Annotated in this window: 29 protein-coding genes; 15 read left to right on the top strand and 14 right to left on the bottom strand. The window is 36.2% G+C overall.

The window, feature by feature from the left end; genetic code table 11:
• Positions 1-165 precede the first annotated feature (165 nt).
• The 7 genes from H8B04_RS13150 to nagA form a co-directional block, all read right to left on the bottom strand.
• Complete coding sequence (locus tag H8B04_RS13150) at positions 166-1,959, bottom strand: SusD/RagB family nutrient-binding outer membrane lipoprotein (RefSeq protein WP_190302632.1); 1,794 nt, start codon at positions 1,957-1,959, stop codon at positions 166-168.
• Between the two features lie 11 nt (positions 1,960-1,970).
• Positions 1,971-5,126: a SusC/RagA family TonB-linked outer membrane protein gene (locus tag H8B04_RS13155; protein ID WP_190302633.1), complete on the bottom strand. Its 3,156-nt coding sequence runs from the start codon at positions 5,124-5,126 to the stop codon at positions 1,971-1,973.
• 417 nt (positions 5,127-5,543) lie between these two features.
• Complete coding sequence (locus H8B04_RS13160; RefSeq protein WP_190302634.1) at positions 5,544-6,410, bottom strand: hypothetical protein; 867 nt, start codon at positions 6,408-6,410, stop codon at positions 5,544-5,546.
• A 43-nt stretch (positions 6,411-6,453) separates the two neighbouring features.
• Positions 6,454-8,319: a SusD/RagB family nutrient-binding outer membrane lipoprotein gene (locus tag H8B04_RS13165; RefSeq protein ID WP_223815428.1), complete on the bottom strand. Its 1,866-nt coding sequence runs from the start codon at positions 8,317-8,319 to the stop codon at positions 6,454-6,456.
• A 16-nt stretch (positions 8,320-8,335) separates the two neighbouring features.
• Positions 8,336-11,428 (bottom strand): SusC/RagA family TonB-linked outer membrane protein, encoded by a 3,093-nt coding sequence (locus tag H8B04_RS13170; protein WP_223815429.1) that lies wholly within the window; start codon positions 11,426-11,428, stop codon positions 8,336-8,338.
• Between the two features lie 932 nt (positions 11,429-12,360).
• Positions 12,361-13,992, bottom strand: a complete 1,632-nt coding sequence (locus H8B04_RS13175; protein ID WP_190302635.1) for a glycoside hydrolase family 10 protein — start codon at positions 13,990-13,992, stop codon at positions 12,361-12,363.
• Between the two features lie 87 nt (positions 13,993-14,079).
• Positions 14,080-15,192 (bottom strand): N-acetylglucosamine-6-phosphate deacetylase, encoded by a 1,113-nt coding sequence (gene nagA / locus H8B04_RS13180; RefSeq protein WP_190302636.1) that lies wholly within the window; start codon positions 15,190-15,192, stop codon positions 14,080-14,082.
• A gap of 82 nt (positions 15,193-15,274) precedes the next feature.
• On the opposite strand from nagA, the gene H8B04_RS17355 reads away from it, so the two are divergent.
• The 8 genes from H8B04_RS17355 to lipB all read left to right on the top strand — a co-directional run bounded on the left by H8B04_RS17355 (position 15,275) and on the right by lipB (position 23,274).
• Positions 15,275-15,391 carry a DUF6728 family protein gene (locus H8B04_RS17355; RefSeq protein ID WP_317131674.1) on the top strand — a complete coding sequence of 39 codons (117 nt, stop codon included), beginning with the start codon at positions 15,275-15,277 and terminating at the stop codon, positions 15,389-15,391.
• A gap of 2 nt (positions 15,392-15,393) precedes the next feature.
• A complete protein-coding gene (locus tag H8B04_RS13185; RefSeq protein ID WP_149912756.1) occupies positions 15,394-15,780 on the top strand; it encodes a RidA family protein in 387 nt (128 codons plus the stop codon).
• A 161-nt stretch (positions 15,781-15,941) separates the two neighbouring features.
• Positions 15,942-16,937: a hypothetical protein gene (locus H8B04_RS13190; protein ID WP_190302637.1), complete on the top strand. Its 996-nt coding sequence runs from the start codon at positions 15,942-15,944 to the stop codon at positions 16,935-16,937.
• A 394-nt stretch (positions 16,938-17,331) separates the two neighbouring features.
• On the top strand, positions 17,332-19,437 hold the full coding sequence (recG, locus tag H8B04_RS13195) for an ATP-dependent DNA helicase RecG (protein WP_190302638.1): 2,106 nt from the start codon (positions 17,332-17,334) through the stop codon (positions 19,435-19,437).
• Positions 19,438-19,486: 49 nt separating this feature from the next.
• Positions 19,487-20,812 carry a mechanosensitive ion channel family protein gene (locus tag H8B04_RS13200; RefSeq protein ID WP_190302639.1) on the top strand — a complete coding sequence of 442 codons (1,326 nt, stop codon included), beginning with the start codon at positions 19,487-19,489 and terminating at the stop codon, positions 20,810-20,812.
• Between the two features lie 146 nt (positions 20,813-20,958).
• The gene (gene hflX, locus H8B04_RS13205) at positions 20,959-22,152 is read left to right on the top strand and encodes a GTPase HflX (protein WP_190302640.1); all 1,194 of its coding nucleotides are present in this window, start codon (positions 20,959-20,961) and stop codon (positions 22,150-22,152) included.
• A 154-nt stretch (positions 22,153-22,306) separates the two neighbouring features.
• A complete protein-coding gene (locus H8B04_RS13210) occupies positions 22,307-22,549 on the top strand; it encodes a four helix bundle protein (RefSeq protein WP_449449429.1) in 243 nt (80 codons plus the stop codon).
• Between the two features lie 29 nt (positions 22,550-22,578).
• Positions 22,579-23,274, top strand: a complete 696-nt coding sequence (lipB, locus tag H8B04_RS13215) for a lipoyl(octanoyl) transferase LipB (RefSeq protein ID WP_190302641.1) — start codon at positions 22,579-22,581, stop codon at positions 23,272-23,274.
• Between the two features lie 111 nt (positions 23,275-23,385).
• Here lipB and H8B04_RS13220 read toward each other — a convergent pair whose 3' ends face one another.
• From H8B04_RS13220 to H8B04_RS13240, 5 genes are all read right to left on the bottom strand, one after another.
• The gene (locus H8B04_RS13220; RefSeq protein ID WP_190302642.1) at positions 23,386-23,703 is read right to left on the bottom strand and encodes a hypothetical protein; all 318 of its coding nucleotides are present in this window, start codon (positions 23,701-23,703) and stop codon (positions 23,386-23,388) included.
• 227 nt (positions 23,704-23,930) lie between these two features.
• On the bottom strand, positions 23,931-24,707 hold the full coding sequence (locus tag H8B04_RS13225; protein WP_190302643.1) for an MBL fold metallo-hydrolase: 777 nt from the start codon (positions 24,705-24,707) through the stop codon (positions 23,931-23,933).
• Between the two features lie 73 nt (positions 24,708-24,780).
• Positions 24,781-26,208 carry an L-serine ammonia-lyase gene (locus tag H8B04_RS13230; RefSeq protein WP_190302644.1) on the bottom strand — a complete coding sequence of 476 codons (1,428 nt, stop codon included), beginning with the start codon at positions 26,206-26,208 and terminating at the stop codon, positions 24,781-24,783.
• Positions 26,209-26,315: 107 nt separating this feature from the next.
• Entirely contained in the window at positions 26,316-28,019 is a 1,704-nt protein-coding gene (locus tag H8B04_RS13235) for a glycoside hydrolase family 3 protein (RefSeq protein ID WP_190302645.1), read from the bottom strand.
• A gap of 98 nt (positions 28,020-28,117) precedes the next feature.
• The gene (locus tag H8B04_RS13240; RefSeq protein ID WP_165290324.1) at positions 28,118-28,660 is read right to left on the bottom strand and encodes a TetR/AcrR family transcriptional regulator; all 543 of its coding nucleotides are present in this window, start codon (positions 28,658-28,660) and stop codon (positions 28,118-28,120) included.
• A 95-nt stretch (positions 28,661-28,755) separates the two neighbouring features.
• On the opposite strand from H8B04_RS13240, the gene H8B04_RS17360 reads away from it, so the two are divergent.
• A complete protein-coding gene (locus tag H8B04_RS17360; protein ID WP_190302646.1) occupies positions 28,756-31,506 on the top strand; it encodes an outer membrane beta-barrel protein in 2,751 nt (916 codons plus the stop codon).
• Here H8B04_RS17360 and pncA read toward each other — a convergent pair.
• Positions 31,499-32,089 (bottom strand): bifunctional nicotinamidase/pyrazinamidase, encoded by a 591-nt coding sequence (gene pncA / locus H8B04_RS13250; RefSeq protein ID WP_165290326.1) that lies wholly within the window; start codon positions 32,087-32,089, stop codon positions 31,499-31,501. The two genes, H8B04_RS17360 and pncA, sit on opposite strands and share 8 nt — an antisense overlap.
• A 329-nt stretch (positions 32,090-32,418) precedes the next feature.
• Between pncA and H8B04_RS13255 the strand changes: the two genes are divergently transcribed.
• Both H8B04_RS13255 and H8B04_RS13260 read left to right on the top strand, forming a co-directional pair.
• Positions 32,419-33,699: a DUF4270 family protein gene (locus tag H8B04_RS13255; protein WP_223815430.1), complete on the top strand. Its 1,281-nt coding sequence runs from the start codon at positions 32,419-32,421 to the stop codon at positions 33,697-33,699.
• 3 nt (positions 33,700-33,702) lie between these two features.
• Positions 33,703-34,698, top strand: coding sequence for a Kelch repeat-containing protein (locus H8B04_RS13260; protein WP_165290328.1), 996 nt, complete (start codon positions 33,703-33,705; stop codon positions 34,696-34,698).
• Between the two features lie 125 nt (positions 34,699-34,823).
• On the opposite strand, the gene gltX is transcribed toward H8B04_RS13260, so the two are convergent.
• A complete protein-coding gene (gene gltX, locus H8B04_RS13265; RefSeq protein WP_190302648.1) occupies positions 34,824-36,344 on the bottom strand; it encodes a glutamate--tRNA ligase in 1,521 nt (506 codons plus the stop codon).
• A gap of 112 nt (positions 36,345-36,456) precedes the next feature.
• On the opposite strand from gltX, the gene H8B04_RS13270 reads away from it, so the two are divergent.
• The 4 genes from H8B04_RS13270 to H8B04_RS13285 all read left to right on the top strand — a co-directional run bounded on the left by H8B04_RS13270 (position 36,457) and on the right by H8B04_RS13285 (position 40,348).
• Positions 36,457-37,683, top strand: a complete 1,227-nt coding sequence (locus H8B04_RS13270) for a sensor histidine kinase (RefSeq protein WP_165290330.1) — start codon at positions 36,457-36,459, stop codon at positions 37,681-37,683.
• Entirely contained in the window at positions 37,664-38,176 is a 513-nt protein-coding gene (locus H8B04_RS13275; protein WP_165290331.1) for a DinB family protein, read from the top strand. Before H8B04_RS13270 ends, H8B04_RS13275 begins: the two co-directional genes overlap by 20 nt.
• 2 nt (positions 38,177-38,178) lie before the next feature.
• On the top strand, positions 38,179-38,601 hold the full coding sequence (locus tag H8B04_RS13280) for a hotdog fold thioesterase (protein WP_190302649.1): 423 nt from the start codon (positions 38,179-38,181) through the stop codon (positions 38,599-38,601).
• Between the two features lie 436 nt (positions 38,602-39,037).
• Positions 39,038-40,348: a sugar MFS transporter gene (locus H8B04_RS13285; protein ID WP_165290333.1), complete on the top strand. Its 1,311-nt coding sequence runs from the start codon at positions 39,038-39,040 to the stop codon at positions 40,346-40,348.
• Positions 40,349-40,494 lie beyond the last annotated feature (146 nt).

The following is a 40,494-nucleotide window of genomic DNA, read 5'->3' on the forward strand; positions in this document are numbered from 1 at the left end:
ACAATAAGGACAACTAATAAACAATCTTCCAGAAATCCCTAAAACAAAAATGACTGAGTAAGCTTAATACTATACTCAGTCATTTTTTTAAGTCTCTTAAAAAAATAGAAACTTTTTCAGTGCCCTCAAAAATTGGAGGCTAATAGAATTAAAATTTTGGATTTATTATTCTTCAATATCCCACCATACAGGCTGAGACCAGATATCATCATTTAAAGCTCGAGGATGAGAAGCCTTAACATTTTCAGCATTATAATTAAACTCGTGATTCACCTGCATTACTCGTCGAAAATATTTTCCCTGTGGAATTTTATTTTGTGCCGACGCGGTAACCGTATATTCGTAAGGAACTTTCCATCCATTATATATTGATGGATTATAATTATTCCTTCTCATATCATTCCAGTTCTGATGTGAATAAGATAGTGCAATATACTTTTGCGTCATAATCTTACTTAGCGTCAAATTTCCCGCTGTACCAATACCATTCTCAAGGAAATTAGTGATTGAAGCAGCGCTCATTGGGGATTTGCTAGGGTTAACTGATCCATATTGATTCAGTTTTGCATTCATCATATCAATATGTGCTTTGATACCCGTTTTATACGCCTCAAAGGCCATAGTATTATTGCCTTTCTTAAAATAAATCTCAGCCTTAATAAAGCACATTTCTGCATAAGTCATCACAAAGGTAGGCGCATCTGGTCTTGCATTAAATATACTTGTGCCCGCAGAGCTACCATCAGCCCAAACATATTGGTCATTAGCTGCTTTATTGTAACCAATCGAATTACTTTTTGTGGAAACATATAATGTATCGCCATAACGAGCGCTATTTGTTCCTGCTATATAGTTAGCATAAGGAGCTATTTTGCGTTCAGCTGCAGTTCCCGCGTTCAACGTTAATACAGACGCACTATTGTTAAAAGATGGCGTAATAGGACCTGCATTCATCCGTATATCAGACGACATGTCTACACCCTTTGAACGTTTGAATATTTTATTCTGAATACTTCCACTTCCAAACTGGGCCCAAGGAATCATTTTATCTGCTCTAGGATCTGCAACACTTGGATTAGACGTATTAGTTAAAATATCCTCATACCACTTAGTAATTCTAAAGTTTGTATTCATACCCATATTAGAAAACATTACCGAAGCTTTTAGCGGGTCACCAAACAAAACATCACCTACAGGTTCAACAACATCCACGTGATTTACAACTGTACTAGTTGCATTATTAATTGGCGCTTTGTCTAATAGAGCTAATATTTCATCGGGATTGTAGATGGATTTTTTTGATAGATTATTTAACCATCTGGCTTTTAATCCATTTGCTAATCGTTTCCATTTATCTACATCACCACCATTCCAACTATCACCTGCACTCAATGCTGGAGCTCCTGCTGTTTGTGTCATTTCAAAATACGCGATAGCTTGATCGATATCTCTTATACAACCTTCGAAAATTGTTTTTCCATCATCAAATTTTGGAGAAATATTTTCACCTAAAGCCTCTGTATAAGGAATTTCTCCCAACCAATCTACCATAAGCATGAATCCCATTGCTTTAATAACTTTAGCCGCTCCAAGATAATGGAACGCTCCTTGCGCTTCGGCAGCTTTCTCAAGATCAGCTATATTAGAACCCACTGCAACGAAGAAAAACTGATAAGGAGTAGTTGACATACCTTGTATAGGATCCCAACCAGCAGACATACTTTGTTGCGATGTGTTTTTTATAAAAGTCAAATTTTGTGTGATCAACGCCGATCTAACTCCAGCTGCTGCATGAGCATAAAGTAAATGATGCTGCATCCAAGGTAATCTATTTTGGATGGGCGCCACAACGTTAGTTGGATTACTAGGATCGACATTAATATCCAACCAACTTTCTTTACAGCTATTAAATAATAAAATAGCCGAGACGAATAGTATAATTTTGTTAAAACGTTTCATAATGCGATTTATTAGAATTTTAAGTTAACACCAAACATAAAACCAGCTGTACTTGGCACACCATTGAAATCAATACCAACCGAACTAGAACCAACAACACCACTACCGGCCGCTGAAGCCTCTGGATCCATACCTTTATAATTTGTAAATAACAACAGGTTTGTACCTTGAGCGGTTGCTGTAAGACCTTTTACAACTCTATTAAGTGAAGCATTCTTCACGATATATTTAGTGAAATCATAAGATAACGAAACCGTTCTTAAACGAAGCCAATTTGTATTTGTCTGGAAATTAGCACTCTCTCTAACATAGAAATCTGAATAATAGTCTTGTATTATCTTACGACCACTTGTGTTTACATTTCTGATCATGTAAAATTGATCTGCCTCAAATGTAAAACTACGGTCTTCATAAGTCGCTACACCATCCACAGTACCGGTTTGCACCGCACCGTTTATTGTTAGGCTTTCTCTATCCATAGTACGCTTACTCATACCATTGACAGTCATAAAATAATCTGTACCATTGTACACATCTCCTCCGATTCTAAAATCCCATAAAAATGAAAAGTTCAAATCTTTGTACTGCAAGCTATTGTTAAAACCACCTGTTAATTTTGGCTCTCTATTACCAATTTGGTAAGTTGTAGCATTATCACTAGTTGGCATGCCAGTATTTGCATCGAGCACCACCTTTCCATCTGGAGTACGCGTCCATCTAGAACCAGAAATTGCCATAAAGTCGCCACCATTAAATGAAGCTGCTTTTGCATTTCCTACCTGAACATCAGTAACATATAAAATTTCATTACCTTTAATTAAGTTATCTAATGTACCCTTATTTTTAGCCATATTTATAGTTGCCTCCCAAGTAAAATCCGAAGCAACAACAGGTTTACCCGTTAAGGCTAGTTCCATACCTTTATTATAAATATCTCCGGCGTTTACAGAAACCAAAATATATCCAGTTGTTTGCCCCATACGTGGAGAAACAATTTGATCGTATGAATTATTTGTATAATATGTGTAATCAATTCCTAAGCGATTATTTAAGAACCTTAACTCAGCTCCGACCTCAAATGAGGTTGTAGTTTCAGGTCTAAGACCAGGATTACCACGATTCCAAAAGTTACCCGTTCCAACAAGTCCACCTAAAAACTCTCTTGAAGGCCACAAAGTAGTTGCTGTTAAGTAAGGTGATGCATCTTTACCAACTTTTGCCCAAGATGCTCGTAGTTTTCCATAGTTCAACCAAGAAAAATCTTTAGTCAATTCAGAAAACACAAAGCTTCCACCAACAGATGAATAGAAATAAGAACGATTCGCAACAGGTAATGTAGAGGTCCAATCATTACGACCTGTTACATTTAAGAATAACATATTTTTATATCCTGCTCTTAATTCACCGTAAAGACCAAATAATCTTCTTTTTGATTCAATAGAATTAAACCTCTTATTGGCATCAACAATATTTTCGAAGCTGTAAAAATTATCTATTACAAAATCAAAACCTACTCTTCTTTCATTGCTCACTTTTGTTTGCTCCGAGAAAAAACCTACCAATGCACCTAAATCAAAGTCACCAACCTTCTTATCAAAATTGGACATTAAATTAGACGACCAATAATTAAATCTATAGTCGCTTGCGGACATCATACCGTTTTGCCATTGCGGTCTTACTGCACCACCAGCAGAAACCAATGTATTATTTCTAGTCAAATAACTATCTGTCCCAACACGATAGGATAGATTCCACCAATCAGCTAACTTCATATTAGCATTCAAATTAGCAGTGAAGCGCTCCGTTCTATCGTCCAATAAGTTTTTGTTAATTGTCCAATATGGATTTTCAATGTCATCCTCAAGTTTTTGTCTATCACCAAACATTCTATATTTAGTACCATCCTCATTTAGATATTTGGTCATATCATCATTTCTAGACCAACGATACACAGAATTCATTGCGCCAGTTCCACCAGAATTATATAATCCTGCAGACGTTAAAGTTTTATCTGTATTTGCTAAAGAGTAAGCCACATTGGTACCTAAGGTCAGTCGACCATACTTTTGATCACCATTAAATCTAAAAGTAGTTTTATCATATCCTGTGGAGGGCACAATACCTGATTGGTCAAAACGAGATGCCGAAACATAAAATGTCGTGTTAGCACTACCTCCAGCCAAACTTACTGTATTATCATAAACTGTGGAGTTATTAAAAAAGTTCTTTATATTATCATACATCACATCGTTTGCACCAAAACTCTCTCCCCAGGATTGCATTGTATAATCATCCAAAACCCCTGCAGCATTGTAGTAACCTCTTTTGTATTTACTTTGCTGTTCCGGCAAGCGATTTACCCAATTGGTAGAAGCACGAGAAGAAAATGCGACCTCTGCTCTACCCTCTTTACCTTTTTTAGTAGTAATAATAATCGCCCCCGCTGCTGCTCTTGATCCATAAAGTGCTGCCGCAGCCGGACCTTTCAATACAGACATACTTTCCACATCTTCGGGATTAACATCCATTATACGATTGCTATTAGTTGATGAAACGGATTGAGCTCCATCAAAACCACTATTTCCTCCCAAAACCGTAGAGTTGTCATAGATGACACCATCTACTACAAATAATGGCTGATTATCACGTTCAAGGGATGTACCACCTCTTAAAATAATCTGTGCTCCTGCACCTGCCGAACCCGAAGTCTGTGTCACGTTTACACCAGCTACTTTACCAGCCAAAGAATTAACAATATTTGCAGTTTTGTTTTTCATAAGCTCGTCAGCCTTGAGATCCTGCACTGAATAACCTAGCGCTTTCTTCTCTTTGCGAATTCCTAAAGCAGTCACTACAACCTCTTCTAATGCCTCTTCAGAATTTGTTAATGTGATATTATACACATTTCCATTTCCAACTACTTGAGTTAATTCAATACTTCCTAAAGATCTAAATAATAAAATTTCACCAGGAGATGCCTGAATCGTAAATGATCCATCTGGATTGGTTTTGACAGTCCGATTCGTACCCTGAACCTCTACTGTTACATTGCTCAGCGCCTCTCCAGAAGGACCAATAACCTTTCCGGATATAGACTTTTGTTGAGCCATCAAACAGGATGCATAAACTGCTACCCCGAAAAATGTGAGAAGTAATCTTCTTTTCATAAGTTTGATAGTTGATTAATTAACGATTTTAGAATTATATATTTATTTTAAATAGGCTATTTAAATAAGGTTGTTTCACTTTAAATCATAGGCACATATCGGTTCGTTTGCATTTATGAATGAAAATTGAATAAAAACGCAATAATTAAAGCAATATTATAAAAATATTAGCGTTTTATATAATATTATTTGCAATAATATGCGCATTCCATTTTGTTAATATTAAAGTATAATTTAACCTTTTATTTAACTAAAAAAGTAGTATACAAGCAAACTATATACTGGCAAATTACCTTTTTGCAAATACTCCCCCCAAAAAATTACATAAAAAAAGAGAGTCCAACTACATGAACTCTCCTTTTACAGTGTCAAAATTATTTTATTAAAAAATAAATATCATCAATACTTTATTTATCCCTATTTAGCTGTAAAGGTTCTAACCGAAGCAATTGGAGTTGCTGCTCTGAAACCTGCCAAATTATGATGATATATACGTCCAATTTGGGCATTCCACCAATCCGAATAGTCCACCATATTACCTGCCGAATTTCGAACGACTAAACTTCCTTGGTCAGATCCATCAGCTCCTATTACTCGTATTCTATAATCTATACGTGCTGTACCAGCTGAAATCTCAATAGTTTTATTTACAGTAACTGGTTCCCAACCAGTAGATTCTCCAAAAGCAACTGGCTTACCAACATTTGCCCATTCACTTTTTTCTGCCGTAGCATTATCCACAGTATATTGCCATTGATATTGCAATTTTTTATCTGTCGGAATACCTGCGGTTTCATACAAAAAGTTTGAGAATTTCACCCATGCGGTTGTACCTGTAAATTCCGTTGTCGTCGTCGGAAATGGTAGTTGATGTGGTATCAATACAGGAGGCTTACTAAAGTCATGAATAACCAAATTATACCTTCCTGTGGGAAGTTCAAAATTTTGATCATAAGCAAGTGTAAGATTTGCAACAGGGCCTCTATGTAACTTTAAATTCACATTCCCTGATTTAGTGGTAAAAAATTTACTTACTGCGCCGCTAGGAATAAAGTTATAAGTGTTAAGTGGTGTTGTTTCATTAGTCAACAGCTCTCCATTTAATTCTACTTTATTAATATTATTAGCAGCTCCTGTTGCCAAAGGAACCATATAATATATTTGAAATAAAGTTGTATTCTCTTCTTCAAGAGGATCAGCTTTGTATTCCACTACATTTTTCTCACAAGACGCAAATAGAAAAATGCTTAGAAAGATTAGTAGTATATTATTTATTTTTTTCATCTCTTCAAATTTGTAAACGGATTTTATTCCGTAATTATTTATTCTATTTAGGCATCTCTCCTGGATACGCAAACCAAGGGATTGAAGTTTGATAATTATCAGCAGTACCTGCTATAGGTTTTAAGCTTTCAAGAGCCGGTAGATTCCACATATACTCAGAATTGTAACGAGGTCTTAACCTATAGCTTGGAGATCCTTCGTTACGAATATCATAAGATCCTTTTCTGTTTTGCACTTGCGCAGGAGCCAAATAAAGTCCTTTGTAAACTTTATCAACGTCAGTATCAGCTTTTTGTTCTAATTGCGCTTGCCCCCATCCATTACCATTACTTGGATATTCTCCAGTATATTCGATATCATAATGGTATTTACGCATATCAACCCAAGCCTCAGATGCTCCCCATGGATATAGCGCTACCCACTTCTGCATCATAATGTGCGACAGAGTCAAATCATTTAATCCATTCACGAATGGTCCGTTGGCATATTCTGCAGCCAACGAATTAAATAATTCCTTAGTAATTTTATCCCCACCTGTAGCACTACCTTCTTTACCAGGATAAATATATCGTGCAGTTGTTACAAGATCGGCATTAACTCCCTTTTTGAAAGCTTCAAATGCATCGGCTTTACGCCCTAACTTCCAATAAGTTTCTGCTAAACAGAATTGCACTTCAGCATATGTGGTTAAGATATAAGGAGCATCATCACGATAGATCCATCTTCCGATTCCATCATGTACTGTTCCTGTAAAGGTAGATGCAAGGTTTCTGCCATAAAATGATGGAGCGGTACCAATTGGCCCTACAGTACTTGTAAATGCACCTCCATAATATTTATAAGATTTTACGTTTTCAGCGTTGTTCAAATTTAAAAACGTATTATTACTAGTTGTCCCTAATTTAACGGCAACACGTGGGTCATAATGTCCCCCAATATTTACCAATGTATCCGTAATTATCTGCTTACTCGCTAATTTAAACGGATAATATGGGTTTGCCCCTTCTCTAATTTTGTCACCTGTGGCTGGGTCATAATCAGGAACTGTACCTGTAAATACTTGAACAGCGTAATCATGTTGGAAATAAGAATATGTTAGGTTCGGACGTGCTGTTCCCCAAAAATTGTTATAACTAGCATAAGGTGCACTTTGTGAACCACCTGTTAACTTCAATGTAGCGTCATCATCTGGACTTTGAAAAGATTTACTTGCCGCATCAATTAATTCTTGTGCATATTTCGTCGTAAAATCTTTTTTATTAGTCAAAGATGAAAGATTGCGTACAATTACTGCGTTAGCAAACTTTATCCATTTAGCTTTATCTCCGTTATAGATAAAATCATTACTACTGATTTTCGTTCCGTAATTGTGGTTATCTTCTCTTTCTAACAACTCAATAGATGTTCTAGCCCATTCACGTACTTGCTCGTATACAGCATCTTGATAATCATAATTGTGCGACAATAACCCCGGCACGAAAGCATCTTTCATGGGTACTTCACCGTGAATCTTTGTCAACGCATCCCAACTAAAAGCTTTTATAGCGTAGCCAATACCAGCAAGTGTCCAATCTTCTGCTTCCATAGACTGGTTGATCATATTCTCAAGGTTCATCCCTTGATTCCAGTAAACCATACGCCATGTTTCCCCCCCAGCATCTGAGGCCAATGTATAGAAATGGTTGGCAAATGAGGTGTAGGAAGTAGTTCCCATCATTTGGGTCATTGGACCTAACGCTCTAATATCCCAGTATAACCCCTGATATTGTTGTGTGATATTCGCTAAATATAAATACCCTTCTACTTTATCAGGTGCATCAATATTTTTATTTACATCTAAATACTTTTCACATCCACTTACTAAACCAAGCAGAGGCAAAAGCATATATAAAAATTTCTTTTTCATCATTTCTAAATCTAACCGGTTAATTTAATGTTAAACTAAATCCAACAGCAAAACCACGTGGATTAGGAATTGACCAGACATCATACCCCTCTCCTCCAGTTCCTCCAGCTGCAGCTGAAACCGTATTACCTACTGCATCAATCCCAGAATAGTTCGTCCAAGTCAGCAAATCATTTCCTACTGCATAGATATCCATAGCAGAGAACACTTTGCCCTTTGCCAATAGAGATTTTGGTAATCTATACGATAATCTCAACTCTTGTAGTCGTAAGTAATTAACATCTTTCTCTAACCAATCTTCATCGCCACCACCAAAAGTAGTCGCACCATATGCTCTATAATCTACAGCTATTGTGTTAAATGTTGGATTATCTGTATTCTCATTTCCGTCACGTAATACACCTTTAAATACAACAGGTCCACTTTCTCTTAAGCTTACTGATTCCCAACTAGTACCATTCGTCATCATTGTACGCTTAGTACCATTTACTACCGTTGCTCCCAATCTACCCGCAAATAACCCAGATAGACGAAAATCTTTATAGCTCAATGCCGTGGTCACTCCAAATCTCAATTTAGGCTCACGATTACCAATTACAGACCAAGTCGCCTTTGTAATTGGCAAACCTGTACTAGGACTTATCAAAACATCTCCCTGCTCATTTCTATCGTAGGCTAAACCTGTAAGTGTTGTGATTGGATTCCCAACCATAATACCATTACGAATATTACCTGAATTCCAAGTATATGCATTATAATATTCCGTCACGTTTTCTGGTAAGTAGAGCACTTCCGAATCACCTTGAGAAGCATTAATACCGACATTCCAAGTAAGCCCTTGAGCTTGCTTAATAATATCACCATCTAAGTGTGCCTCCCAACCCCAAGTTTTGAATGTACCCACATTCATATTGTTCAACACGAATCCTGTTGCATAGCTTAAACGAAATCCTTTAACTATCTGATCTGCATTGCGCGTCGTGAAGTATGTAAAACTACCATTTAATCTATTATTGAATAATCTAAAGTCCACACCAGCTTCCTTAGCTGTGGTCATCTCTGGTCGCAATTTTGGATTTGGCCCTGTAAAACCATACTTAAATCCACCACCCGATTGATCACTATATTCTAATTGAGGGTCAATTTCTAAAGGTCCTGCATCCTTACCTACCTGCGCAAGAGATCCACGTATCTTTATTTGGTTGATAGAAGAAATATCTTTTAAAAATTTCAAATCTGACACGATGAATGATCCTTCAATAGCAGGATAGAAATATCGATTATTAGAGACTGGCAAAGTAGAAGACCAATCATTACGCCCACGTAAAGTAATAAAAGCTAAATTATTGTAACCAAACTCAAACTGAGCTGATAATGCTTGGATTCTTCGTCTTGTATTACGTTGTGAACTTGTCTGTGACAACGGATCTGTATTATTAATAGATTGAAAATCAGGAACCAAGAATTTCGTGCCGTATGTAGCAGATCGTGTTACCCTATTTTCCAATTGGTGATAACCAACTTGTCCAGAGAACGATAATTTATCTTGTAAGAATTTATTATTATATCCTGCTAATATATTAATTGTAGGGTCAGAGAAATTGGATTGTACAAGGTTAAATTGTCCTTCACCTGCATTCTTATTCGCATAATATGGATGTGTAGATGTTTCAAAAGTTTGCATACCTACATCCCAGCCCACTTGCGCTCTCAAGAAAGCATTTTCTATAGGAGTGAAGTTCATGGATACATTACTCAAAAAGCGATCTGACTTATCAAAGAACTTGTTTTTATTCATTGCAAATAATGGATTCAATAAATCTTCATCAACATAATAATCAGGCTTTTTCATATGACTACCATCTGGCGCATAATAAATACTCATGTCGTCGACTATTGGCCATAACATCGCACGATACAAAGGACCATCTGTTCCTCTTAATACTTTATCGTTACCTGTTTTTGTATATTGCATCGAACCATCAAACTTCAAGTAAGGAGTAACGGTTGCCTGACCTGACAAACTAAGATTTGTGCGATCATAGGCTGTTGTTTTTAGCACGCCTTTTTGATTCAATTGTGAGAATGCCCCACGTATAGTTGCCTTTTCCGATCCTGCATCAACAGAAATATTATGTCTTTGTTGCGCGCCTGTTTGTAATATTGATGCGATATTATCGTATAATTTCATACCATCTGGATATAACCCTCCAAATCGCGATGTATAGTAGTAATTTGTTGTACCATAGTTACCATTCGCATATTTTGTTTGCATATCTGGATATCCGTAAGCCTCATCCCACTTAAAGTAATTACCATACGTAATAGAACCTTTTCCTGCTTTACCTTTTTTAGTGGTTATAATGATCGCTCCATTGGAGGCATCAGAACCATATAAAGCTGCAGCTGCCGCTCCTTTCAATACCGTAATCGATTCGATATCCTCCGGATTAAAATCATTACCTCTAGAGGAATAATCTAAGTTTCTAACAGAATAAGTACTACCTCCAGCTCCCGCCATGCCTATTGGATCAAACGATGAATTGTTCATAGGAACCCCATCTACAACGTATAAAGGTTGGTTATTACCAGAAATAGACGTGATATTTCTTAACACAACAGTAGTCGATGACCCTGGCGCACCCCCAGTAGACGTCACATTTAGACCTGGCACACGACCTGCTAATGCAGAAACAAAATTCTCCCTTCCAGACTCACTTATTGTCTCTCCGTCAATATGTTGCACGGAAGAACCTACGGCTCTTGCCACGCGCTTCATTCCGAATTCCGCAGTAACTAAGACTTCATCAAGTGCGGCCTCTGTACTTTGTAAAATCACATTGTACACTGTTCCATTACCTACAGTCTGTAGTGTTTCTTTACTGCCAACGGCTCTAAACAACAATATTTCCCCTGGCGCAGCTTGAATAGTAAAAGATCCATCTGCATTGGTTGCTACAGAACGATTGGTTCCTTGAACCACAACTGTAACGTTACTCATCGCATCTCCCGTCGAAGAAGTAACTTTACCAGAAATTGATTTTTGTTGAGCCATCAAACAGGATGCATATACTGCTACCCCGAAAAATGTGAGAAGTAATCTTCTTTTCATGTTTGATAGTTTATTATAGTGAATTGATTAGTATCCTATTTTATAAACAAAAAAATCAGAAACAATAATACCGCATAAAAAGGCATTCGATTAAATCATTAAAATTAGTACAACGAGTACTGAAATGTGGTTTTATATATTGTTCCTATAGGTATAATATTGGGTAGATAAATTTTATACAATATTTATTACAACAAGTCTAATTAAAAAAATGCAGATTTAATAATTTTTTTAAAAAAATCAGAACAAAAACGCATAAACATCAATTTCCCACGAAATATTATGTAACAAATAAGTTTGTCACATGGATATAATTCGGATTGGAGAACGAAAAATAAATCCGTACGAATTTCCAAAGCAGCGTACCTACCGATTGGTATTAGAAACTTAATTAAATTTTAACTCAAACTCTCTTGTATACTACCCTTAAAAATGAGTCTCCCAGATGGTTAAGATAATCGTTGTAAGGGACTGTTTTTAACATCCAACTTTTGGCTGTATGTCAATAATTTTTCCTTGTGTTTGTCCATCCATTATCTTTTACTTTTTAATTATCCCAATAAAATGGCTACCTTCCCCATAGCCTTCGGCTTCCCCACTATTCTTTTATAGATAGGTCCATAAGCCTTATCAAATTTGTTCATTCTATATTTCATCAGGTATTGTCATGTATGGATTGTTGTGTACCATATAGGAAATTAGTTTACGTTGCAACCTAGTCCTTTTGTGTAGTTTCTTTCCATCTAACCGATAGTTTACCTAATGCTTCCTTAGGATTCCACCTGACGATGGACACCCTTGCCTTCAGCTAAAACTTCCAACTCTAATGGCGTGTTCGGGACTTACACTCTAGAGTTATCGCCCATGCCAGGCGTAAAACCACAAAAGGGTCAGAATTTTCATTCTGACCCTTTTATTAAATTTCTACTATTTTAGAATACCTTTATTTCATATTCACTTTCATTACCTAATCGATCGACAGCTTTAACTGCAACTGCTGATAGCTTTTCGCCGCTTTTATTACTTGCAAATTCCTTAGCAGAAATATTGTTATCTACAATATCCCATTCCCACTCACTACCGTATTTTGCAAATACAATGAAATGTCTCACTTGTTCTGGTTGTTTGTGTAGCCACTTGGCAAATACTTTTCCGTTTTCAGGAGTAACTAACAATGTAGGAGCTAATAAAGGATTAGCTTTTAACCAAGGAGACTTTGGTACTAAGGATTTCTGTTTATAAGGTCCATTATTAAGTGTAGGCAACATTTCTGCATTTTTTGTCAATCCAGCGATGCTCCAATGTACTACACCAGGACTTTTAGGAACTATTGAACGAGTTGCGTTGATTTGGTTGACGATTTCTGTCGGTTTGTGTGCAGCTTTAACTTCTACTGTATTTAAACCTGGCCACAAATGTCTTTGGAAAGTATTTTCAGATTCCCACCATTTCAATAAAGTTGTAAAACTTTGGTTCGCAGGCTCGATTGGCCAATACAATTGTGGTGTAAAATAATCTATCCACCCTTTGTTTAACCATAATTTTGCATCAGCATACAATTCATCGTATTGCGAAGAACCTGTTACTCCAGCAGGATAACCTGGTTTCCAAATACCGAATGGACTTAAACCAAATTTTACAAATGGTTTTTCGGCTTTAATTTCTTTATAAATACGTTCGATGAAGTTATTCACATGCGATCTTCTCCAATCTCCTCGTGACAACTCGCCACCATTAGCTTTGTAAACATTCCAAGTTTTAGAATCTGGGAAATCTGCGCCACCATTATAACTTGCATACGGGTAGAAATAATCATCAAAATGTACGCCGTCTATATCATAACGTGTCACGATATCATTCACCACACGAGATGCATGATCTTGCGTACGTTTGTCCGCTGGATCAAACCAATACATACCATTCTTTAAACGAACAATGTAATCCGATGCAGTATTCACCATAGATTTAGACGTCACTTGACCACCATTAGTATGGTGAGCACGGTATGGATTCAACCAGACATGCAATTCCAGGCCACGTTTGTGTGCTTCTTCCACCCAAAATTCTAATGGATCATAATATGGTTCGGGACGCTTACCAATTTCGCCCGTCAAGAAGTAAGACCAAGGTTCAAATTTACTATCGTATAAGGCATCCGATGACGGACGAACTTGAAAAATAACAGCATTGAAGTTGTTATTTTTTAATATATCCAAAAGATGAATGGCTTCTTCTTTTTGCTGAGCAGTGGTCAAATTGCGTTTGGAAGGCCAATTTATGTTTGCAACAGTTGCAATCCATGCTGCACGAAATTCACGTGGAACTTCTGGCAATTGCACTTTAATTTTTTCTTCTTTTTTAGGCTCTTCAGACTTTTTCACTGGCCCTGACACCACTGGAGCTGCAGGAGTCTGCGGTAATACTGAATCTTTTTCTTTTACAACTTCAACTCCCGATGAAGGTGTTGCAGCTTTCAATTCTTTCGATTTTCGGGATTTGCACGACACAGCAATAACAACAATAAGGCATAAAAATGCTATAGTACGTAATACATTTATTCTCATAGGACACAAAACTACTGTATATACTTTTATTTTTTACATTGTATATGTTAAAAGTACGTTTGGCAATATTTTTTTTACGTTCAAAGATTATTCTACTAGTTTACCTTCGAAATAAACCGCATCTACATTGAAATCTGCATCAAATACTAGCACATTTGCTACTGATCCTTCATCCAAACGTCCTAAATCTTGACGTTCAATCAAATTAGCCGGATATAATGTAGCCATTCTTAATGCTTCATCTAACGGAATATTGACTTTTTGAACACAATTTTGCACTGCTTTAAGCATAGTAAGCGCCGAACCTGAAAGCGTACCATCTGGCAAAACATAGTGATCTCCATTCAAAATATGGTGATAAATATCTTTCTCACACTTCGCTACTGCGTCGGTAATCAAGAAAAGACGTTCTTTCATCATTTCTTTACTAATCTTTACAGCTTCATAATCAACATGAATTCCATCGACAATTATAGAAGCGTTAACAGACGAGTGTGTATACGTCGCTCCTGGCAATCCGACATTACGGTGGTGAAGTGGAGACATGGCATTCCAAAGATGTGTAACAGTCTTTATTCCTTTATCAAAGGATAATTTTGCTTGTTCGAAAGTTGCGTTACTATGCCCTGCACTTAACAATATATTTTCTGCTTGCAGGTATGCCATACATTCATCTTGCATCAACTCAGGCGCAACGGTCATCATCTGAACAGCGCCATTATGATCGGCTAAAAGATCTTCCAAAATTGGTAATTTAGCTTCTTTAATCAACTCTGCTGGATGCGCCCCTCGTTTACTTGGATTAAGAAACGGACCTTCCAGATGCAATCCCAAAGAGACTTTTGGTTCAGCAGTCTGATAAACTTTAATAGCTTTTTTAAAAAGATCGATGCTATTGGTAGCTAAAGTCAGGTAAAATGAGGTACAACCTTGTTTTAAAAGCAACTTTTCAATTTGATGTATAGACTCGATTGTTAATTCTGCTGAATACAGCTGATCTCCAGCACCATATATTTGCAAATCAATCAAGCCAGGACAGATATTTTTGCCTTCTACATCAATTTTTTCATAATCGGCAGGAATAGCATGGTCTTCTATTACTGCTGATATTTTCTCGTCCTCGATTAGTAATGCTTTGTTGATAAAAGTATTTTTACCTGTATATATAATACCATTGGTTAATGCAATTTTGCTTTTCATAATGTTGCAATAATACTAAAAGCTTTTGGAATTTGTATTTACACCTGTTGGATTGTAACTTAGACCAATCATAGTTTTAGAAATGAAAAAAGCGGACAATACTAAACCAACTTCCATACGCGTAATGTATATTATCAACGCGATTGCTATCATTCTATTTCTACTCGGAATTATTTATAAAATATTTATAGACAAATAATCATGTCACAAAAAGTTATTATCAATACAGACAAAGCCCCTGCGGCTATTGGGCCTTACAATCAAGCCATAAAAGCAGATAAAACATTATTCGTATCCGGACAGATTCCTTTGATTCCAGAAACGATGGAATTAATTAATACAGGAATTCAGGACGAAACACACCAAGTGTTTAAAAATATCCAAGCCATTCTAACAGAAGCAGGTTATGCTTTCGAAGATGTGGTAAAAGCTTCTATCTTCCTAAGCGATATGGGTGATTTTGCGGCTGTGAATGAAATTTATGCACAATACTTTACAACAAATCAACCTGCACGTGAATGTGTAGCGGTGAAGACATTACCGAAAAACGTAAATGTAGAAATCTCTGTAATTGCTTGGAAAGCATAACCAAAACATACTTTTCTGAAAAGCTGCTTTGTTTCAACACCAAAGCGGCTTTTTTATCTTTTCTACTTTTTCTAAAAAAATCTCTTCTTCCCTGGTAACAAAAAAATAAACCTGTTGATATACTATTGAAACTGATTGTAAAACATTTAAAATTCAATAGTATGAAAACGAAATTAAACTCAAAATTATTTGCACTTGTAGCTTGTGCAACTATTACATTCTCATCTTGTAAAAATGAAACAGAATCTGTATCATTATTAGCAAACCCATCTGCTGTAGGCTTCGCTGATCTTCGCAAAAATGCATTAGCAGACATTACACTTTCTAAAGCTTTTAAAGCTGAAGATGGAATTACTTTTGAAACAGATAAAGGAACAGAAGTAAGAATCTCACCTAACTGTCTGAGAGACAACATTGGAAATGTGGTGACTGGTGATGTGAACCTTTCCTTTGTAGAAATGTATGACCGCGGCAATATGACCGCGACAAACAAACCATTGATGGGTAAAAATAGCACTGGAGAATTATTACCATTGGTGACTGGTGGTCAATTTAATATTGAAGTAACGAAAGGAAATCAAAAATTAAGATCAGGATGTCCATTCTTTGTTGATATTCCAGCGACTCTTACAGGTGGAATCGACCAAGACATGAAACTTTGGAGAGGTAATATTGATGAAGAAGGAGAACTTGCTTGGGATGAAGTGAAGCGTGATGCTGGAGGCCAGGGTAAAGAAGCGGGTATCAATGTAAATACTGAAGCAGCCACTTATCAAGTATGGGCTTCAGAATTTGGCTGGACAAATGTAGATCGATTTTACAACGACGCTAGACCAAAAACTCAAATCAAAGTTACTGTTCCGGCTCAATACAATATGTCTAATGCGGCTGTATACCTATCATATGAAGGTGAACGAAATGTCTTAGCGCGTTTAGATACATATGATTCAGTTGAGAAGTTCTTTAGCGAACATTACGGTTACATCCCTGTTGGGCTTAATCTTCATGTGATATTCACTTCTGAAAGCAATGGATTATTAGTATACGCAATCAAAAAAGTAACTATTGTTGATAATGGTGTAATTAATATCTCTGAGACCGACCTAGAGATTACATCAAAAACCAACTTGGTAAATATTATTAATAATTTAAACTAATCCCAATTTATAATAGTACCATTTAGTGAGAGCCATTCTTCAGAATGGCTTTTCTTTGTAGCAAATGTACCTTAAATTTCGTTTTATAAATCATTACATTGACACACCTTGCTCTAATGTCAATGATTGGCAAGGGGTAATTCTATATAATGGTGAAAACAAAGAAGCTATAGCTATAAAAAACACCGATAATAGTTTTTACCAAAAAATCTCACTCTATAATCAATTAAATAGTAGAAAATTAATATTTGAAAATAAACAGTTCCCACAGATACATAACAAAAAAATCATTCTTAACTGCGAGAACAGAAGAATAAAGGCAGAATTTGAATAATGTTAAGAGTAAATCAAAGATTTACCTCTAATATTTTTTGTAATTTAGCCATTCTTAGGAATGGCTGATTTATCTTTAATTACTCCCATAGAATACCTCAAAGGTGTAGGTCCTCAAAAGGCCGATGTACTCAAAAAAGAGTTGCAGCTATTTACTATTGGTGATTTATTGCAATATTATCCATTTCGCTATATTGACCGTACCCAATTTCACAAGATTCGTCAGTTGCATACCGATTTAATTGGTGCGCAGGTTTTAGGCCGATTAATTGAGTTAAAAGAAGTCGGTGAAAAAAGAGCAAAACGACTTGTCGGTATTTTCAAAGATGAAACAGGCTCGATGGAATTGGTTTGGTTTCAAAGCGTCACGTTTATACAGAAAAGCCTAAAAGTTGGGGCTGCTTATATTATCTACGGAAAACCAACGGAATTTAATGGTCAAATTTCCATTACACATCCCGAAATCGAATTGTACAATTCGCAAGAGAAGAAAATCGGTAATCTGACAATGCAGCCCGTCTATTCTTCAACAGAAAAATTGAAGAAATTCAATCTTGACACAAAGGGAATTCAACGATTGCAACAAACGGCACTTGAAACAACATACAGAAGTTTTAGAGAAACATTGCCTGACTATTTGGTCGATAAACACAATCTTTTACCCTATCCAAAAGCTTTACTTTCCATTCATTTTCCACAAAATGTGGATGATTTGAATGCCGCTATTCGAAGAATGAAATTTGAAGAATTATTCTTTATTCAACTTCGATTATTACGCAACAAACAACTAAATACGCAAAAATATAAAGGCCATCGATTCAATAAAGTTGGCGAAAAATTCAATACTTTTTTCAATACCAGATTACCATTTCCACTCACAAATGCACAGAAACGTGTAGTCAAAGAAATTCGTATTGACACCAATACAGGTGCGCAAATGAATCGCTTGGTGCAAGGGGATGTTGGTTCAGGAAAGACTGTTGTCGCGCTGATGAGTATGTTGATTGCAATTGATAACGGCTATCAAGCCTGTATGATGGCACCCACAGAAATTCTAGCTACACAGCATTACAATGGGTTGAAGGAATTGTTAGGTGAGGATATTTGCAATATCAAATTGCTTACGGGGTCGACTTCAACGAAAGAACGTCGAATAATCCACCAAGAGCTGGAAGAAGGCACATTAAATATTTTAATTGGAACACATGCCTTGATTGAAGATAAAGTAAAATTCAAGAATATAGGTTTTGTGGTGATCGATGAGCAGCATCGTTTTGGTGTAGAACAGCGCGCAAAATTATGGCGCAAAAACACGATTCCACCACATATGTTGGTGATGACAGCCACGCCGATTCCACGAACTTTGGCGATGACGCTGTACGGGGATTTGGATATTTCTATTATTGACGAATTGCCAGCGGGTCGTAAACCAATTAAAACTGTTCATTTTTTCGAAAATCAGCGACTGCGTGTTTTTGGGTTTATGCGCGAAGAGATTGCCAAAGGTAGACAGGTGTACATCGTTTATCCGTTGATAAAAGAAAGTGAAAAGCTTGATTTATTGAATCTAGAAGCAGGTTTAGAAAGCTTACAAAAGGAATTTCCGCTGCCACAATTTAAAATCAGTATTGTGCACGGAAAAATGCCAGTCAAGGATAAAGATTTTGAGATGCAACGCTTCGTCAAAGGCGAAACGCAAATCATGGTCGCTACAACTGTAATTGAGGTTGGTGTAAATGTCCCGAATGCTTCAGTCATGGTCATTGAGAATTCCGAAAGATTTGGCTTATCGCAATTACATCAATTGCGTGGTCGTGTTGGTCGTGGAGCAGAACAATCTTTTTGTATTCTGATGTCGGGCAATAAGTTAAGCAAAGAAGGACGAACACGTCTAGAAACGATGGTTCGCACGAATGATGGTTTTGAAATAGCTGAAGTAGACTTAGAATTACGTGGTCCAGGTGATATTTCAGGTACGCAACAATCGGGAGTTTTGGACATGAAAATTGCTGATTTGGCAAAAGACCAACATATCTTGGCGGAAGCTAGGAATTCGGTCATCGAAATTTTCAAACAAGATCCACGACTTACACTTCCAGAGAATCAAATTTTATTGAATTACTTAAACCAACGCAATCCCGGAATCTCTTGGGATAAGATTTCCTGACATTTCTATTTCAAGCGGCTATAATGGATTTCTTATATTTGTAAGGTATATGCAAAATCCAGATTTAACGAATATTGCGTCCGAGCAAATTCATGACATTTACCAAAAAACGTATAATCTGATTCTCTTTCTCGGTGGATCAGTCAAATTAACACACGTTTTGACAACAATATCTTTATTGTTAGTGGTTCTTTTAATATTGCTGATCACAGATTTTGTTTTCAGAAAAGTTTTAAAAACTCTTTTTATCAAAATTATTAGCAGTTCCAAAACCATTTGGGATGACAAGCTTTTAGAAAACAAAGTCCTAGATGATTTAAGTCATTTAGTATTAATCGTATTCGCGCAACAAACCGTTCCGCACTTATTTGTCGGCTTTCATTCTTTTGAAAATATTTTGATAAAATTCTTAGGTGTTTTTGTTGTCTTCGCTGTTTATAAACTTTCTAATGCTTTACTAAAAACGCTTCGAGACATCTTAAAAACCTCGAAAGCATTTTTTGACAAGCCCCTTGATAGTTATTTACAGGTTATTCAGATTTTTTTAATATTTGTTGTATTCACCGTTTCATTTTCTATCATTACAGGCTATTCACCCTGGTCATTTTTGGTTTCCTTAGGTGCAGCTTCAGCTATTTTGATGTTGGTTTTCAAGGACACGATTTTGGGTTTTGTAGCGAGTATTCAAGTCTCTGCGAATGATTCTGTGCGTGTAGGCGACTGGATTGAAATGCAAAAATATGGTGCTGATGGAAGTGTGGTGCAAATAAATTTGAATAATGTGAAAGTTCAAAACTTCGACAAAACCATCGTAACACTTCCTACTCATGCATTACTAAGCGACTCCTTCAAAAATTACCGGGGTATGCAGCAGGCAGGCGGTAGAAGAATTAAGCGTGCGATATTCATCAAGATATCATCTATTCGCTATTTGAATTCCAATGAAATTGAAGAGCTAAAGAAAATTCATTTACTAAAAGATTTTATTAGTATCCGCGAGGAAGAAATTGCGACGTACAATGCCTTACATGAAGTAGATGAAAGCGTGAAAGTAAATGGACGTAGAATAACGAATATTGGTTTATTTAGAGCATATATCGAAGCTTATTTAAGGAATAACAAGAATATTCACAAAGAATATCCGCTGATGGTACGTCATCTAGCGCCTACGGAGCATGGATTACCATTGGAGGTTTATGCATTTACTCAAGGAACAGAATGGTTGTACTTTGAAGGCGTAATGGCGGATTTGTTCGACCATATATTCGCTGCTATCAAATACTTTCACTTGGAGATATTTGAACTTCCAGCTTCGGATGATTTAAGGGCTAGGGCAATGCAATTACCAAATTTCGATAAACATATTATTAACTAAGTTGTTAATATTTAAGATTTATTACGGCAAGGAATAGCGTCTACAATTTTATTTATTGCCATCTAAAAAACTATCTTTGTTTATCATATGTTAGAACTAGAGCTAAATTTTAGTTCATTGTTCTAATATTAGTTTAAAAAATATTTATGTCGAAAAGATTCAAATTAATAGATACAGCTCCAGAAAAAGAAACGGCAATTTTGGTTTCAGTCATTACACCTGATGTGTCCGACCAAATGGCGCAGGATTACTTAACAGAATTAGAATTTTTGGTACAAACTGCTGGCGCGGAAACAGTTAAAGTTTTCACGCAAAAATTGCAAAAACCTGAGCATGCTACGTTTGTAGGAACTGGTAAATTAGAAGAAATAAGAGAATACGCCGAAGCCGAAGAAGTGGATATGATTATTTTTGATGATGAATTGACTCCTTCTCAACTTCGCAATATCGAACGTGAATTGAAGCGAAAGATATTAGATCGTTCAAGTTTAATTTTAGACATCTTTGCGAGTCATGCCCAAACGGCACAGGCTAAGACGCAGGTGGAATTAGCGCAATTACAATATTTATATCCGCGATTGACACGTATGTGGACTCACTTGGAACGTCAACGTGGTGGTATTGGTATGCGTGGTCCTGGTGAATCGCAAATCGAGACAGATAGACGTATTATTTTAGACAAAATTTCTTTATTAAAAGAGAAATTAAAAACCATTGATAAACAAAATGCGACACAACGCAAGAATCGTGGCGATATGATTCGTGTAGCTTTGGTCGGCTATACTAACGTAGGTAAATCCACGATTTTGAATATGATTTCCAAAGCCGAAGTTTATATCGAAAACAAACTTTTCGCTACTTTGGATACTACTGTAAGAAAAGTCGTGATAGAAAATCTTCCTTTCTTACTTTCAGATACCGTAGGATTTATCCGCAAGTTACCACACCATTTAGTAGAATCATTTAAGTCTACTTTGGATGAGGTTCGTGAAGCCGATGTACTAATTCATGTGGTTGATATTTCCCATCCTAATTTTGAAGATCATATCAGAGCGGTGAATGAAACGTTGAAAGATATTAATGCCTTAGACAAACCGACTATTACAGTTTTCAATAAAATTGATGCGTTCAAACCAGCAGTAGAGGTGGATGAAAATGGAGAAGAAATTAAAGTCACTTTAGATGATTTCAAAAACTCTTGGATGGCTAAAAATTCGGATCCAGCGATTTTCTTATCGGCAACTAACAAAACAAACATCGAAGAATTCAAAGAAAAGCTTTACGAGGTAATATCGGAATTGCACAATGCTCGCTATCCGTATAATAATTTGTTGTATTAATTAGCTGTAAGCAATAGGCTTTATGCTATAAGCTTGATGAATGAGAGATTTCAAAAAATATGAGGTGTGGATAAATGCACACAAATTGACATTGAAAATTTTTGAAGTAACCAAATCATTTCCTCAGGAAGAAAATTATAGAATTATTTGACAAATGCAAAGAGCGGCTTACTTTATTCCTAGTAATTTCGCTGAAGGCTGCGGAAGACAGAGTGATAAAGATTTTGATAGATTTCTACAGATTTGCTTAGGTTCTGCACATGAGTTAGAGTATTTTTCCATACTAAGCAAAGACCTAGGGATAATTACTTTACAGACTTACGATATTCTAATAGAAAATATCAACATTATAAAAATGCAGCTTTTCAATTTAAGTAAAAAGTTAAAAGGCTTATAGCTTACAGCATAAAGCCTAGAGCGATTATTATGAATAAAACAGTAAAATTTAAAGATTGGGGATTGGTAGATTACCAAGAAGCGTGGGATAGACAGGAAGATATATTCTCCAAAACTTTAGCAATAAAACAAGATAACAGAACAAATAATTTCTCCAATCCAACGCCGAACTATTTAATCTTTACAGAACACCCGCATGTGTATACGTTGGGTAAAAGTGGACATGAAGAATATTTATTATTAGACGAAGAAGGATTAAAGGAAAAGGGAGCTAAATTCTATAAAATCAATCGCGGAGGTGATATTACCTATCATGGACCTGGTCAGATAGTGGGTTATCCGATTTTAGATTTGGACAATTTTTTCACGGACATCCATCTTTACTTACGCACGTTGGAAGAAGCTATAATTTTGACACTTGCGGATTATGGCATTGAAGCGGGACGATATGAAGGTTATACAGGTGTTTGGCTAGATGCCGACAATGATAAAGCACGTAAAATCTGTGCTATGGGCGTGCGTGCTTCACGTTGGGTCACTATGCATGGTTTTGCATTCAATGTAAATGCAGACTTAGCTTATTTTAGAAATATTATTCCTTGCGGAATTGACGATAAAGACGTGACTTCAATGGAAAGAGAATTAGGTCGAAAATTGGATATGGCCGAAGTAAAAGGCAAACTAAAAAATCATATTGCAGATCTTTTTCACATGGAACTAATATAAAAGGGCTTTAATAAAGCCCTTTTATATTTTTATCTAGTTATTAAAATCTAAAAGCTACAAATACTCTTGAGCCTTTAAGATTATATTTTTGTACCGCTTGAAAATTCTTCATCATAATATAGGAAAGAATAAGAAGGTGCATAACGAAAATATCCAGATACGCCAATTCCTTCTGGTAATTTTTAAATGAACTGAAGGACCCACCTGCAATCCTACTTCAGCTTTATGTGTTATCAATTTTTCCTCTCCACCAGTCTCCCAATTACCCTCTTCGTCTTGGTATTCACCTTCTAAAAGTTCCATATATTTCGTATAGTTTAAATCAAGAAATGTAACATCAATTCCAAAATGTAATAGCTTAGCAATAGGTTGAGGATGCACAAAGTACGTTTTACCACTACTATAGAATGCTCCGAAATCACTTTTCATTGCCTTTGATTCCTCGAAATCTTTACTACTTGAACTTATTTTTGAGATGAATATCCAAAGTTAATGTACTTTTACCTGGACGCAATTGCGCATGAGAGATTAATGTCGCACAGATTGCACAGATTATTAAAATTAAATTTTTCATAAAATTACAGTTAATTTGTTTTAAGTTAATTTCCGAAATTAAATAGGAAAAACACTTTAAAAAATACCTCAAATGGGGTATATTAAACCATTAACTGTTCCAGATAAAAAGAATAAATTGGCGTTTCTTCCGTACGGGTGGCAATAGATAACTCTATATCATCACAATGCGGTCGAAACAACGAATCCACTAATTCCACCGTATTATTTTCACCTGAAAGGTGTCCTAAAATGAGATGTTTCAAGCGTGGAGTTCGATTTTCAAGAAACAATTCTAAGGCCATGGCATTGGAAATATGTCCCCAGCCACTTCGTATTCTATTTTTGAGAAAATAAGAATATCGCCCCTTCAGAAGCATTTCCTCGTCAAAATTACTTTCTAACAACAAGACATCCGAATGTTGGATCACATGTTTTACATTATCACATCCTCGTCCCAAATCCGTCATTATACCGATATTAACCTCTCCATCTGTTACTACAAATGAACACGGCTCTTTCGCGTCATGATATTTAGGAATTCCCATTACGGTTAAGCGTCCAATGCATACTCTTTCATCTGGTTGTATAAAATTCACCAAATGTTCGGGCATGTGCAGTTTCGAACCTTCATAACTCCCTTTCGTAATATATACAGGAATCTGAAAACGCTTGCTGAAAACCGAAAGTCCACGAATATGGTCCGTGTGCTCGTGGGTAATAAAGATTGCTTTGATACTTGTAGGATCAATTCCTAATCTTTCCATGCGAATCAACACATGCTTGGTGTTGATACCAATATCAATTAATACCGCATCATTGCCTTTAGCGACATAATAACAATTTCCATTAGATCCAGAAGCAATCGAGCAGTATTTCATATTCGATAGCAAAGGTAAATAAAAAAGCTCTTGTCCACGAGAACAAGAGCTTGGATATTTTTATCAATGAAGATTAACATTCTGGCAAACTCAATGGAACTTTCACGGCAAGTCCACCATCTGCAGTTTCTTTATATTTCACATTCATGTCTTGTGCGGTTTCCCACATGGTACTCACGACCGCATCCAGACTTACCTTAGCTTTATCAGGATTGGATTGTAAAGCCAATTGTGCTGCGGTAATTGCTTTTATAGCGCCCATCGTGTTACGCTCTATACAAGGAACTTGCACCAAACCACCGATTGGATCACATGTTAATCCCAAATGATGCTCCATAGCGATTTCAGCTGCCATCAATACCTGTCTTTGCGACCCCCCGAGACATTCTGTTAGCGCTCCTGCCGCCATAGCAGAAGAAACGCCAATCTCGGCCTGACACCCCCCCATTGCCGCTGAAATCGTTGCGCCCTTTTTGAAAATAGAACCAATTTCGGATGCCGTTGCTATAAATTGAATAATCTTATTGTCGTCATAAGCATCATAAAATGCTACATAATATTGCAATACTGCAGGAATTACACCCGAAGCTCCATTTGTCGGCGCTGTCACTACGCGACCAAAAGAAGCATTCTCTTCATTCACGGCCAAAGCAAAGCAACTTACACAATCTAAAATATAACCAAAATCCTTACCTCCTGCACGGATAGCTTCCAGCCAAGAATCATAATCTGTATATTCACGACCTTTGAGCATACGCTTATTCAAACGAGCAGCGCGACGTTCTACATTTAAACCACCTGGCAATATGCCTTCGGTGTGGCAGCCTTTATAAATACATTCTTTGATAACACGAAAGATATTAAGAATTCCTTTCCGTGTTTCTTCTTCCGAACGCCATGATAATTCATTTTCCAAGACCAGTTCTGAAATTTTCAGTCCTGTACGCATACAAGCACTCATCAAATTCTGCGCTGTATCAATCGGAAAAGGCAATTCCACCTCACTTAATACTGAAGTACTATCAGTTTCTTGAACAACAAAACCTCCTCCAATAGAATAATATGTTTCGCTAACGGCGGTACCATTTCTCAAAAAAGCTTGAAAAGTAACTGCATTGGGATGAAATGGAAGACTTTGATCAAAAAGAAAAAGCAATTGATCCGTGTAAGAAAAATCAATATTTTGTCTGCCACCTAACTCAAGCTTTCCAGAAGATTGTATACGCGCTACTTTAGGCAATACATCATTGACATCAAAAGTTACGGGATCGTCACCGCTTAAACCAAGCAGAATAGCAATATCCGTACCGTGACCAACCCCAGTTTTTGCAAGAGACCCATATAAAAGGATAGTGATCTGCTCCACTTGATCTAAAACTCCTGTTTCCTCTAATTTTTGAACAAAACGTTGCGCAGCACGCCAAGGTCCCAATGTATGAGAACTTGATGGACCAATCCCAATTTTGAACATATCGAAAACAGAAATTTGTTCAGATGCCATAATTTACTCTGTACTTATAATTTGAAGCAAAGTTAGAACAATAAATTATAAAAAAAAGCCAAGCTGAAATATCAACTTGGCCTTACTATTGGAGATTTTATATTTAACTATAAACCTTTGCCGTATGCGTATGTTTTGTTGATCGACACTGGCAATTTACCTTTTGATTTAATATCCTTTAATAATACTTTAACTGCAGCACGTTGCATAAAAGCTTCGTTTTGGTAGCCCATAATAATAGAAGCACTACGATCTACTTTCACTGAAGTAATAGCATAAGGATTTGTCAATAATACAGTGATCGTACGACGACCCGCAATTTTATCAATAAAATTATTCACATCCTTTGAAAAATCTAGAGCTGGTCTTGGACGTGATCTATCATCATGGATTGCAAGAACGATTTGCTCATGGCTTCTTACTTCTTTTACTAATTCCTCTAGCTGAGCTTCTGTTTCCTTACCTGAAATATAGATGTTTTTCACATTCGTAAGTCTTGCCGATAAACCTGACTCAAAATCTTGAGCTTTGCTGATCCCTACACTTACTACAACAGTCTCTTTCTTCGCATCAAAAGACTGAATGCGACGATTTGATTTCAACACCGTTACAGCTCCATCAGCCATACGCTGAATTAAAGATTTTGTTTCTGGTCTATTAATATCGTCGAATACTCTGTTACGATTTGCTGCTGCGTATTTATCTAAACCTAGCCACAATTTCGCTGCTAATACACGTTTAACTCTAGCATCGATATCCGCTTGTTTCAAGCGTCCGCTTTGGATCGATTTCTCCACAAGAGCAATTGCTCGCGCACTATTTTCGGATAATTCCAACAAATCATGTCCCGCTTCGATAGCTAAGATGTCCGCCTCTCCATTTGGAAAGAACTTGGTCACACCTTTCATATTCATCGCATCTGTTACTGTCAATCCTTGGAAGCCTAACTGTTTACGTAACAAGTCTGTAACTACTTTTTTAGAAATTGACGAAGGAAGATTTGGTGTATTGTCTAATGCAGGAATGTCCATATGACCTACCATTACAGCAGTCGCTCCTTGTTTGATTAATTCACGGAATGGGTACATTTCCAATTCTTCCAAACGCTCTCTCGTGAAAGGCAATTTTGGCAAATCATAATGCGAATCCACATCTGTATCGCCATGACCTGGGAAGTGTTTGATTGAAGCTAATACACCACCATCAATCATCCCTTTCATATAAGCAGCTGATTTTACAGCCACGTTTTCTTTATTATCCCCAAATGAACGGAATCCGATAACTGGATTCTTCGGATTATTATTAATATCTACTGTAGGAGCAAAATTGAAATGAATTCCTAAACGCAAGAAATCTTTAGCTGCATCTCTACCCATATCATAAATCAAGGAATTATCTTGCAATGCACCCAAAGTCATTTGATAAGGGAAAGACTGTGTTGAATCAGGTAGGCGCATGCCTAATCCCCATTCACCATCAATTGTTACCAATAAGGGAACTTTAGATACCTTTTGGTATTTGTTGATCATATCCACGTGACGAACTGGACCACCTTGGAATACTACTAAACCTCCTAATTGCTCGTTTTTAATTACTGTACCAACCGAGTCAATAAACTTTTGTCCCAAATTTGTATGTGCACGCACTAAAAATAACTGCCCAATACGTTCTTTCGGAGTAAGAGAGTTAAATACGGAATCCACCCATTTGTGATTACTATTAATGAATCTCACAAAATCAGGTCTTTTCTGTGCTACTGCTCCAAGCGATGTCATAAGAGCAAGTGAAAAAGCTAAAATAGGTTTCAGCATGATATATTTCTGTTTAAAGTATACTCACGAATATATAATAATATTGCGACATTTTAATGTTTCTGCAAAATTGTTACAACAAAACGCACAAAAACGCATTAAAGCAATTGATATTTTTGTTCTAATAGCAAGGCCAGATCAATAGAATTTTCAATCTCTCCACAAGCTTCTTTTTTCCATAGCATATCAATTACCAATAGCAAATATTGTGCTTCGATTTCGGGGTTCTCGTAGCCAAGCTCTTTAAAAGCTCGAATAATTATAGGGTGAACAGGCTTCATGAATTGCTCATGCTGAGATTTGGAGAATGGAATATGAGATAGACGTTCTTGCAATTTCCAAAACATGGGTTCTTCGGCAACTAACTTACTCGGTAAGAATATCATATTTTTGATGAAATCCTTTGCATTCTTATAAGTCATCATGCCACGGTGATGTTGAAGTACACGTCTGTATCCAGATTTAATAAGATGCGCTAATAATGCATCTTTATTCCCAAAATGTTTAAATATCAAAGCCTCTGACACACCAGCATTAGCAGCAATTTCCTTTGTCGAAGTATCAGCATAACCATTTTTTGCAAACAACACCAATGCTGCTTCCAATATTTTTTCTTTTCTACTTAAAAGGGAACTCTTCATAAAAACACGTACAATCAAGCAAATATATCGATTTTGATACAATATTTGAAGTTTAACATGTTTAAACTATTATTGTATAATAGACCTATATTCCTGTGAAAAAATTTATAAACTTTATTATCTACACACTTTTTATTATCTATTCTGTCAATTCTTATGCTCAACAAAGAATTAATGGAAGGGTTGTAGCAAAAGAAGATAAAACAGCAATCACAGGAGCAACAATAAGTTTAATTGCAAATAACAAAGATAGTACAGTACTACAATCCACTTCTTCCGGTAAATTGGGAGATTTCGCTTTTAATCAAGTTCAATCCGGAAATTATAGTATTAGTGTAAAAGCATTAGGTTTTCAAGCTAGACTTACACCTATTCAAATATCAGCTTTGAAAAATCTAACTTTAACTATTCCTCTGGAATTGGATAATATAGGTATTGACGAGGTTGTAATCTCTGCTTCTCCTGCTGTTTTACTGAAAGGGGACACAATGGAATACGATGCCAAGAAATTCGTAACCAGGGATTTTGCCGATGCAGATGAAATGGTTGCTCAAGTGCCGGGAGTAATGATTGATGAAGATGGCAATGTGACTGCGCATGGTGAGCCTGTCACACGTATAATTGTTGACGGAAAAGAATTTTTCAGTTCAGACCCTAAAGTTGCCCTCAAAACACTTCCTGCCGACATTATTGCAAAAATTCAATTGATTGATGAAAAATCAGAACAATCCCGATTCTCTGGCTTCGATGACGGCAAACGCAATAAGGTCATTAACATTGTTACCAAACCCGACAAGAAGGTCGGATACTTCGGAAAATCAGCTTTAAGTAAAGGCGATAGTGACAAATTCTCTTTTAATTCCTCCACAAATAGTTTCAATAAGGATAAAAAATACGCGATCAATCTCTTGGCCAATAATATCAATGAAACTAATTTTGGAGAGCAAGGAAGAGGTGGAGCAAGAAGAGGAAACAATAATACCGAACGAGGCTTATCGGACACATATGCGGCGGCAGTGAATTTCAGTAATACATATCCGAAGTATCGGATGGAGGTTAGTTCGGATTATAATTTTAATTCTTCCACGACTGTGACCAATTCATTGTCTAATATTCAGTATTTATCCCAAAATCAAGCTAATCAATTTCGGACACAAAATCAGCTCTCTGATGTTCAGAATATTTCTCATGAATTTGGAGGTAGACTGAAATGGCAAATAGATTCCACAAATAGATTAGATTTTTCCCCTAATCTGAAGTTTACCAGCTCTGAAAGAATAAATTCTACAGACTTCAACACCATTAACACAAGCAGTAATCCTATCAATAATTCTATTCGTTCTTCAGAAAACGATTCAAAGAATTTGAGTTTTGGAGCGTCTTTGACCTATATGCATCGATTCAAAAAAAATGGACGTACTCTATCCTTATCCGCAAGTGGCAACAAAAATAAGGACGATGCACAAGGATTAAACTTAGCTGTCACCGAATATTATAGAGATGCTGTATTGTCTCGTATCGATACAAATAACAATTCTAGCCAAAGCAATGGATACGGATCTGGGGTTAATACTACGCTTTCTTTTACAGAACAAATATCTAAAAACGGAAGAATGCAGGCGCAGTATGACTTTCGAAATAATGGTTCCTACTCCAACCGAGAAACCTATGAATTCTTGGCAGCAACAGGTCAGTTGGGTGAATTACGAGACCGTTTATCCAATGAATTTCGAAATGATTACAATTACCATAGTGGCGGACTTTCCTATATCTATGTACTAAAAGATTCGATAAGATTACAGCTTGGAATTAAATATCAGCATGGCATCCGCCACAATAATCGTACTGTGCCTATTAATCTCAAAACTACGGCCGATTTCAATAGTCTATTACCCCATCTGTCTACAAAATACATGTTTACATCGAGTAAACAGATAGAATTTAGCTATAATACACAAACTAATACCCCTGCTATTAATCAACTTCAAGATTTTATAAATAATCAGAATGAGTTACGCATAACAAAAGGAAATCCAAATTTAGATCAGGAATATGCACATTCATTACGATTGGAGTTTAAAGATGTCAACAAGAAGACTGGCAAATCGCTGACCACCAATGTAAACTATGAATATATTCAAAATAAAATAATCAACAGCATCATTCAAACTGACACAAGCATAATCCTATTTGATGATATCCGCTTAGGAGCAGGTGGACAATATATTGCGCCTGTAAATGCGGATGGAGCTTATTCGTTCCGAATCAACAACAGTTTTGGCCTTCCAATAGAAAAATTGAAGATTAATCTGAATCTGAATTCTCGTTTGTATATTAATAATGAGCTTGCACAAATCAATGAGTCTCCAATTAAAAATAAAACTTTTGGATACGGTCAAAGTGTGGGTATCAATTCCAAATTTTCAAAAAAATACATCATCGGTTTATCGTACAATATTGATGGACGAGAAACGTCCAATATAATGACAAGAACTGCACGATATCATGTTGTAAACCACAGATTGAACAGCAACCTGACCCTTGAGCCTCTAAAAGACATCGTATTTACTTCGAACTTAACATGGTTAAAAAATGGAGGAATAATGAACTATCCAAATATTGAGACTTATATTTGGAATGCCTCTATTGGTAAAAAGCTTTTCAAGAAAAGCAATGGTGAAATCACCTTAAAAGGATATGATTTACTAAACAAAGCACAAAATGTAAGCAGAAGAGTAACCGAAAATAATATCTCGGACGTAACCTCGAATACGTTAAACAGATATTTCTTACTATCCTTCACGTATAACCTTAGAAAATTCGGTTCTACTAATCTTTTTAAATAAACAGACCGCCTTTTTGTAAGAAAAGTTCTTTCTTTTTCATGTAAGCATCTTTATCTATAGCTTTTGTTCCTTTGGAAATGATGACCGATTTGTACCCCAATTCTAATGCGTCTATAGCTGTGAAATAAACACAAAAATCTGCTGCTAAACCACAGATATGTACTTCGTCTACATTTTTGGACTTCAAAAAACCATCAAGCCCAGTGCTATGACTTTTGAGATTATCATAAAATCCACTATAGCTATCTACTTTTTTATCCATTCCCTTTCGGAAAATAACCTGTATCCTATTTGTATCCAGCAGACTTGAAAATTCAGCACCTGGAGTTCCTTGCACACAGTGATTAGGCCAGAGTGTCTGTTGATAGCCATTCCATTCTATTACATCAAAAACATTATTTTCTACATGTGACGAAGCAAAACTTTTGTGGTTTAAGGGATGCCAATCTTGCGTAGCAACCACGATTTCGTATTTTGGTAGAATCCTATTTATCTGTTCGATTATTTCATCGCCGTGCGCAACTTCTAATGCGCCGCCTGGCAAGAAATCGTTTTGAACATCAACTATTATCAATGCTTTCATAAATTGAAGTTAATAAAATATTATTTAATAGCCTTATCAAGGCTTTTGAAGAATACATCACATCGAATTGTAGCAAAACATCTAATTTTCACGTGTTTCAAAGGAGTATTTTATATTAACGCAACATATGTAAAACAAAATAAATTATTAGATTTGCACCTCATATCTACAGACAGTAGATATTTAACATATTATAACACATTTAACAGTAGGTATTACTTACATTTGCATGTCAACTAATAAATATGAGTCAATTTTTACGTTTTAAATATTTACACTTTCTGTCTGTTGTAACTGCATTGTCCCTTATTACGAGCTGTAATAAGGATATGAGCATTTCTTTAGACGAAATTGATGAAGACATTGCAGTCACTTTTATTGACTCCTTTACCGTAAATACATCCTCATATCAGTTGAATTATTTACCTGCCTCAGCTACATCAAATGTATTGGTGGGAAAGGTTCAATCCAGCGACTTAGGTAGTGTAAAGTCTACTTCGTACTTACGATTGATGATGGACTCTTATACAGATAATATTCCAGAAGGAGCTGTATACGATTCGGTAAATGTTGTATTGAAACCTAATGCTACAAGATATTATTATGGCGATACTACTCAGGTTCAATCCCTTGCTGTGCATAAAGTAACACAAGAGATTGTTACAACCAATATTTTGTCATCCATTGATAGCTACAATGCACCGGCGTATGTCACAGGCCCAACAATTTTTAGCAATCAAAAATTCACTTACGAAAATACAGCACTTGGTTCAGTACAGTTTAGACCTTATGTCAATTCAATTGATACTATTAGTATTCGATTAAACGACAGTTTTGGTAAGGATATTTTTGACAAGATCAATACGAATGATTACAATGTCAATAATGTTGAAGCTTTTCACGCTTACTTAAAAGGTATTGCAATCGTACCTGCTGACAATAATACAGCAATCTTAGGCCTTAACGATACAGTTAATGTTCACATCAACTATTCGTATATTGGATCAGATGGTTTTAAAGTAACAGGTAAAAAAATCTTAACGAATTATTCGCCTTCTTATCAATACAACAATATTGAATACGACAGAAGTGGGACTCCATTCGCAGCTTTGAATGCGACTAACAGAGAATTGTCGTTTCAACAAACAGATAAAAAAGCATATATCCAATCTGGTACGGGTTTGGTAACGAAAATAAAAATGCCGTCTCTTCGCGAATTCATGAATAACGAAAACATCAGTATCAACAAAGCCGAATTAGTTATTGAAACAGAATCGCTGGGACAAGGTGCATCTCCAGCTCCAAAGAGTCTTATGCTGATGGTTTCCAATAAAAATGGATTACCTGTAAATTTTGTTCCTACCCCATTTTCTACAACTATTCAAGAAGCTACTTACGTAGAAGGCAATGATGTAGGTGAGAATGGAAAATATGTTTTTAACTTAATTGATTATATTAAGAATATTAATTCAAATCGATATATTGACACAGATTTATTAATATCTACAGCTTCATCAAGTCTTTTTAGCACAGTTAATTCTGCTAAAATTGCGAATGAAAACGGAAAGCCTAAGATCAAATTAAATATTGTATATACTAAATTTAAATAATTTATGAATAAGAAAAATTGGCTATGTATTGTTTTAGCCTGTGCTTTTACACTTTCAGCATTTAATTCTTGTAAAAAAGACGACGACGACGATAGCACAACGGATAATGGTCCTACAGAATGGGTGAGATCATCAGCTTTTGATGGCGATCCAAGAAGTGCTGCTGCGTCATTCCAAATTGATAATAAAGGTTTCATCGCTACAGGTATTCTTACAACAAACGAAAGAACAAAAGACGCTTGGTCTTTTGAAAATAACGTATGGAAACGTGTGGCAGACTTTCCTGGAGTCGCTCGTAACGGTGCAGTGGGTTTTTCTATTGGTCAAAATGGATACGTTGGTTTAGGTTATGATGGTACTGACGTATTAAAAGACTTCTATAAATACAATCCTTCGACTAACACTTGGACACAAATCGCTTCATTACCTGAAACTGCTGAAGCTCGTTATGGTGCAGTAGCGTTTACTTTAGGTAACAATGCATATATCGGTCTAGGTGCAACTAAAACTCAAAAAACGTTGAAAGATTTCTGGAAATATGATCCTGCAACAGACAAATGGGAAGCTATTGGTTCAGAATTCAAACAAAAACGCGTGGATGCATTTGCTTTCGTAATTGGAAACAAAGCATACGTAGGTGGTGGTTTTGATAACAACCAATATCCAGAAGATTTCTATTCTTTTGACGGTTCTAAGTGGACAGAAGAAACTCCATTGAAAGATACAGATAATACATATGATTTAACACGTCGCGGCGCTTCTACATTCGTAATCGGAAACTACGGTTATGTAGTAGGTGGTAAGAAAAATGCTTCTTTGAATACAGTATGGAAATATGATCCTGCTGCTAAAAAATGGGAAAGCAAACACCAATCTCTTCCTCAAAATGCTAGAGATGCAGCTGTATCGTACTCTATCGGAGGTAAAGGTTACCTAGTAACTGGTGCTAACGGATCATTGAAATTCGATGACAACTGGGTATTTACACCTGTAAGATAATTAAGAATATATTATACTAAAAAAGGCTTTGCAATAGAATTGCAAAGCCTTTTTTAATGTCTGAAAAATCAAAGAAACGGGACATAAATCTTAGTTTTTGTCCCGTTTGTGTATTTATCTTCTTTCTAGTTAAATAATTCCAAAGCTTTCTTTACTCTAGAAATAACTTGTTCTTTACCTAATAGCTCCGTAATTAAGAACACATCCGGACCAAACTTTCCTCCTACTAACATGATACGATAAGGCATCATCAGTTCTCCGATTTTCATTCCCGACTCAGCGACTTTTCCTTTAAAGAAAGGCTCTAAAGTGCCAGCAGTCCAATCATTTTGCTGCTCAAATTCAGTAATGATATTTTCGAAGAAAGCTGTTTTATCTGTATTCCATTTTGGTTTTACCGCATCTACATCATACTGTGCGGGCTCTTGGAAAAAGAACGATGCTTGTCCCCAAAAATCAGAAACATACGTTAAACGTTCTTTCACTGCTGATAGCACGGTATTTAAATAAGCTTCATCAAGATCAAAAATATTATTTTGTGCTAAAACTTCTTTGATTTGTGGAAAAAGCTCCGCGTTATCCGTTTTCTTGATCCACTCATGGTTGAACCACTTTGCTTTCTCAAAATCAAATTTAGCACCACTTTTGCTAATACGCTCTACAGAGAATTTTTCTATTAATTCTTCAATAGAAAACAATTCTTGATCCGTACCATCATTCCAACCCAACACACCTAGCATATTTATAAATGCTTCTGGCAAGAATCCAAGTTCACGGAAACCTTTAGTCAAATCACCCGATTTAGGATCTGTCCAATTCATCGCATAAACAGGGAAACCCAAACGATCTCCATCACGCTTGCTTAACTTACCATTTCCATCAGGTTTTAGGATCAATGGCAAATGTGCCCATTGTGGCATTTGCTCTTTCCATCCTAAATATTCCCACAGCAACAAATGTACAGGCGCAGAAGGCAACCACTCTTCACCACGGAACACGTGCGAAATTTCCATGGCTTTATCATCCACAACCACTGCTAAGTGATATGTCGGCATGCCATCAGCTTTCAATAAAACCTTATCATCAATCAATTTTGTTTCGAAAGAAACACGACCACGAATCATATCGTCAAAAGACACAACTTCATCTTCGGGCATTTTAATACGAATAGTATGAGGAGCTCCTGCGTCTAATAAAGCTTTCGTTTCCTCTGCTGAAAGACTTAACGAATTGCGCAAACTCAATCTATTTTCATGCGAATATCTAAAGTTTGGTTGTATTTTTCGTTGTTCGTCCAATTCTTCGGCCGTATCAAATGCGTAATAAGCATATCCAGCAGCTACTAATTGTTCAGCATACTGACGGTAAGAAGGTTTACGCTCACTCTGACGATAAGGGCCAAAAGCGCCTGGATTCTCTGGACTTTCATCTGGAGAAATACCGCACCAAGCAAGACATTCATTGATATATTCTTCAGCACCTGGCACAAAACGCGTTTGGTCTGTATCTTCTATTCTTAAAATAAATTCACCTTGATGATGTCTAGCAAATAAATAATTGAACAAGGCTGTTCTTACACCGCCCAAATGCAATCCTCCCGTAGGACTTGGTGCGAAACGCACTCTTACTTTCTGTTGTGAACTCATGATGCAAAATTACTTATTTCTCATTTAATAAATGAATTAGAACATCCCTACCTCGTCAAATAAAGATCAAATATTGAAGAAAATCCTTATTTTGTAATAGTTTTTATCGCGAATGAATCCATATCAGTACAATACCAAACAAGCTTGGAAAGTAGTCCTTATTATAATTGCTGCCACCATTGGCATAGCGTCTCTAGTATATAGTAACTATTTAGTAAAGAGCTTATCCCAATCCGAGCGAACAAAAGCGGAGGTGTGGGCTATGAGTACCAGAAGTATTATGACCATGCCTGATGTGGACGATGAATTCATCAGTTTTGTATATGCTGTACGTGATAGTCTCACTTTACCTGCTATTATTACCGATGAAAAAGACAACATAATCTTTTGGCGTGATTTAGATTCCACAAAAACCAATATTAAGATAGAAGATTCTACAAAAACGAATTTAGAATACGATCCGAGCTACTTTCAAAGGGAATTAATTCGTATGAAAAGTGCACATAAACCTATTTTGCTGAATTTAGAAAATGGCGAGAAATGGTCGGTTTACTATCACGATTCTAAAGCCTTACGCAATTTGAAAATATTTCCATTCATTCAACTTTCGCTAATTGCAATTTTTCTTGTCATAGCCTACTATGTGTTTAATTCCATCAAACGTTCGGAACAAAACTTAGTTTGGGTAGGTATGGCAAAAGAAGCTGCTCACCAATTGGGCACCCCAATATCTTCTCTGATGGGATGGATTGAGCTAATTAAAATTAAATTTGACGCTGAAGATGACCAAGTGGTCAACGAAATGGAACGTGATGTTACACGCTTGGAAATTGTCGCTGATCGTTTTTCAAAAATTGGATCAAAACCTGCGTTGACAAACTATAATGTATATGAAGTCATAAATAACTTCGTGCAGTACTTCAAAATTCGAACTAGTGAAAAAATATCCTTTCAAATAGTGGGTGAAACGCACGTCGAAGCGATGCTTAATGTTCCTTTATTCGATTGGATTATCGAGAACTTACTTAAAAATGCTGTCAATGCAATTGATACTGAAGGAACTATTACCATAGTTATTAAAGAAAATATTGCGAAAGAAGAAATTTTTATAGACATTAGTGATACCGGTAAAGGAATACCAAAATCCAATTTTGAAGCCGTTTTCCAACCAGGATTTACTACTAGGCAACGTGGATGGGGACTTGGCCTTAGTCTGACCAAAAGGATGGTCAGATATCACAAAGGCCAGATTTTTGTCAAAGAATCCGAAGTAGGAAAAGGCACTACATTTAGAATAGTACTAAAAAGTAATTTAAATTATGAACCTACTCAAGTCTGAAGATTACCCAGCTATCTACGAAGATTATATTGAAAATGTGCAAGGAAATGTGATGGATGAACTCGAAGCTCAACTCGAATCCTTTCCACTATTCATCCAAGATATCCCTAAAGAAAAAGAATTATACAGCTATGCGGAAGGCAAATGGACTGTTAAAGAAATCCTATGTCATATCATAGACACCGAACGCGTGATGTCCTATCGTGCGTTGCGATTCGCACGCAATGACATGACCGCATTAGCCTCATTTGAACAAGATGAATTTGTCGCTTTCGGCAGACATAATGAGCGCGAAATGAGCAGTATCATTGAAGAATTTATCCACCTCAGAAAATCAAACATAGCTCTGTTCAAGACATTTAATGAAACGGAATTAAGTAGAAAAGGTATGGCTTCGGATAGATTAATCAGTGTACTTGCCTTTATTTATGTGATCGCAGGACATTTAAATCACCATAAATTTATTTTGCTCCAAAAATATTTAAACAATTAAGCATGATTTGGAATAGGGAATATACATTAGAAGAAATAAATGTTTTGTTTGAGAGGAATATGACGGGCTTTTTAGACATAAAAGCCTCTTCTATTAGTGAGGATTCCTTAGCAGCAACCATGCCTGTAACGGATAAAGTGCTACAGCCATACGGAATTTTGCACGGTGGAGCATCGGTCGTACTTGCAGAATCAGTAGGAAGCGTTGCCTCCGCTTTGATTATCAACACCGACACACATAATGCAGTAGGTTTAGAAATTAATGCCAATCACCTTAGACCGGGGAAATTGGGAAGTACTGTAGAAGCCAAATGTACACCTATTCATATTGGAAGAAGTACACACGTATGGGACATAAAAATCCATGATGATAAGAAAAGATTGATTTCCATCTCCAGATTAACAGTTGCTATTGTAAAGAAATAAAAACGTGAGTTTTTCAGATTAAAAAGTCCAAGCTTTTTTAGCTTGGACTTTTTAATTAATATTTTTTGGAAAAAATTATAGATTCCATCTACAAAAAATAGTATCGAAGGATCAAGATTAATTCACATTCATCACATTTGGCTAAAAAAATAAAAAAACTTAAAACTTTTTTTACCAAATCATTGTTATCCTTTTAAAGTACCATTCATTTGGTAATATGATACGGTTTAGGTTTTTAGAGAGACTTCGCCCAACGAAGTCTCTCTTTTATTATAATTCTTAAAAAGAACAAACGTTTGACTGAATTATTTTTTTTCTAAAATCCATTTTATTTTGTTAGTCTTGTAATAGGAACTAGACTATTTTAAACCGTGAAATAAACATTATATCATAAATTGTTCCTGCGAAATATTAATTAAAAATATTAAATTTTAGTATGTCTTCAACATCACAGTCTAGCGCTTTACCAAATGCGCCACAAAAGACAGCCTTTCTACCGATGGCAATTTGTTGTCTTTTATTTTTTATTCTTGGATTCTTTACGTGGGCAAATGGTGCATTAATTCCCTTTGTTAAATTAGCTTTCAGTCTGGATTCAGATTTACAAGCTTTCTTTGTTTTATTCGCTTCCTATATTGCCTATTTCTTTTTAGCCTTACCAAGTTCATGGATCATTAAGAAAACTGGCTTTGAAAATGGCTTAATTTTGAGTTTAATATTATTAGGAGTTGGATCTTTAATTTTTATCCCTGCAGCCCACCAAGGCAGTTATAACTTATTTTTATTGGGGATATTTGTTCAAGGTTCTGCAATGGCCTTAATGCAAACAGCTGTTAACCCATATTTGAGTATTATAGGCCCCATCGATAGCGCGGCACAACGTATTGCCATAGCGGGCGTTTTCAACAAAAGTGCGGGCATTATTGTGCCATTTATTCTAGGAGGTATCTTATTAAAAGGTTCGGCTGAAATATCAGAGAAATTACAAAGTCTTCCTCCAGGTCCAGAGCACGATGCTCTAATGAACTCGCTATTGAGTAGAGTAGATACTCTGTATATTATTTTGGCTGTAGTAGTTTGTCTGTTTGGTTTAGTAATCAAATTAGCCAAAATGCCTCCTGTAGATGTTGACCAAGAAGATGAAGACTCATTAGCAGCTCAAGGAAATGATAAGAAAACAAGTGTTTTTAATTTTCCTCATTTATTTTTAGGCTCATTAGCTATTTTCTTTACGGTAGCTGTGGAAGTAATGGCAGGAGATATTATTGGTACATATGGTCATCAATTAAGTTTACCTGAATTCTTTGTAAAATATGGTACTGCATTTACATTGTCTTGCATGTTGGTAGGCTATTTTATAGGAATTATCGCCATCCCTAAATATGTAACCCAGCAATACGCTTTACGTATATGTACATTTGTAGGTATCGCTCTTACTGTAACTTCGGTATTTACATCAGGATTAACATCCTACATATCATTAGCCATGTTGGGTATTGCGAATGCATTATTATGGCCTGCTATTTTTCCCCTGGGCATCAAAGGTTTAGGTAAATTTACAAAAACAGGTTCTGCTATAATGATTATGGGTATTGCCGGAGGCGCCGTATGGCCTTTAGTTTATGGTTTCTTAAAAGATACTGTAGGAATGAACTTTCAATATGCCTTCTTATTAGCTATGGTTCCTGCATATTTATACATCTTGTATTTTGCGACTTGGGGTCATAAAGTAGGTAAAAAAGCTTAATAGCAAATTAAATATAATTGGATAGGAGGAACGGGATTAATTCCCGTTCCGACCTTCCACAGCACCGTACGTACCGTTCGGTATACGGCGCTTCCCTAAGTTGTAACACGAACTCGCTTGTATTCTGCCAGTAAAGATGGGTATCC

This window comes from Sphingobacterium litopenaei (assembly GCF_014692495.1).
Lineage (GTDB): Bacteria > Bacteroidota > Bacteroidia > Sphingobacteriales > Sphingobacteriaceae > Sphingobacterium > Sphingobacterium litopenaei.

What these genes read in the sequence shown, in the direction of transcription:
- H8B04_RS13150 (WP_190302632.1), bottom strand. Translation starts at nt 1,959, where the DNA reads ATGAAACGTTTTAACAAAATTATACTATTCGTCTCGGCTATTTTATTA.
- H8B04_RS13155 (WP_190302633.1), bottom strand. Translation starts at nt 5,126, where the DNA reads ATGAAAAGAAGATTACTTCTCACATTTTTCGGGGTAGCAGTTTATGCA.
- H8B04_RS13160 (WP_190302634.1), bottom strand. Translation starts at nt 6,410, where the DNA reads ATGAAAAAAATAAATAATATACTACTAATCTTTCTAAGCATTTTTCTA.
- H8B04_RS13165 (WP_223815428.1), bottom strand. Translation starts at nt 8,319, where the DNA reads ATGATGAAAAAGAAATTTTTATATATGCTTTTGCCTCTGCTTGGTTTA.
- H8B04_RS13170 (WP_223815429.1), bottom strand. Translation starts at nt 11,428, where the DNA reads ATGAAAAGAAGATTACTTCTCACATTTTTCGGGGTAGCAGTATATGCA.
- H8B04_RS13175 (WP_190302635.1), bottom strand. Translation starts at nt 13,992, where the DNA reads ATGAGAATAAATGTATTACGTACTATAGCATTTTTATGCCTTATTGTT.
- nagA (WP_190302636.1), bottom strand. Translation starts at nt 15,192, where the DNA reads ATGAAAAGCAAAATTGCATTAACCAATGGTATTATATATACAGGTAAA.
- H8B04_RS17355 (WP_317131674.1), top strand. Translation starts at nt 15,275, where the DNA reads ATGAAAAAAGCGGACAATACTAAACCAACTTCCATACGCGTAATGTAT.
- H8B04_RS13185 (WP_149912756.1), top strand. Translation starts at nt 15,394, where the DNA reads ATGTCACAAAAAGTTATTATCAATACAGACAAAGCCCCTGCGGCTATT.
- H8B04_RS13190 (WP_190302637.1), top strand. Translation starts at nt 15,942, where the DNA reads ATGAAAACGAAATTAAACTCAAAATTATTTGCACTTGTAGCTTGTGCA.
- recG (WP_190302638.1), top strand. Translation starts at nt 17,332, where the DNA reads ATGGCTGATTTATCTTTAATTACTCCCATAGAATACCTCAAAGGTGTA.
- H8B04_RS13200 (WP_190302639.1), top strand. Translation starts at nt 19,487, where the DNA reads ATGCAAAATCCAGATTTAACGAATATTGCGTCCGAGCAAATTCATGAC.
- hflX (WP_190302640.1), top strand. Translation starts at nt 20,959, where the DNA reads ATGTCGAAAAGATTCAAATTAATAGATACAGCTCCAGAAAAAGAAACG.
- H8B04_RS13210 (WP_449449429.1), top strand. Translation starts at nt 22,307, where the DNA reads ATGCAAAGAGCGGCTTACTTTATTCCTAGTAATTTCGCTGAAGGCTGC.
- lipB (WP_190302641.1), top strand. Translation starts at nt 22,579, where the DNA reads ATGAATAAAACAGTAAAATTTAAAGATTGGGGATTGGTAGATTACCAA.
- H8B04_RS13220 (WP_190302642.1), bottom strand. Translation starts at nt 23,703, where the DNA reads ATGAAAAGTGATTTCGGAGCATTCTATAGTAGTGGTAAAACGTACTTT.
- H8B04_RS13225 (WP_190302643.1), bottom strand. Translation starts at nt 24,707, where the DNA reads ATGAAATACTGCTCGATTGCTTCTGGATCTAATGGAAATTGTTATTAT.
- H8B04_RS13230 (WP_190302644.1), bottom strand. Translation starts at nt 26,208, where the DNA reads ATGGCATCTGAACAAATTTCTGTTTTCGATATGTTCAAAATTGGGATT.
- H8B04_RS13235 (WP_190302645.1), bottom strand. Translation starts at nt 28,019, where the DNA reads ATGCTGAAACCTATTTTAGCTTTTTCACTTGCTCTTATGACATCGCTT.
- H8B04_RS13240 (WP_165290324.1), bottom strand. Translation starts at nt 28,660, where the DNA reads ATGAAGAGTTCCCTTTTAAGTAGAAAAGAAAAAATATTGGAAGCAGCA.
- pncA (WP_165290326.1), bottom strand. Translation starts at nt 32,089, where the DNA reads ATGAAAGCATTGATAATAGTTGATGTTCAAAACGATTTCTTGCCAGGC.
- H8B04_RS13255 (WP_223815430.1), top strand. Translation starts at nt 32,419, where the DNA reads ATGAGCATTTCTTTAGACGAAATTGATGAAGACATTGCAGTCACTTTT.
- H8B04_RS13260 (WP_165290328.1), top strand. Translation starts at nt 33,703, where the DNA reads ATGAATAAGAAAAATTGGCTATGTATTGTTTTAGCCTGTGCTTTTACA.
- gltX (WP_190302648.1), bottom strand. Translation starts at nt 36,344, where the DNA reads ATGAGTTCACAACAGAAAGTAAGAGTGCGTTTCGCACCAAGTCCTACG.
- H8B04_RS13270 (WP_165290330.1), top strand. Translation starts at nt 36,457, where the DNA reads ATGAATCCATATCAGTACAATACCAAACAAGCTTGGAAAGTAGTCCTT.
- H8B04_RS13275 (WP_165290331.1), top strand. Translation starts at nt 37,664, where the DNA reads ATGAACCTACTCAAGTCTGAAGATTACCCAGCTATCTACGAAGATTAT.
- H8B04_RS13280 (WP_190302649.1), top strand. Translation starts at nt 38,179, where the DNA reads ATGATTTGGAATAGGGAATATACATTAGAAGAAATAAATGTTTTGTTT.
- H8B04_RS13285 (WP_165290333.1), top strand. Translation starts at nt 39,038, where the DNA reads ATGTCTTCAACATCACAGTCTAGCGCTTTACCAAATGCGCCACAAAAG.